At 34.9% G+C, this 49,918-nt stretch carries 28 protein-coding genes and 1 other annotated feature; of the genes, 23 read left to right on the top strand and 5 right to left on the bottom strand.

The window, feature by feature from the left end; genetic code table 11:
• Window positions 1-375: 375 nt before the first annotated feature.
• Window positions 376-2,046 (bottom strand): Ig-like domain-containing protein, encoded by a 1,671-nt coding sequence (locus tag ACFVRR_RS22925; RefSeq protein ID WP_387332969.1) that lies wholly within the window; start codon window positions 2,044-2,046, stop codon window positions 376-378.
• A 207-nt stretch (window positions 2,047-2,253) separates the two neighbouring features.
• Here ACFVRR_RS22925 and ACFVRR_RS22920 point away from each other — a divergent pair, with 207 nt between their 5' ends.
• From ACFVRR_RS22920 to ACFVRR_RS22900, 5 genes are all read left to right on the top strand, one after another.
• Complete coding sequence (locus tag ACFVRR_RS22920) at window positions 2,254-2,718, top strand: hypothetical protein (RefSeq protein ID WP_387332967.1); 465 nt, start codon at window positions 2,254-2,256, stop codon at window positions 2,716-2,718.
• 193 nt (window positions 2,719-2,911) lie between these two features.
• Window positions 2,912-3,694, top strand: coding sequence for a hypothetical protein (locus ACFVRR_RS22915; RefSeq protein ID WP_387332965.1), 783 nt, complete (start codon window positions 2,912-2,914; stop codon window positions 3,692-3,694).
• A gap of 1,364 nt (window positions 3,695-5,058) precedes the next feature.
• A complete protein-coding gene (locus ACFVRR_RS22910) occupies window positions 5,059-5,271 on the top strand; it encodes an aspartyl-phosphate phosphatase Spo0E family protein (protein ID WP_387332963.1) in 213 nt (70 codons plus the stop codon).
• A gap of 1,201 nt (window positions 5,272-6,472) precedes the next feature.
• The gene (locus ACFVRR_RS22905) at window positions 6,473-11,362 is read left to right on the top strand and encodes a S8 family serine peptidase (protein WP_387332961.1); all 4,890 of its coding nucleotides are present in this window, start codon (window positions 6,473-6,475) and stop codon (window positions 11,360-11,362) included.
• A 688-nt stretch (window positions 11,363-12,050) separates the two neighbouring features.
• Complete coding sequence (locus ACFVRR_RS22900) at window positions 12,051-12,455, top strand: BsuPI-related putative proteinase inhibitor (RefSeq protein WP_387332959.1); 405 nt, start codon at window positions 12,051-12,053, stop codon at window positions 12,453-12,455.
• Window positions 12,456-12,722: 267 nt separating this feature from the next.
• Here the strand turns inward: ACFVRR_RS22900 and ACFVRR_RS22895 are convergent, their stop codons facing one another.
• Window positions 12,723-13,964 (bottom strand): helix-turn-helix domain-containing protein, encoded by a 1,242-nt coding sequence (locus ACFVRR_RS22895; protein ID WP_387332957.1) that lies wholly within the window; start codon window positions 13,962-13,964, stop codon window positions 12,723-12,725.
• A 359-nt stretch (window positions 13,965-14,323) separates the two neighbouring features.
• On the opposite strand from ACFVRR_RS22895, the gene ACFVRR_RS22890 reads away from it, so the two are divergent.
• The 6 genes from ACFVRR_RS22890 to speB all read left to right on the top strand — a co-directional run bounded on the left by ACFVRR_RS22890 (window position 14,324) and on the right by speB (window position 26,366).
• Entirely contained in the window at window positions 14,324-15,229 is a 906-nt protein-coding gene (locus ACFVRR_RS22890) for an amidohydrolase family protein (protein WP_387332955.1), read from the top strand.
• Between the two features lie 344 nt (window positions 15,230-15,573).
• Window positions 15,574-18,711 carry an efflux RND transporter permease subunit gene (locus ACFVRR_RS22885; RefSeq protein ID WP_387332953.1) on the top strand — a complete coding sequence of 1,046 codons (3,138 nt, stop codon included), beginning with the start codon at window positions 15,574-15,576 and terminating at the stop codon, window positions 18,709-18,711.
• Window positions 18,712-19,294: 583 nt separating this feature from the next.
• Window positions 19,295-22,039, top strand: a complete 2,745-nt coding sequence (locus tag ACFVRR_RS22880; RefSeq protein WP_387332951.1) for an alkaline phosphatase family protein — start codon at window positions 19,295-19,297, stop codon at window positions 22,037-22,039.
• Window positions 22,040-22,540: 501 nt separating this feature from the next.
• Window positions 22,541-24,013, top strand: a complete 1,473-nt coding sequence (locus ACFVRR_RS22875; protein ID WP_387332949.1) for an aldehyde dehydrogenase family protein — start codon at window positions 22,541-22,543, stop codon at window positions 24,011-24,013.
• A gap of 58 nt (window positions 24,014-24,071) precedes the next feature.
• On the top strand, window positions 24,072-25,256 hold the full coding sequence (locus ACFVRR_RS22870; protein WP_387332947.1) for an iron-containing alcohol dehydrogenase: 1,185 nt from the start codon (window positions 24,072-24,074) through the stop codon (window positions 25,254-25,256).
• A gap of 111 nt (window positions 25,257-25,367) precedes the next feature.
• Window positions 25,368-26,366, top strand: coding sequence for an agmatinase (speB, locus tag ACFVRR_RS22865; RefSeq protein ID WP_387332945.1), 999 nt, complete (start codon window positions 25,368-25,370; stop codon window positions 26,364-26,366).
• A gap of 619 nt (window positions 26,367-26,985) precedes the next feature.
• Here speB and ACFVRR_RS22860 read toward each other — a convergent pair.
• Complete coding sequence (locus ACFVRR_RS22860; protein ID WP_387332943.1) at window positions 26,986-28,374, bottom strand: APC family permease; 1,389 nt, start codon at window positions 28,372-28,374, stop codon at window positions 26,986-26,988.
• Window positions 28,375-28,638: 264 nt separating this feature from the next.
• Here ACFVRR_RS22860 and ACFVRR_RS22855 point away from each other — a divergent pair, with 264 nt between their 5' ends.
• The 3 genes from ACFVRR_RS22855 to ACFVRR_RS22845 all read left to right on the top strand — a co-directional run bounded on the left by ACFVRR_RS22855 (window position 28,639) and on the right by ACFVRR_RS22845 (window position 31,196).
• On the top strand, window positions 28,639-29,469 hold the full coding sequence (locus tag ACFVRR_RS22855; RefSeq protein ID WP_387332941.1) for a MerR family transcriptional regulator: 831 nt from the start codon (window positions 28,639-28,641) through the stop codon (window positions 29,467-29,469).
• A gap of 48 nt (window positions 29,470-29,517) precedes the next feature.
• Complete coding sequence (locus ACFVRR_RS22850) at window positions 29,518-29,985, top strand: amidohydrolase family protein (RefSeq protein ID WP_387332939.1); 468 nt, start codon at window positions 29,518-29,520, stop codon at window positions 29,983-29,985.
• A gap of 509 nt (window positions 29,986-30,494) precedes the next feature.
• Window positions 30,495-31,196: a hypothetical protein gene (locus ACFVRR_RS22845; protein ID WP_387332937.1), complete on the top strand. Its 702-nt coding sequence runs from the start codon at window positions 30,495-30,497 to the stop codon at window positions 31,194-31,196.
• Between the two features lie 187 nt (window positions 31,197-31,383).
• On the opposite strand, the gene ACFVRR_RS22840 is transcribed toward ACFVRR_RS22845, so the two are convergent.
• Window positions 31,384-35,802, bottom strand: a complete 4,419-nt coding sequence (locus ACFVRR_RS22840; RefSeq protein WP_387332935.1) for a pullulanase X25 domain-containing protein — start codon at window positions 35,800-35,802, stop codon at window positions 31,384-31,386.
• A 416-nt stretch (window positions 35,803-36,218) separates the two neighbouring features.
• Here ACFVRR_RS22840 and ACFVRR_RS22835 point away from each other — a divergent pair, with 416 nt between their 5' ends.
• From ACFVRR_RS22835 to pstA, 7 genes are all read left to right on the top strand, one after another.
• Complete coding sequence (locus tag ACFVRR_RS22835; protein WP_387332933.1) at window positions 36,219-37,445, top strand: Zn-dependent hydrolase; 1,227 nt, start codon at window positions 36,219-36,221, stop codon at window positions 37,443-37,445.
• A 441-nt stretch (window positions 37,446-37,886) separates the two neighbouring features.
• The gene (locus tag ACFVRR_RS22830) at window positions 37,887-41,009 is read left to right on the top strand and encodes a glycosyl hydrolase family 28-related protein (RefSeq protein WP_387332931.1); all 3,123 of its coding nucleotides are present in this window, start codon (window positions 37,887-37,889) and stop codon (window positions 41,007-41,009) included.
• 223 nt (window positions 41,010-41,232) lie between these two features.
• Window positions 41,233-42,126, top strand: coding sequence for a phosphate ABC transporter substrate-binding protein PstS family protein (locus ACFVRR_RS22825; RefSeq protein ID WP_387332929.1), 894 nt, complete (start codon window positions 41,233-41,235; stop codon window positions 42,124-42,126).
• Window positions 42,127-42,549: 423 nt separating this feature from the next.
• Window positions 42,550-43,446 (top strand): phosphate ABC transporter substrate-binding protein PstS family protein, encoded by an 897-nt coding sequence (locus tag ACFVRR_RS22820; RefSeq protein ID WP_387332927.1) that lies wholly within the window; start codon window positions 42,550-42,552, stop codon window positions 43,444-43,446.
• Window positions 43,447-43,820: 374 nt separating this feature from the next.
• Window positions 43,821-44,720 (top strand): phosphate ABC transporter substrate-binding protein PstS family protein, encoded by a 900-nt coding sequence (locus ACFVRR_RS22815; protein ID WP_387332973.1) that lies wholly within the window; start codon window positions 43,821-43,823, stop codon window positions 44,718-44,720.
• Window positions 44,721-44,788: 68 nt separating this feature from the next.
• The gene (gene pstC, locus ACFVRR_RS22810) at window positions 44,789-45,685 is read left to right on the top strand and encodes a phosphate ABC transporter permease subunit PstC (protein WP_387332925.1); all 897 of its coding nucleotides are present in this window, start codon (window positions 44,789-44,791) and stop codon (window positions 45,683-45,685) included.
• On the top strand, window positions 45,682-46,569 hold the full coding sequence (gene pstA / locus ACFVRR_RS22805; protein ID WP_069035361.1) for a phosphate ABC transporter permease PstA: 888 nt from the start codon (window positions 45,682-45,684) through the stop codon (window positions 46,567-46,569). The genes pstC and pstA overlap by 4 nt, the downstream gene beginning before the upstream one ends.
• A 121-nt stretch (window positions 46,570-46,690) precedes the next feature.
• On the opposite strand, the gene ACFVRR_RS22800 is transcribed toward pstA, so the two are convergent.
• The gene (locus tag ACFVRR_RS22800) at window positions 46,691-46,933 is read right to left on the bottom strand and encodes a hypothetical protein (protein ID WP_387332922.1); all 243 of its coding nucleotides are present in this window, start codon (window positions 46,931-46,933) and stop codon (window positions 46,691-46,693) included.
• Between the two features lie 291 nt (window positions 46,934-47,224).
• Window positions 47,225-47,461, top strand: a binding site (T-box leader).
• A 60-nt stretch (window positions 47,462-47,521) separates the two neighbouring features.
• Between ACFVRR_RS22800 and ACFVRR_RS22795 the strand changes: the two genes are divergently transcribed.
• Both ACFVRR_RS22795 and ACFVRR_RS22790 read left to right on the top strand, forming a co-directional pair.
• Window positions 47,522-48,874 (top strand): amino acid permease, encoded by a 1,353-nt coding sequence (locus tag ACFVRR_RS22795; RefSeq protein WP_387332920.1) that lies wholly within the window; start codon window positions 47,522-47,524, stop codon window positions 48,872-48,874.
• Between the two features lie 231 nt (window positions 48,875-49,105).
• The gene (locus tag ACFVRR_RS22790; RefSeq protein ID WP_387332971.1) at window positions 49,106-49,591 is read left to right on the top strand and encodes an ABC transporter permease; all 486 of its coding nucleotides are present in this window, start codon (window positions 49,106-49,108) and stop codon (window positions 49,589-49,591) included.
• Window positions 49,592-49,918: the final 327 nt, after the last annotated feature.

Genomic DNA, 49,918 nt, shown 5'->3' with positions numbered 1-49,918 from the left:
GAAATTAAAGAAGATGACCCCTGTACAATACAGAAATCATCTCCTTAAAACAGCATAGACTCTTTTTCAATGTCCTTTACAAAGGGTACATTTTAATTTTAAACAGTCTTTTTTTATAGTAAAAATCAACACTGTACTTTAACAGAGCCTTTAATAAAAAGGTGTTTTTGTTTAAGTGTATTAATCGAAAATGATCACATTCGAAATTTCTTATACACCTTAAATGTTTAAACACTTTATATAAAAACGTACCCTTATGATCCACTCTTCCTGAGCGGGTTTTTTCTATTAAACTAATAAATAATTCCTTCACTTTTTTCGTCATCATAGAAAAACGATGTAACACGAAATGCTACATCGTCAATTTTCTTGTGTTTAATAGACTTTTACATAAGTATCTCCACTTTTGTTTGATGCTTTATCAACCGCATAAACCTTTAAAGTAGAATTTTGTTTCTGAGGTTTAATTTTTACTGAAAAGTTTCCATTAGATGAAACGATCGATTTATTTAAATATGTTTTACCATTGTATACGTATACCGTAGCTCCCTTTTCAGCTTTCCCAGTAACAGAAATGGATTTATGCGTAACTTTGTTTACAATTGGTTTAGAAGGTGGTGTCTTATCAGCAACAATAACAGTTCTACTAAAATCACTGATATTTTGTGCTTTATCAACCACATTCACATTAATTTTAGTACCACTTCTTTGCTTAGTAATCTTTATTGTATAGTTACCAGTAGGTGTTGAAGTGACACTCTTAGAATATTTAGAGTTAATATATAAATTTACTACCGAATTAGGCTGTGCTTTTCCAGTAATAGATGTCATCTGATCAGTAACATTATTTAATGTAGGAATAGATGGTTTTGTCTTATCAATCGTAAACTTTACTGTAGTTGTGTTTCCGGCTACATCTTTTACGACTAAAGTATAGTTTCCTTCTTTCGAGATAATGCTTCCGTTGTTTATCGCAATATTATTCAACATAGCTTTTCCTTCATTAAATTCAATTACTACATTCTTATTTGTGTATTGATTATTTCGAATTCCACTAACAATAGGAGGTGTAACATCTGGTACCTTCTTTATGTATGCTGAAGAGATATATCCCTTTAGTTTCCCATTAACAGTTTTAACTGGATACCAGACAAATTGATTTTTAGAATATTCATCATTGTCATACTCGAAATTACCGGTAATAAATAACTGGGTACCAAGATTCACTCTAGTAATGACATCGCCACCAGCGGCATTTCTAAATCCAACATCATTTCTTGTCACGGCTACCTGATCACCAATCTTTAACGAATAGTTTGATTTATGAATTTCATCTTGCAAGGTATATTCCGTTACTCGAAATTTAATATTATCATTCTTTTCAGGGTTATAATCAAAATCATTAACAGTAAAGGGATATCTAGCCAATTTAACTAAGGGATTGTCTAGGTAACTTTCATCTTCAATCATTTTGAATACTTTCTCTTGGTACGCATCAGTATTAATTTGTCCGTATTTTTCACCTTTTGTTTTAATAATTGGGCTGTTTGGCGGCTTTATGCCATTATATGCCATAACAGGGAAGTACCAATTTTCAATAACTTCGGGCGTTGCTCCTATTATTTTAGGTAGGATTGGCCAATTGTATTTTTGTTTTAAGATATCAATTCCAATTTGAATATTGTAAGCAATATCGAACTTTAATCTTTTTTCATCATAGCCATCATCAGTTACCTGCATAATTCCAATTCCACCATCATTAAATTCAGAATTGAATGGCTGGCCTTTGGCATCAAACTGTCTCCAATAAGATTCCTTCCAAGCAATAGCTTTTACTACCTCGGGTGGAATATCCGCTGCAATTGCTGCATTTGTTAGTAGACAATTCCTGATTTGAAATGTAGGATTTTCGTTTTGTTTAAGTGCATCATATGAAGGGCATTTTGATGTCCAATTAAGATCAGGCGTTTCTGCATTGGCTTTTCCAGCAAACAAGCTAATTGTTAAAGCTGATAATAATCCAACTTTTAGATAAAAAGATTTCATTTTCCATCTCCTATTCTATTATTTTCCAATTCTAAGACTATTCTATCATAGGAGATAACCAAATTATTATACTTACTAAACAAAAAAATCAGTTAAAAGCTGGCTTTTTGCTATTTAAAGATTTATTGTTTGGATAGCTCCTGAGGAGGGGATTATGTCCGTGTTATAATGGATATGATTTTTTAGACATTATAAAGGGGATTACATATGTACATTTGGAATGTAAAAGGGCTCGTTCAAGCTTTAAAAGAAGAGAGTCTGTCCAGTAAGTCACAAAGATACCATAAAATAATAGGTATTTCTTTATTCGCAATAGTTTTACTAGCTTATCCGTTATTATTCTTAACTGAAACTTTTAACATCTTAGATATTATTGATATGATTAGTTTTCTGGTTATCAATCTAGTTGGAATTTATTTAGCATATAAAATAAATCAACGAGGAGATGGGAAGGAATTTGTCTTTCGCTATTTTAGTTTGTATCTTCCACTCACACTCCGATTTTTTGTCCTAGTTACGGTTATTATGATTGTCGGTTATTTAATTCTACATTATATTGATCCTTCAATTTCCTTGAATGAGACCAACTGGTTCGATTTAGTTACTTCTGTTGGAACAGAAATATATTTCAATGTCTTAATGATTAAATATATAAAAATGTTAAATAAGTAATTAGTTTCTAAGTTGTATCTATCATTTAATAAATGATTAGCTTATTCAACTAACGCAATGCTTTAGTTTAACAACAATAGAGGATGATCATTAATCGATCATCCTCTATTTATTATATGGAAGTTTAATTGAATTAGAAGGGGAATACTAGGGGTATCTTGAATATTGAAATGAATAAGTTTTGGAGGTATAGATGGGTAAACTTAATGATTATTACAAGGAAAAGTTATTTAGATTGTTTGGATTAACGCCTAAAAATGTAGGATGGACTTCATATGCTACGATAACGATTGAACCAGAATATATAGTTGACTTAGAAAATTTAAGTTTCGAGAATATGGAATGGCTAGAACTCTATGAAAATCTTGAAGTAGTTGGAGATTATGATGAGGTCAACACGGATTTTAGAATTGGAGAATTTATATCAAGTAAAAACCACGAGCCTCACTTTTCATTAATAACAGAATTTTATTTAATGTTAGGTAATCAATTTGAAAACGGGGAAATTTCTGTTTTTATTAATAAAAAGTTGGATAACAAGCTGATATCAGAAGTTATTTTACATTTTAATAATTGTAGAGTTGTTTATGAAAATAATTTACCGACTGAAGTAAGATTATCTAATCCTAAAAAGGTGTCTTTAAATGAGATTCATAAACAAGGGATAAATCCTATTATTAGCGAACTTTTTGGTAAAGTAAGTGAAACTGAACCAGAATGGAGTCCATCGTTAAGTTACAAGGTAGTTCCAGAGAAAATAGAAAAATACGAAGATCAAGATTTTGATTTAGTATTCGAATATCTAATTGGAACAAAAAAAGATAAACACTTATTATCATTTTCGTGGGTAAGTCTGGTATTAGATGAATTTTTAAAAGATTCCGTAGCGATTAGATATTTTGCTCACAAATGTAAGAATATGTATTTATGGGTAAATAGAGAGAAAAAAATAACAACGATTCAATTAGAAATTTAAGTAGCTTTTCTATTTTAATAAATCATTGTTGTTCAACTATCGCGTGCTTTAGTTGAATACAGGAGTTAATAAGTTTCTATCGAATTATCCCATTAAACTAGGTATAAAGTGCCTCAATAATGTTGATAAACCCACCAACATCTATTGTGTTGTCAATTACAGTCGACACACGTGGAGTGTGTGGCGCAACTAGTTTTAAAAAATGTAACAAACAAATAAACTTCTGCTAAACAAAATAAACCTTTGCCAAAATCAGAATATACATCTGATAAAAGGCATGAGTAGGGAAAATGTAAAAGGAACGAACGTAGTCACCTCAGCCTTTTTCCCCTTTTTTTTATCAAAACTTTATTCGGAAAATAATAATGATTTGCTAGAAAAATTAGAATGGAAAAATCGGAAAATGAGGTTTTGTATCAAAGGTATAATATTGCTGAACAGAAAATGTAAATCCAAAATAAATTCCTGCTCCACAAAACAAAACCATGGTCAAAACAACTATCAATGCTAAAAGAATTTAAAGAAAAGTAGGGGTGTCTTCTTTGTAAAACGGCACCGAAAGATTTAAATATATATAGTGACAACACCTATACTTTCGTTTATAAGTAAAATATGTTTTTCACACAGAAAAAAATATCCTCTCCTTATTTATACTTTCCAATGTACTGTATTGATCCTTCGTATCTACCAATCATCACACAATATCTTAATTGTCAATATATTGATTTATAAACCCAAGTCAAAATCTATATTAATAGTGCGATTGATAGATTTGATATGTTATAGTATTCGAAATTATTAAAAATGTAAATAAATGTAAAAAAACAGGCAGTCAATCCCTTACAAAACCCCATTTGTCATCCTAGCCTAACAAATATATAATTCTTTTAAAATCCTATGTTACCCATTCATTTTATATCCAGCAGAAATTAAATAACTCTTATACAGAATCGGTAATTGGTTTAGGAGGTGGCCCTTTCATATTGTTAGCAATCTCTTAATTTCCCTATTCACTATGAATCCTGCTTCGAGATATTTCTTAACATTTGAACATGCAGGTTTCCAATTGTTGAAAAAGTCTTAGCTTACTTCCTTCGTTTTGATCACTCTTAAACCAAAAAATGAACAGGATAGCAACTGGTAGTTTATGACATCACATGTCAACCAATAGATGGAACTTAGATAATTTACATGATACCAAGAACTGGTGACGCTTCATTATGACGTTGTCGGTTTTTTACCTTATATTTTTCTATTTTGTAGGAATAAGCAGTATAGACAAGATCAAGCGAAGTGCCACAATAGAGCGCGGCTTTCAATTAATCAATATGATTACTTTAAAATAAAGATAAAGGGGTTATAGGATGGTTACTTTATTACAACAACAAGCAACACTAGAGATAGAGGAAAAGAGAAATGAATTATATGATTTTAATAAGAGTTATGGTTTTCTTCATTCTAAAACCATTCAATGTAGTCAAGAGTTAGATCGGTTAATAAATCTTCAGTTAATAAATCAGTTATTCAAAAGATATACCGATATGAAGGAAGAGCGTTATGAATACTTAATAAATTAGACACCGATATGCTAATCTTGTAGTGATTGGATCAATTGCTGTTCATACTATTATTTAGGGAATAGCTGTAAACTCTACATCATCTCATGTATTGCTTATTGTGTACTGCTCATGTGGAGTGCATGGCGCAATTAGTTTTAAAAAATTTAACAAACAAATAAATTTCTGCTAAACAAAATAAACCTTTGCCAAAATCAGAATATACATCTGATAAAGGGCATGAGTAGGGAAAAGGTACAAGGGACGAACGCAGTCACTCAAACCTTTTTCCTCTTTTTTTATTAAGACTTTATTCCAAATAATAATGATTTGCTAAAAAAAGTTAGAAAGAAAAAATAGGGAAATGGGGTTTTGTATCAAGGGTTTATTATGAATGGGAAAAAATAGGAACGGAGGAATATTGGTATGAAGGGGGAGAAATAGCAAGAGTTTAATATTGCTGAACAGAAAATGTAAACCTAAAATAAACCCCTGCTCCACAAAACAAACCCATGCTCAAAAACAACTATCAATGAAAAAAGAATCTAAGGAAAAGTAGAAGTGTTCTCTTCATGAAACGGCACTGAAAGATTTGAAAATATGTGATGACAATACCTATACATTCGTTTATAAAGAAAATATGTTTTTCACACAGAAAAAAACATGTCTCTCCTTTTTTATACTTTCCAATGTACTGTATTGATACTTCTTATATTTCCGATACCATCCAATTCCTTAATTGTCAATATATTGATTGATAAACCCAAGTCAAAACCTATATTAATAGTACGATTGATAGATTTACAATATTGTAATATTCAAAATTATTAAAAATGTAAAAAAGTGTAAAAAAATATAAAAAAATGTAAAAAAAAAGATCGTCCCCCTCTTACAAAACCCCATTTGTCATCCTATTCTGACAAATATATAATTCTATTAAAATTCAATGTTACCCATTCATTTCATATACAGCTAGAAACTACATAACTCTGATACAGAATTGGTAATTGGTTTAGAAGGTATCTTGTTAGCAATCTCTTAATTTATCCTATTCAACTATGAATCCTGCTTCGAGATAGTTCTTACCGTTTGAACATGCAGTTAGTGTTGTAAGTCTCATCGCAAAACCTATTTTATCAGTTAATGGGTTCAAGCAATTAAGGGAAAGGAGGGAAAAGGAGTAGTTAGCTAAATTCAATCTAAATATGGAGGTATAAACAGAATGAAAATCACCAAAAAATTGCTTACATTGTCGTCAACTTTCCTACTTACCATAAGCTCATTTATTGGACCAGTTGGAAATTATGGTAAGGCTTATGCAAGTGAAAATAGTATGAATAGTTATAACCAAGGATCTAAAGAAGTAATAGAGAATAAAATAAGTCCAGAACTTGAAAAAGAATTTGACAACAACTCTCAAAATAGCTTTCTTGTTAAATTTAAGGATCAGGTAGATACAGTAAAGGTTGCTGATGAAGCTAAGGCTAAGAATAAGCAGCTATCAAATGTAAAAAAAGAGTTAGTCGTTCGTTCATCAATCGTTTCTGAATTGAGAATTAAAGCAGATTCATCACAGAGTAATTTGAAGAAGTATTTAGTAAAAGAAAAAAATAGCGGAAATGTAAAGGATATTAAATCGTTTTACATCGTAAATGGTATGGCAGTTACAGCAACAGAGGAAGTTATGAAAAACATAGCAGCTATGCCTGAGGTTGAAAGTATTAAACCTAATGGAATTACAAAGTTAATCGAGCCTGAAAAAACTATTGGAGCTACTGTTCAAGCGGATGATAATACAGAATGGGGTCTTAAAAAAATTGGGGCGCCTGACGTTTGGACCTTGGGAATAGATGGAACAGGGATAGTCGTTGGTAGCATAGATACAGGAGTTCAGTGGGATCACCCTGCATTAAAGACAAAATATAGAGGATATGATCCAAATAATCCAGATAATCCAAATAATGAATTCAACTGGTTTGATGCAACTGAAACTCACGGTTCAGTACCCTACGATGATCTCGGTCATGGAACCCATACAGTGGGTACTATGGTTGGTTCAGAACCAAATGGAACAAATAAGATAGGTGTTGCGCCAGGAGCAAAGTGGATAGCTGTTAAGGCATTTACAAAAGATGGCGGAAATGATGCTGATTTAATAGCGGCTGGTGAATGGATGCTTGCACCTAAGGATAGAAATGGAGTACCACATCCAGAAATGGCTCCTAATGTTATTAATAACTCATGGGGAGGCGGTCCTGGAGTAGATGATTGGTATAGAACTATTGTAACAAATTGGAGAGCAGCAAATATATTTCCGGAATTTTCAGCAGGAAATACAACTCAATACAATCCTGGTGGGCCTGGATCAGTTGCTAATCCTGCAAACTATCCAGAATCCTTTGCAACAGGAGCAACTGACATAAACAACAAGTTAGCCAATTTCTCATTAAGGGGTCCATCACCATATGGTGGAATACAAAAGCCAGAAATTTCAGCACCTGGAGTTAATATAAGATCATCAGTTCCAGGAGGTAAATATGAGGGGGGATGGAGTGGAACCTCAATGGCAGGTCCACATACATCAGGACTTGTAGCATTATTACTTCAAGCCAATTCATCTTTAACAGTTAGTGATATTGAAAGAATAATAAAGGAAACAGCAACTCCTTGTACTGACTCTCAATATCCTGAAACCCCTAACAATGGATATGGATATGGTGTTATTAATGCACTTAAGGCTGTAACATCAGTTATGGCAGGAATTTCTGAGATTAAAGGCCAAGTATCAGAAGATGCCGAGGATACAGTTCCGCCAACATTTAATCATATACCTGTAAAAGAGGTATTCGAAGGAATGGACCAAAAATTAACAATAGATGTACAGGATAATATAAGCCTTGGTTCAGTTGAGCTTCAATATAAAAATAATCCAGCAGATGAGTGGACAACAGTTCCAGCTGAAAGGAAGAGTGGGGACTACAAGTCAGGAAGCTATGAAGCTGTAATTCCAGCTGATAAAGTAGTATCAGGATCAAATATAACTTACAGATGGAGAATAGTTGACTCTGGGAAAAATGAGGTTTTAAGTGATATCTATACAATTATTGTTAAAGATGCACTTACAATAGGATACTTTAATGATTTTGAAACAGATATAACAGGATGGCAAATGCTGGGGACTGCTCAATGGCAGTGGGGAAAACCAACGACAGGACCTATGGCAGCAGCCTCGGGAGAAAAGATTTTAGCTACTAATCTTGAAGGAACGTATTCAGAAAATCAAGTAATGGGATTGATATCGCCTAATATTGTCCTGCCAAAAGGACCTGCTTATTTACAGTTTAAAAATTGGTATGATCTAGAAGAAAAGATTGGCAAGGGAAAAGTTTTGGTTTCAACTGACGGCTATGATTATTATAGTGTAGCTGAATATACAGGCACTAAGACAGGCGGATATTCAAATGAAGAAATAGATTTAAGCGAATATGCAGGAAAGAAAATAAATATCGCATTTCTATTTTATTCTAATAACTCTAATAATCATCAGGGATGGTTTATAGATGATTTTAGATTAACAGATAAATCTGCAGCAATAGGTAATACATCAGTTTTAAGCAATGGCCCTAGAGAACATATTAGCTTAACAGATCTACATGCAGCATTAGGTAACAGATCAGTTTTAAGCAACAGCCCAAAACAACAAATAATAAATCCTAATGCAAATATAGCAACAATTCCATTATCGGCAACAGTGTCTATTGTTGAAAATGGTCGTTCAACAAAAACAAATCCTCAAGACGGTTCATATAGTTTTAAGGTTAAAGAAGGAGAGTATACATTAAGAGCTGAAAAGTACGGATACTATCCAAAGGCTGAGAAGGTTCAAGTAGCAGCTAACCAAGTTCTTGAAAATACAAACATTACATTGGCTCCAATACCTAAGAGAACATTAACAGGTAAAATCACTAATGCGCAAACAGGCAATCCTGTTAAAAACGCTAAACTTTACTTAATTGAGGATGCAGCAGTCGCACCAGTTACAACTGATGCAGACGGTAATTACTCAATAACTGCATATGAAGGTAAATATACAGTACAGCTTATCGCAGAGAACTATTTTGATGAGAGATTCACTGTAGATATTACGGGTAAAGAAAATGTTACTCATGATCTTCAGATAAAACCGTTTATCAATTATTCAGGAGAGATCGGCTATGATGATGGAACAGCAGAATACTCAGTGGCTCAATGGGAACCAGGAGGTGGCTATGCAGTAAGAATGTCACTTCCGGAGGGACAGACTACAGGCATAGTAACCTCTGGATTATTTATGCTTGATGCAACATCTGGAAATACATTTAAGGTGGCAGTTTATGATGCAAGTGGAAGAGATGGCTCCCCTGGAAAAATGATAGCAGGGCCGTTTAATGCAACTGCTTCTAAGGAGAAAGGGAAATGGACAGTCGTTGATTTATCCGCGCAGCAAATCGTTGTAACAGGCGATTTTTATATGGTTTTAATACAGGATAAGTTTGCTCCTATAAGCCCAGCAATTGCATTGGATAAAAACTCTATAGTAGCACAAAGATCATGGCAGTTTATAAATGGTCAATTCACTTTAGCGAGTAAAGATTATGGAAACATGATGATTAGAGCAACAGTTAAGCTTGAAGCACTAGCTCCAGTTATAACATCACCAGTGGACAACCCATATGTAAATAATGAAAATGTAACAATAAAGGGTATGGCAGCTCCAGGAATGGACGTTCACATATTTAACAAAGATGAAGATATAGCAAATGGAAAGACAAATGATGATGGAAGCTTCTCAATTGATACTGTACTACAAGAGGGAGTTAATACTCTGAAGGCGAAAACTATTACAGAAATCGGATCTACTCCTTATTCGAAGGAAATACAGGTTATAGTAGATAAGACAGCACCAGTTTTAGAAGTTAAAAGTCCACAAAATAACGCAAATATAAATGATCAGGTTATAACTGTAACAGGAACAGCCAAAGATGATTATTTAGATTATGCTGATGTTAATGGAACAAGGGCAGACATCGATTCAAATGGAAATTGGACAGTAAAGCTTATGTCCAAGGAAGGGCAAAATGGAATAAATGTTGTTGCTAGAGACAAGGCAGGAAATGAAACAGTTAAGAGCGTAACTGTAAATGTGAAATATGCAATAAAAGGTATTACTAATTTGAAACCAGATCATGATTTAAAATTAAAATCTGGTGATGCAGTTAAGGTTGAATTTGATTCAGAAGTTGGATTAAAGAAAGCAGCATTTAGAATTATATCTCCTATAGGTAATGTAAATAAGACTATGAGCATACAAACAGCTAATGATTCTGCCATTGAAATGCCAATGAAAGAGGTAGTAGATAAAGATGGAAAAGGTACAGGACATTATGTTGGACAATGGATTGTTCAAAAGGACATTGTATTAAACGGTGGACAGATAGAGGTTACAGTTCAGGACAATAATGGAAATCAAATGACCATGATGACTAAAGGAAGACTGTATGTTAATTCAAATGTAGTAAAACCAGTACCACCAGTAATAAAACCAGCACCAAAATTAACAGCAGATAAAAAAGATAACAAAGTAGGAAAAACAATCAACATAACCTTCAAAGACGATGCAAAATGGAGAAGTTCAATAACAAGCATAACAGTAAACGGAAAATCAATAAAAGGAAACTACAAAATAGAAAAAGGAAACATAGTAATAAACGGAAAAGTATTTACAAAGGCTCAATCCTATAAGATCGTCATAAAAGCAAAGGATTACAAAGATGTACAAGTAACACAGATTATTATTCCAGAAGTAAAACCAGCACCAAAATTAACAGCAGACAAAAAAGATAACAAAGTAGGAAAAACAATCAACATAACCTTCAAAGACGATTCAAAATGGAGAAGCTCAATAACAAGCATAACGGTAAACGGAAAATCAATAAAAGGAAGCTACAAAATAGTTAAAGGAAACATAGTAATAAACGGAAAAGTATTTACAAAAGCTCAATCCTATAAGATCTTCATAAAAGCAAAGGGTTATAAAGATGTACAAGTAACACAGGTTATTGTTAAAAAATAACTAAACTAAAAGGGTGCCAGCTCCTGAGAAAAGAGAAAAACTCTGACTCTGGTAGCTGGTATCTTTTTGTTTTCGAAAAAAATGGATATAAAATTATTATTAAAATTAGAATACTTTAGGTGAAGACTATTGGAAACCTTACTCCACATGGGACTTTTTTTCAAAACTTTGCCCCCATTCTATTTACTGGATTATAAGATTTAGACCGATATATACGGTAACGGACGTGAGGTGCGTTCCACAAATCTCGAACGATCTGTTGCAGAACTTGAAAGTGTAGAAGGTTATTGAAAGCAAGAAGGAGCAACACGAGATGTTCCTTTAATGTAGGTGAATCGTGGAAAATTGTGAAACTCGATCGTACAGCCTATAACAAGTGGGGTAGCCAAAATCAAAACCCAAAGAATGATAAGTATGTATCGTTACGACCAGCTGCTTTTAGAGGATCTAGGCAACAAAATTTCTCAAGAAGTCATTAAGGTTTATAGCTTGAGACAAGATTAATGGCCTATCCATCTGCAAATGATTGATAGGCTATTTTTATCTTTTAACTAGACGGATTGTTATAGTTTTTTATAAAGTAATAAGCAATATTAAAGGGATACATCTATACATTAGGAAAGAGTATAAACCCTTTTAGAATTTTGTTTGCGGGAATCATTTAATTTTAGCTAAGGAGGTTAGAGGCATGACAGATTGGATATGGGATGGAGATGTCATCGCAGACGTGGAACAAGCCACATTCATTTTTACGTTTAAAAATAATAGCGATCAGGCAATGTTTATAGAGTTTCCAACAAGTCAGTTTTATGATTATAAGGTGTATAATGCACAAGGAGAACAGGTCTATCATTTTAGTAAAGGGAAATTTTTTTTACAGGTGATTCAACATAAGTCATTAAACAGCGGGGAACAAATCCAATGGAAAAGTACGTGGAATTACAAAACGAATGATGGAGAGAGAGCACCTGCAGGAACATATACAGTTAGTGTCATTTTAGAAATATGGAAAATAAATGACAAACTTTTACATTCGAAGCCAGCTACTTCCTTTACTTTCAATATTCCGCCTGAAAATACAGCCATTCGATAAGTGAAAGTTGCAGGATATTTGATTCAAATAAAAATGAAAAAATCCACACTCTTCAAAAAGTTCCTTCTTAATTAACTAAGATTGATACATTAACACTTGAATTATTACATCGAATAATTGAAAGGATTGAAATTAAAGCAGATGGAACAGCTAGAATCTTTTATAGATTCCCGGCTCCATCTGCTTTAATTTAACGTTGTTCAGTAATAATAATAAACTTATTATGTACGTAGTAACACGACTTCCTTAAAGGTATTAATTTAAAAATCAAGCAAATTTATCGTTTCTGCGGTATTTTTCCACGAGATGCACAGCGTATTGATTTGCTTCTTCGACATTGCCTTTTTCCATATGATAGTCAAACAACTTTATCGCATAATGTTCAGATAAGCGAACATGTGCCATTTTCTGATAATAAGGAAATGCTTCTTTTTCAAGGTAATGGTAGTAAAGCTCTTTTTCTTTTTGAAGATTATATTTATGTAAATAGAAGAAATGTAAATAGATTGGCTCTGTTATTTCTTCAGAAAGAGCAATACCCTTTTCGACCAATTGGAGCAATTTTTCGGTTGATTTCAATCCTTGTTTCGATAATGCATTTATATATCCTTCCAAAGAGGCTATATGAAGGGCTGTATTAGGATCTTTTATATCCATGGATTGTTTATAGTATTCACTAGCTTTATCATAATTTCCTTGGCGAACTTTTTGGTATGCGAGATTGTGAATCAGCATTGCTCTTTGATGGTCTAATCCTATGTTTTCAGTCATCTCGATTAATCTTTGATATTCGATATCTTTTGGATCGTAAAACTCGTCCCGCTCTACTTGGACCAACATAAGCATTTCTGCTTCAATCATACGCGTAAAACTGCGTACTTCTGTGAAAAAGTTCAGGGACTTTTCGGCAAAATAATAAGCCAATACTCGTGAATTCAGAGAATGATAGGCAAAAGCCAAATGATAATAGTACTCTTGGTTGTTGTAATAGGTTAGATCAATTCCTTGAAAATATGAAATTGCCTTATAATATTCCTTATTTATCAATGCATTGATCCCTTTAATGTGAAGAAGCATGTTTTTTTCATATGGTGGAAGATCAGACCATTTGTCCATTTCAGCAATTAGAGATGTAGCTTGATGCCCCTGTCCTATCAATAAATAATATCTTGTGAGTATGAGCATATAGGAACGATAAATATCCTGCATATGCAGCAGAGCAATAGCTTCTAATTGCTCCTTTAAATTCTTAGCCTTTGTTTTCAGTTTTAAAATGATCGATTCATGCCATTTTTTTAAAATGGAATCTATGCCATTATATGTTTTAATTTCTATTTCCATATCAATGCCAAGCCGCTCTGACAGAAAGTTTATTGTTTCTTTAGAAACTTCTGTTAATCCACGTTCAATTTTGCTTATATGTGTACTCGAACAGATGCCAATTCCTAAATCCTTCTGCATCATGTTCTGACGTTCACGATAGAATTTGATTATTTGTCCCTCTAGCATGGTGAACCCCTCACTTTATCTAGCTGATATAAAATTTTTTTCTTATTTTACTAAAGAAAACCCAAACTTGATATACTTTTAATGAAAAATTTAATTTTTTATTTTTTTATAACTTCAATAGTAAAAGTAGGTAAAAAATCCTGTGTGAACTTTAATTGCTAACGTACTCTTTTTACATAGGGAGTCAGATATTAAATACACCTTTAGACCTCGTTTTTCTTATTTCTTGTAGTAGATTTGCAAAGCTGAATTGAATCTGGACAGAAGTCTTTAATTTAATAAAGTTTTTATTCAAAGCATATATTTGATACTAGTAATAATGGGTTAAAAGTGATCAGTTTTAAAAATAGAGGCCATTGTTGAAAAGGAAATACATTGAAAATAATAGTAGAGGGGAGATTTATATAATTATTGATTGCCATTTTCATGTGGATGAATCCATGCTGACCTTAGAAAAAATGATAGAGGGGATGGATAAAAATAATATAGCAAAAACTGCTCTAATCCCTCCTATGAGTGAAACAATGTTTGAATCGGATCGTACCATTCAGTATCAGATCCAACGATTATTCCGTTTTCTTATACTTAATACACCTCAAATTGGGCACAAAATTTATAATGGTCTAGTGAAAGGTGGCTATTTAAATCTTTATGGTAACAAATACAAGATTTTTACCGAGCCGCAAAATGATATTGTGGCTACTGCAATTGCAAGATTTCCAGATCGTTTTCTAGGTTGGGTAGCAGTGAACCCTATGATTCCTAATTTTATGGAAGAAATAGAATTCTATCTTAAAAACCCTAGTTTTATTGGGGTAAAGGCTCATCCATTCATGCATGGTTATCGTATTAAAGCTCTGGAACCAGTTGCTGCTTTATGTGAATCAAAAGGTGTACCGATGATTATTCATCTTTCTTCTGAGATTGACTCCTATAAATATCTACCTGAAAATTTTCCTAAACTTAAATTAATTTATGCTCACGCTGGTCTACCATTTTGGAGAAATCTATGGAAATACGTTAAGGAACAACCAAATGTATATGTTGATACATCAAGTGATTATCTCAATCCGTCAATTGTAAAACAAGCGGTAGAGGCTTTAGGTTACCGTAAAGTTCTTTTTGGCTGTGACGGACCATATGGGATGAAGACATTTAATGAATATGACTATTCGGACAAGAAAAGATGGGTAGAATCCCTTCTAATTCCTGATAACGAAAAGGAATACATACTCGGAAAAAACTTTTTAGGATTAATTGAATAGGAAAAGGAGGCAACTAACCCTTGTGGTTGGTGCCTTTTTTTGTTACACGAAAGGATTAACAAAGAATTTATATAGCTTTACAAATCTGAAATTGTAGATTAACAGATGGAGATTAATCTATTAAAAAGGGGAAAGGAAATTAAAGAAAGACATAAGTTTGTTTACTGGGTCTTTTAACGCAGAACCGATGACCGTAATTTTACAACTACCACTGGTTATCTACTTGCTGAAAAAAAGGGCAGATTAGGTGTCAGCCAATTCAAAAAGTAAATATGCTTGGCATGTGGCTTTGGCGCAGTAAAACGTACATAATAATTTCTTTATAGGGAGGGAATCAGGAGAAAATGAATCGTTTATTACAAGCTTCTATTAGAAGAGCTGGCCTTATTATTACACTAACTATCATCATTTTGGTATGGGGTGCAATATCAGCCTTTCAAATGCAGAGGGATTATCTACCTGAAATTAATAATCCTACACTTAAGGTTACAGTAAAAGCACAAAGCCTACAGGCTGATCAGGTTAATGAATATATAACAAAACCTATCCAGGAGGCGGTCAGAGTAGTAGACAATCTTCAAGATGTGGAAACTAATTCCTTTAATGGGGGCTCGTTTATAAGTCTAAATTTTCCTATGAAATATGATATGGAAAAGGCAGAGCAGCAAGTGAATAAAGCAATAGAAGAAATTTCATTACCAAAAGGATCTGACAAACCCCTTGTGAACCGACTTAGTACGCATTCGCTTCCTATTATGACAATCAGCCTAAAAAGCAATAATGTCAATATTTCGGAAAACATGCTTAGGACTTCCTTACAAGAAGAAGTGGTAAAAGGACTTAAAACTATTCCTGGAATAAAGGACATTCAAGTGTCAGGTGGTGGAAATGCTGGATACGCCATCTCAATTCGTAAGGACGATTTAATTAAGTCCGGTTTTAGTGTGGACGATATCAATAATTCCCTCAATCAACAACACACAACTGAAACAGAAGGGGACTTATCAGACGGCCAGATGACGGTGCCCATAAAAGTGAACGGCTGGGGGCTGAATAAAACAGATTTGCAGAAGTTGTCTATAAGTCGGGCAGATGGTAAGACCATTTCACTATCTGACGTGGCAGATATTTCGAATTCGATTGTTAATCTTCAGACCATATCCAGAACAAAAGGTACACCGAGCGTAGTACTGGATATTTTAAAAACGCCTTCATCAAATATTACCAATTTGTCGAAAAGCATTCACAGCCGACTACAAGATATAACACCGATTAAAAATAATGATGTAGAAGCCTCCATACTTTTTGACCAAGGGCAGCAGGTGAACCATTCTTTACAAGGACTCGTTAAAGAGGGATTATTGGGGTGCTTGTTCTCCATGATCTGCGTATTTCTATTCTTTCGCAATGTACGCTCTACATTATTAATTGCTATTTCCTTGCCAATCTGTCTTTTAGCTACTACCGGTACCCTAAAGTTATTAGGAATCTCCCTTAACATTCTTACCGTTTCCGGACTTGTGGTGGCAATGGGAAGGGTTGTGGATGATTCGATTGTGATCTTGGACAATATCAACAGAAAAGTAAAAGAAGGAAAAGAATTAAAAAGCTTTTCTTTCATTACGCTAGCTGTAAAAGAGATGATTCCGGCGATTGTTTCATCTACGGCCACTACGGTTGCTGTGTATATTCCCATAGCCCTTGTCGGTGGTCTCGTTGGCGCAGCCTTTTCAGGTTTTGCATGGTCTGTTGTTATTGCTCTCATTATTTCCTTAGTCGTTTCAGTTCTTGTCGTTCCTGCTCTATATAATCTTGTCTGGAAAGGAAAGCCAACAGCACACGACGATTTCATGGCTAAACGTTCTTATAAGATTTATGACTGGGTTTTTCAGAGAAGAAAGCTTCTTAGTACAATAACTGTAAGTTTATTTGTTGTTTTGGGTGTAGCCTCGGCCTTGCTTCCTGTAAATTTCCTGACCATGACGAATAATACAGGACAGCTCGGCATTCAAATTGAATTACCTAAAAATACATCGCTGAGTGAAGTAGACGAAGAAGTGAAGAGAGTTGAGGGACTTTTGCAAAAGAATCCAAACGTTTCTTCATTTTCTTCCGGCCTCGGTTCTTCTTTCACTCCTCAATCAGACGATGTATTTGATGCTGGAGGTGGATGGATACAGCAACCAAATATAGCCAACCTGTCCCTAAGTATTAGAAAAAATGCAGATAAAACTAGAACGACCAGTCAATTACAAAAACAATTGGATTCTCTTAAAAGTTCAGCAATTTACACGGTAACTGACAAGAGTATTTCGGGAGATGACTCTTTATTAAAAATTAATCTAATTGGTGCGGATAGCCAAACTCTTGAAAATTTATCACGCTCTGTTGGAAACCGCCTAAAGTTGATACCGGGCCTTGCCGTGCAAGGTTTGGCTGATGAAGAAGGAACCGCTTCTCAATATCAATTAACCTTAAACAGAAAGATGATTGAACAAAATGGTCTGAATTTATCAGATATCATAAATAGGTTCAAGTTATACACTGCTGAAGGCACAATAGGCGAGATTTCGCTTAACAATAATACATATCCTATCGTTTTACATCTTAAGAGTGTGGATAATAAGAACGACCCGGCCCTCAATGAAACAGACCCAGCACTGCGATTATTAAATCAAATGGGTAACGAATCGTTTATTAATAAAGAGGGAAGAACTTTTAGATTAAATCAGCTTGTTGTTGCAGCGCCAATCACAGATTCATCTGTGATACAAGAGAAGGATGGTCATCCTTACGCTGTTATTAATGGAAATATACTCTCTAGAGATGTAGGGAAAGTAACCAAAAAAGTTAAAAGCGTACTTAAGGATACTCCACTGCCCGAAGGAGTCAATTACTCTTTTGCAGGAGCTCCTGAGCAAGTTAAGGAAATGATCTATGAAATGGCCATTGCTTTATCATTTTCCATTTTGATCGTTCTTTCCATTATTAGCTGTGTATTCAGGGGATGGAAGGCACCTCTCACAGTATTAATTTGTATACCACTTGCCTTCATTGGATCAGTCGCTGGAATGCTAATCTTCCAGTTAGAATGGAATCTGGCCGCTCTGGTCGGACTGTTAATGTTAACCGGAATCGTGGTTACGAATGGTATTGTATTAGTAGATAAAATAGAGAGAAATAGGTTGGCAGGACACGTTTTAGAAGAAGCAATATTACAAGGTACATTATCTAGAATCAGGCCGATTCTCACAACTGCTTTAACAACCATATTAACACTAATGCCTTTAGCTTTATCATCTCGAACTGACACCATTATCTCTCAAACTCTCGGTATAGTTGTGATTGGTGGATTAGTTAGCTCCACATTTATCAGCTTATTTATGATTCCTATTTTGTATAAATGGCTTCATAAGGAATATGACAAGAGTTCCAACGACATTGTTGGTGACCTCAGTCATAAATCTCAAAAAACCGTTTAGGAAGTGTTAAGTATTTATTGTATCTCTTGAATTAGATCCTATTGTTTTTGGCTGTAGACTTTATGCCCATTCTTGTCGTTATATCAAAGAATCGTTTTATAAACGGTTCTTTTTTCTATTGGTGAAATTCTTTTATAGATATAAATTACATAGAATGCGCCGTTCAATCGGCCCAGTGCAATCATTTCTGGTCCGTAACACAGCAAATTTGCTAGACTCCTGGATTACATTTAGTATTAAATCCTATCTTTCTACTCTTTTTTCGCAATAACCGTTCTACTACATCCCCGATTGAGGGGCGTTCAATATCCTAGTAAGTAATTAATTATGTTATTTACTTGTACTTTTTTTAAATTATGTAAATTTGTTTAGATGAGAAAATGAGCATACCAGGACTACCAATATTGATATATCAACGTTTTAATGTGAAAGATTAATCCAACCACCCTATTTTTTAGGGGAAATTTACTAATTAATACTCAACTCTACTAAATATAACCTTTATATAAATTTACTAAATTGGAGTAGTAGATTAATAGAATAGGAGTATTCTTTAGGAAGATTCAGAAAGGAGTGAAAATTAATGAAGAAAAAAGTAAATAAGACAAAATTGCTCGCTGGTATTACCTTAAGTACGGTATTGTTAGGATCTGCTGGTGCTTATGCTGCAAATGATAATGCTTTTGGAAACAGGCTCGTTGGCTCTCAAGCAGACGGATCTGTACTAACACCTGTCAATCAACTCATCACACCAGCAGGAAAACAAATTGAATTTGGGGGCAACCCTATAACGGTTGCTGTACATCCAAATAGTAAGACAGCAGCAACTATCGTTGGACGCAATAATTACGGTGGAAAAGGAATTAATATTGTTGATCTTTCGACCGGAAAATTGACTACTCAAGATTTATCCATTGGCCTCTCTCGAATGTGGGGATTAGCTTATTCTGCGGATGGTAGCCAGCTATATGCAACAGGTTCATCAGGAACAACCGGAAAAGTAGTCGTTATGTCAGTTAGTGAAGATGGAACCCCATCTGTCAAAAAAAGCATTAATCTGCCCAAGGCATCTGTCGGCGGAAATATTAATCCACTTGATATAGCGGTTACACAAGAAGGGAAGCTGCTAGTTGCCCTAAACCGTGATAACTGCCTTGGAGTTATTGATCCTCAAACCGCTTCTGTAACTAAAGTAGCAGTAGAAAATGCGCCTACAAGTGTATTAGTCAAAGGCAACTTTGCTTATGTAACGAACCAGGGTGGCCGTACTGCAAAAGAAGGGGACACAACAGTAGATTCTTCAGGGACAAATGTAGTTGTGGATCCTAAAACAGGTGCAACGACGACAGGAACAGTATCTGTTATTGATTTGACTACGAATAAAGTCATAAAAACGATCGAAGTTGGTGTGCAGCCTGAACGTATGACGCAATCAGGTGAATACATATTTGTAGCAAATACAAATAGCGACACGGTTTCTGTCATTGATTCTAACACTAATACGGTCGCACAAACGATCGACATCAAACCATACCCTAATGCTGCTAAAGGATCAGCACCTAACGCTGTGAAGGTGGTAGATAACAAATTAATGGTAAGCCTTGGGCGGGATAATGCGATTGCAGTATACGATTGGCATGGACCAGAAAAGACTCCTGAACTACAAGGACTCTTGCCGACAGCCTGGTTTCCAGTAGATATCGCTGTTGATTCTGAAAATAAGAAGTTAATCGTTGCTAATGCGGATGGTATTGGTTCACGTGGACCTTCACGTGATTTAACGATTCAAGGAATTAAGGTTACCGGGAAATCGTCATATGCTCAAATTGGTTCTCTTTCATTAATCCCATTCCCTTCTGCCGAGGATCTTGCAAAAGGGACTAAGCAGGTATTTGCCGACAACAACTGGTTTGGTTTAAAGAATCTGAACGCAAAACCTCGTCAAAATAAAAAACCGGTCGCTATGCCTGAGCGTGTTGGTGAGCCTTCAACAATCAAACATGTATTCTATATTATTAAAGAAAATCGCACTTATGATCAGGTTCTAGGAGATTTAGGTAAAGGTAATGGAGAACTAGCTTTAACACAGTTCCCAAAAGAAGTAACTCCAAACATTCACAAACTTGCGAGTACATTCCCGCTCCTTGATAACGTATATACTTCAGGTATTCAATCAGCAAGCGGACATCAATGGGTAATGCAAGGAACTAATACGGACTATGAGGATAAAGAAACAGATTCAGCCAATGTTAGAAGTTATCCTGGAGGGGCAGGGGATCCTATGGCGTACGCACCTACAGGACACTTATGGGATCAAGCAGCAAAAAATAATTTATCTGTAGAAAACTTCGGCGAAGATACAACCGGATTCACCGGATCAGCACCATTTGGAAATTGGACGGACTGGTACAAAGATTATCAGATTCTTTCCGGACAGAAAGAGGGCGATCTTCATGTACCAATAGGAAACTATTCGGCAACATATGATATTCCATCACTCGGGCCGATTACTTATAAACCTTTCCCAACCTTTGATACGAATATTCCAGATCAATATCGATTTGAAATATTTAAGCAAAGGTTTGAAGAACACGTCAAAAATAACGATTTACCGGCCTTAAACACATTGTGGGTAATGGATGACCATACTGCAGGTAATGCAACAGGCTCTCCTACGCCACAAGCTATGGTTGCCGATAATGATCTTGCTATTGGTAAAATTGTTGACCTTATTTCACATAGTCCATATTGGAAGGACTCAGTAATCTTCATTACTCAAGATGATTCACAGAATGGATTAGACCATGTCGATGGTCACCGTCAGCCTGCGCACGTAATCAGTCCTTGGGTGAAAAAAGGTATTACGGACAGCCACTATTGGACTGTCATAAATATGGTAAGAAGTATCGAGCAAATTCTTGGTCTCCCTGCTATGAACCAAAATGATGAAGCTGCAGAACCGATGAGCGAACTCTTTACAGACAAGCCTGACTTTACACCGTATAACTTCGAGCCTAATCAGATACCGCTTGATACTTTAAACGGACAGCCAAGCTCCAATACGGCTGCACTTGCCAATACAGAACAAGTTACACTAGAGTCAAAAGAACTTTCAAAAAAATGGACCGCATGGTCTAACAAGAACAAGGATCTATTTACCGGAAAACATGCTTCTCCTGATGAAGTCAACGCCAACATGCTGAATCATTCTGTTTGGTACGCAACAGAAGGATTTGATCAACCATATCCAGGGGATAAACAACCGCTAAGCCCTGAAGAAGTGCAAAAGCAACCTGAAAGCAGCGCACCTTCTCCGGCAAATAATTAAAACGTAATCGGAACAATCATCTGACATAAGGCACAAACAGGGAAAAGGAAAAAGGGACGATCGTAGTCACCTTAAGCCTTTTCCTTATTTTTTTATCAAGTTTTTGTGCCCTTCTTTAACCCACTTATTCTCTCTATTTTACTAATGGTGATTTTCCCTTTATTTTCATAGGAATTAACACATAAAAAAATATAAAAACATTTATTGACCTTTGTGTAACAACAAGGTTTACACTAAAAATACTTAATCTTCAAAATGATTTGATAATTTAATTTATTGATATGGAGGGAGTTTAAAGAAGAAGTAAGCGCTAGTGAATGGCGCACTAGTAGACGCCTATGATATTACGTTTATGGGCATTCTTTTCAGCTAAGGTAAGATGGAGGAAAAGCTTAATCTATCATATAAAAATCTATTAATCTCAAATAATGTCCTAGGCATCGATTGCGAGGTTATCTCTCTACTGGCAATGTAAAAATAACATATTGGAGGTTTATCAAAATGTTAAAGTTGAAAATGTTTATTAATGGCGAATGGATGGATTCAATAAGCGGAGAAAAGAGTCATGCTGTGAATCCCGCAAACGGTAAAATCATGGCTGAGTCTCCACGTGGAAGTAGAGAAGAAGCCCAAATGGCAATTAATGCAGCACGAACTGCTTTTGACTCAGGAATTTGGTCAGAATTACCGGCATCTGAACGTGCATCCTATTTATTTAAAATAGCAGATAGGATTGAAGAAAAGGCAGAAGAGCTAATCAAACTTGAAACAGAGAATATGGGAAAACCCCTTAAAGAATCAGAGTTTGATATTGCTGATACCGTGAATTGCTTTCGATATTATGCTGGGCTAGTGACTAAGCCAAATGGTCAAACCTATTCTGTTGCCGATCCTGTCCAAGCCATGGTTATTCGTGAACCTGTCGGTGTATGCGGACTTATCGCCCCATGGAATTTTCCATTGTTGACGGGAGCTTGGAAAATAGCCCCTGCGCTTGCTGCGGGAAATACGCTTGTTTTTAAACCAGCTGAAATCACTCCAGTCACTACTTACAAATTATTTGAAATCATGGAAGAAGTGGGGATACCAGCTGGTGTTGTAAACCTAGTTTTGGGAGGTGGTTCAGCAGTAGGAAATGAAATAGCGGAAAGCCAAAAGGTAGATCTGATATCTTTTACAGGTAGTACAGCAACGGGTAGAAGCATTATGAATTCTGCAACAGGAAATATTAAAAACATTTCACTCGAGTTAGGCGGCAAGTCACCAAATATTGTTTTTGCAGACGCTGATTTTGAGACAGCCATCGATTATACTCTGAATGGGATTTTTACAAATACCGGCCAAGTATGTAATGCAGGATCCCGTTTGCTGTTAGAAGAGAGTATCCATGATAAGTTTGTTGCTAGATTGGTAGAAAGAGCGAAAAAGATTCAGGTTGGCCCTGGGGATAATTCTTCTACAGAAATGGGTCCGCTTGTAAGTGAAGACCATATGAAGAAGATTCTTGAATATATTCAAATTGGGATAGACGAAGGAGCAACATTAGCTTGCGGTGGAAATCGTATTTCTAGCAAAGGGCTTGAAAATGGTTACTTCATTGAGCCAACTATATTTGTTGATACGAAACCTGACATGAGAATTGTTCAGGAAGAAATTTTTGGACCAGTTCTTGTCGTTCAAAAGTTTAAAGATGAAGAAGAAGCCATCCAACTGGCAAATGATACTTCATACGGTCTTGCTGCAGGGGTTTTTTCACAAGATGGCGCAAAAGCTTTGAGGGTTATTAAAAAAATAAGAGCCGGAATTACCTATGTTAATGCATATAACCTTGCCTATAATGAAGCACCGTGGGGCGGTTACAAGCAGAGCGGGATTGGACGTGGGTTAGGAACCTTTGGTTTGGATACTTTTAGTGAGGTAAAACAAATTAATATAAATTTAGATGTTAAGCCAACTGAATGGTTTAGCCATTAAATCGATGAAAAAAATCAGTTTAAAATTCAAAAATTCAAAAAATAAGGAGGAATTAATTATGTTATGGGATTTTCATTTTAATCTGCCTACTTCTATAGAGTTTGGGAATGGAACAGTAAAGAATATTGGGAAAAGAGCTAAAGAATTAGGTGGAAATAAAGCCCTTATTATTACCGATAAAGGTCTTGCACAAACGGGAATCTTGGAGAAAATCACACAATCACTAGATCAAGAAGGTGTCAATTATATTGTTTACGATAAAATAGCTCCAAATCCAAAAGATGTAGATTGCGAGAGTGCTTATCAACAGTTTAAAAACGAGAACATCGATCTTTTAATTGGTCTCGGTGGCGGAAGTTCGATGGATACAGCCAAAGCAATTGGAACACTATTTACACACGGAGGAGAGCTAAGAGAACGTTACGGCGTAAATTTACTAGAACGGGAAATTCCACCATTAATTTGCATTCCGACAACTTCAGGCACCGGTAGTGAAGTTACAAGAGGTTCTGTCATTACCGATACCGTGACAAAACAGAAGGAGGCGATACTAGATTTGAAAATCGCTCCTAAACTAGCGCTTGTCGACCCTGAATTGACGTTAACATTGCCTAAATCAATTACAGCCGCTACAGGAATGGATGCACTCACACATGCAATTGAAGCTTATACTTGTAAAGTTGCACAACCGCTATCAGATGCTTTAGGGCTATATGCAATAGAATTAATAGCAAAATATCTTCCATTAGCAGTAGAAAATGGTCATGATTTAGAAGCTAGGAAAAATATGCTTTTGGGCAGTTTAGTTGCAGGAATTGCTTTTGATAACACGGATCTTGGGGCGGTACATGCGATGGCCGAACCACTTGGAGGACTCTATGACACTCCACATGGTGTAGCGAATTCTATTTTTCTTCCACATGTATTTGAATTTAATATTCCTTCCAATCCAGAAAAGCACGCTATGGTAGCAATTAAACTTGGGGCAAATCCAGAAGGAAAAACAGTGGAAGAAACTGCGTACGAGGGTGTTGCGTTGTTAAAAGGACTGGCAAATAAAATCGGCATTCCTAGCTTCCAAGATTTAGGGAATGTAAATCCCGAAGACTTTCCTTTCCTAGCGGAAGGAGCCTATAAACATTTGTGTACTCAGGCCAATTCAAGAGATTTGACAGAGGAAGATTATCTAAACTTATTTCAAAAAACTTATGAGGTAAAAAACACCACTTTTATTAAAAATTAATGTGTAAAATGGATTGAAGCAAAATGTAAAATCCTCAGTTAAGAAATGGTCATCCGGTAGAAAATATTGCATAACGAAGCGAGGATAAAAATTTGGAAGGAGGTAGCATGAATGTCTAATCGGGATGAAAAGCAAGTATTAAATTTACCTTTTACAGGTATTTGTACTTTTGGAAAATATCCAATATGTGTGAACCTGGATGAGCTTGATGCAGATGTGGCGGTCATCGGGGTGCCTAATGACATGGGTACACAATGGAAATCAGGAGCAAGAATGGGCCCTAGAGGAATTCGCGAAGGCTCTACATTATATAGTTTCGGTCTGGATGGTGCTTATGACATTGAAAACGATATTATGTACCTTGGGCCAGAATGGAAAGTCGCCGATTGCGGTGATGTAGACATGGTACATGGGGATATTATGCAATGCCATGAGAATACAGAAGAAGCTATTCGAAAAATCATTTCTAAAGGTGCTATGCCGGTTGTATTAGGCGGTGATCATTCTATTACAGCAGCGGTTGGAAAGGGTCTAGAAGATATAGGTCCGTTTCATGTGATTCAAATTGATGCCCATTTAGACTGGGCAGACCATCGCTCTGGAATGCGGTATGGTCATGGAAATTGCATTCGCCGTTTATCAGAACTGGATTATGTTCAGAGAATATTTCAATTTGGCATTCGCGGGATCAGCAGCAGCAAAAAAGAAGACGTCGAAGCAGCAAGATCGTATGGCAGCGTGATCCTATCGCCACGCCAGATGAGAAAGATGGGACTAAAGGAAGTGCTGGAGCTAATTCCTGCGGGCGAAAAATATTATGTTACGATTGATATTGACGGAATCGATCCGTCCATTGCACCTGGAACAGGTACGCCTTCTCCAGGTGGTCTTCTCTATGACGAGGTTAATGAATTGCTTAAAGGGATTTCCAAAAGAGGAGAGGTTATCGGTTTTGATTTAGTAGAAGTTGCCCCGCAATATGATCCTACTGGCATGACCGGACAAGTAGCAGCCCGTATTGTACTCGACTTACTCAGCTATGTATTAAAGGAAAAAGAGATAAAAGGGAATAAAAAATACGGAAAAGAGAAGAACGAAATGCTATTTTAAACGGATTCGTTTTGTCACCAAAAGGACAGTGAAGGGGAAAAACTACCCTTCACTGTCCTTTTTGCATGCAAAAAAGGAAGTTTTGTTTAGTTTCACCCAGGAGCACAAGCAAATTTTGCTTGGTTTTACGCCCTGCTTCAGCCTTAATAAAGTTATGGGAATCAAACTTTCATATTGTAGGAATCGAACAAACGGATGTTGTTCTGTCAGCGTCTTAGGAAAATGGTTTAAATTGATGCACTAACGTGTATGAGGAAGTGTTCATAAACGCCATAAATAAATCGGTGTTACTGGGGATACAAGGTGGACCGTTACTTTCTTATAACTTAATCACATTGTCATCGAATTAGCGTATATAATTGCGCTGTAATTTATTAAACTTTTCCCAGAAACTCCCCAATCCTGAACGCTCTATTTCATAATGATTTACTACAAATGCTACTTAGTACTCAAGTTTTTCATTATAGCCTGTTTTAGATCCCTTTGGCTCTTTGTTTTAATGAGCAAAATAAAAGGAACTCCACAAATTTTGAGGAGTCCTTTGGATACTAGATTCCTTAAACACAAATGGGAAATCCAGTTTTTTATTTTATTCGCATCCTTTTCCTACTACATACTATTATGAATGGACTGGAATATTTTTCTCTTTACCTTCCATTAACATAAATTCATCATTCACATCATCAAAATGTAGCATTCGAAGACGTTGACGGAAGAATTTTGTCAAGAAAGTAAGATATAAAAACCCAACTGCCATCCAGCTGATCCCTAAAATTAACGCATTTATATTCAAATAGGACCATAGCCATAAGATGAATCCTGCCCCAATTAAAGGGAAAATTAAGTACTGAATAGTCCCTTTAGGAGAGCGCTTACAATTTCTAATATAATAGTGAGCGATTACAGAAAGATTGACAAAAGTAAATGCAATAAGAGCTCCGAAATTTATAAACGTGATCGCTTTATCAAGACTAAGGACAGTCCCTAACATGGAAATTAAACTTACGAAAAGAATATTAGCAGTTGGTGTTCTAAATCGTGGATGTATATATCCAAATATCTTTTTAGGTAAAACAGAATCACGTCCCATTACATATAGCACTCGAGATACGCTTGTAACAGAGGAAACACCTGAAGTAAAATTACCAATTATCATAACTGTTATGAAAAAAGAGGTAAATAAATTCCCACCAACCATTTTAACGAGCTCTAGCGCCGCAGAATCAGTGTTTTTGAAGGCATATCCCGGTAAGACAATCTGAGCCAGATAGGCGGAGCCAATATAGATTAAACCCATAATCGCCATCATAACAAAGATTGCTTTTGGGATCGTTTTTTCAGGATTAATGGTTTCCTCAGACAACGTTGTAACAGAATCAAATCCTAGAAAGCTGAAACAGAGAATGGAAGCTCCAGAAAGGAGAACAGAAGTTGAAACATTTGATTTAAAGAAAGGTTCAACTGCTAAAAGTGTACCTGTACCCATTCCGTTTAGGACGCTTTTTATCGTTAAGAATGCAAATACAATAATAAAAAAGATTTGGGCGATCACAAAAATCTTGCTTGTATTTGCTGAAACGTTTATACCAATATAACTAATGATCGTAATGCCGATATTTAGGATTACAATCCAAAGCCAAAATGGAACTTGTGGAAATTTCGATGTTAAAAATACAGCGGACATAAGACAGGTAATCATCGGTGTTAGTAAATAATCTAATAAAATGGTCCATCCAATCATGAAGCCGGTTTCGGAATTCATCGACCTCTGAGTATAGGTATAAGCTGAGCCTGAAACTGGGTGAGCCTTTGCCATCTTTCCATAGCTTAATGCTGTAAAAACAATCGCCATAAATGCAATTACATACGCACCCGCCAGCACTCCCTTCGAACTATTCGCTGCAATGCCATAAGTGTTAAAAAATACCATCGGATTATTCCATGCTAAACCTAAAAAAACAACGTGTAACAATGTAAGTGATCTTCTAAGCGTTATTTTTTCAGCCAAGTTCCATATCTCCTTTACGAATTTAATAGGGTCTTTTAGCTCTAAACATTGTTTCTTTTCAATCTTACAGAGGTCAATGAGGTTATACTTGGGGTCGCTACAAAACAAAAAAATCTTCTATTTTAACACCACCTTTATTTATCCTTTCGGATTAATCTGAATATTGTGTATAATCATAGTAAAGCTTTGTGTTACACAAAAGTCAATAGAATTTGTTTTAGCATTTTTCTTCTATTCCTAAGTCTCGGAAACGGTGGTGTTTTTATGAAAGAAAGGTTAACGATAAGTGAGATAGCCAAGTTAAGAGGAATGACGACAGAGGCTTTGCGTCATTATGACCGAATTGATTTATTTAAACCGAAATTTGTTGATCCCGAAACAGGATACCGATACTACTCCATTTTTCAGTACGAAATCCTCGGGACTATTAAAGAGCTTCGTCAAATTGGAATGAGCACAAATGAAATTAAACAGTATTTCAATCAACGAAATTTTAAGAAATCAAGTGAGATTCTTAAAGCCAAACATGCTGAACTTGTTTCGAAACTAAAGGAATTAACCGAGATAGAAGTAAACATCAAAGAAAAAATAGCCTATTTGGACAATATTTCAAGAAAAGAAGCATTCCAAGAGATTATCTTTCGCGAAATAAAAAGTAGAAAGTTAATTACTTTAAATGAAAAAATTAATAGTAATTTGGAACTTTGTTACAGTATAATCCGATTGGAAACCATGCTAACAGAGAAAGCCCCCATTCTCGCGAGTAATCGTTTGGGCATTATCATCGAAGAAGATGACCTTAAGGATAAACGGTTTGAAGAGCCTTCAGTGATATTTGTTGTAGCGAAACAGGATGAAAAAATACAGAAAAAGTATCTGAAATTGATTCCTGAAGGGTTATTTGCATGCATCCGCTATAATGGGGAATTATTAAGGAATCGCAGCAAAAGCTTAAATAAATTATTTACATACCTTCATGAAACAGGCTATCGTATTATTGGTGACGCATTACAGATCATGGTGGTGGATATTACCGTAACGGATAATCCGAATGAAGTGATGTTTGAAATTCAAGTCCCAGTTAAAAAAATTTGAAATTCCTCTGGCTATACACATTTGGGCCATATATTAGAATAGATTAATGTGAGTAAAGGTCTTGGGGTAAAGGCTCATCCTTTCATGCATGGTTATAGTATTAAAGCTCTGGAACCAGTTGCTGCTTTATGTGAATTAAAAGGTGTACCGATGATTATTCATCTTTCTTCTGAGATTGACTGCTATAAATATCTACCTGAAAATTTTCCTAAACTTAAATTAATTTATGCTCACGCTGGTCTACCATTTTGGAAAAAACTATGGAAATACGTTAAGGAACAACCAAATGTATATGTTGATACATCAAGTGACTATCTCAATCCGTCAATTGTAAAACAAGCGGTAGAGGCTTTAGGTTACCGTAAAGTTCTTTTTGGTTGCGACGGACCATATGGAATGAAGACATTTAATCAATATGACTATTCGGACAAGAAAAGATGGGTAGAATCCCTTCTAATTCCTGATAACGAAAAGGAATACATACTCGGAAAAAACTTTTTAGGATTAATTGAATAGGAAAGTATATTTAATGAGTTCAACTAAGGTGGGCTTCACAAACGTATTTTTTAAAAGAAACTAAAATGAAAAAATTGGCTCAGTTATCTGAGTCAATTTTTTTTGCTAGATTAATTGTTTAACAATTTCATAGAAGGCTAGGTAACATTGGAAGAGTCTGTAACAAAAAGACAAAGTCCATACTGCCAAAGGTGTTACAGAGTAAAAGTAGGTACATGGAAAGACACTTATTTAGGGAGGAGTTTTGCTGATACAGTTTAACAATTTGACAAAACTAATAGTAAGTATAAGTGACTTTCTGTTTTCTAAAACATAATAAATAAAAATGTATAAAGGGATATAAAGTAAAAGTACGAGAACTTGAAAGAAATGATGTTTTCTATAAGTATTGTATAATAAACATTAAAAAAATAAGGTATTACCAAATAATTGGATTTGAAACAGTAAATAAGCATGCTTTATGATTATATCAAAAATAGAAATATGCAATAAAAGGAGTGATTATGATAATGAATGCATTAAAGCATGCTTTAAGTGAAATTATTAATTCTGGTTCGGATCCAAACCCAGCTATGAAAATGATCATTGATAGTTATGCAAAGTATCATGCTATAATGGTTATTGTTTGTGGGGGATTGCTAGTATTATTTTTATTATTAGGCGGATTTTTTTTGTATCAATTAAAGAAAGACACTAATAAACGTTTTAAGTTTGAAAAAAAAGTTTATGTTTATTTCGGAAGTTTGAGCTTTATTTTAGCTTTATTTATGACATTACTCGTTGTAGCAAATGCTACAAATACGATGAATCCTTTAAAAGGTCTATCACTAGCATATGAACCGTCAGTATCAAGTGAAGAAATATATACGGATGAATTACATCTTACATTTAATGAATGGATTCAAAAAGGTGAGAGAGAGGTTCCAGCGATAATCCAAAAAGAAATTGATGGTAGAATTATGATGCACAGTAGAAATATTATTAAATATGGAATAGTATTGGTAATATCTGTGACATTAAGTTTGAATTTATGGAATTCCTTAATAAAGAAAGCCAAAAATAATAATTTAACTTGGTCATTAAAGGATAAAGGATATTTTATTATGGGAAACATTACAGTTGTGCTGTCTGTATTTTCATTGATTGTCGTTATAGCTAATACACAAGGTGCACTGGCGCCACTAACAGCATTTATGGTAGGTTTTTTATAAAAAGTCATAATAAAAATTTATTATCAAAACATTCTAAGTATCTTGGCAATAATCCTTAATTAGAAAAGATTTTTGAATGGAAAAACTATTATTAAAATTAAAGTTTGCTCATATCTCATTATATTACGGAAACAATAATTAAATAAAAAAAGGTCTGCCAAACTCGGCAGACCTTTTCCGTTTCTAATTATTTAGACTCACTAATCGTCTTATTAACAACATCTATCACATAATTTTTAGTGTTTTTATTAATAGAACCACCATCGCCTTTAAAAATCGTCGTTTTGCTTGTATCAGTTGGTTCAATGTGTACTGGTACTTGTGTTTGACCTTCGTTTAGTTTAAAAGATTGGCTGAAATTCATCTCATTATCGACAGTTACTTTTTCTCCGTTGATCGTGAGGTTAGCTCCTTTAATAGAATTGCCTTTGACAGTTAAAGTCGAACCATTCACTTCAATCTGACTCACTACAAGTGGCTTATCAATCCAGCGTAAAATCGTATCTTGGACAGTCATTTTGTTGCCACCTTGATTTGAGACAACTATTTTCATATCAGTTCCAGTCGCACCGTAACCATAGTAGCTGATATCATCATCTGATGGATCAGATGGTGTATGGTCTGCTAATCCTTCATGATCCCATGTGTTGTCTCGCGTATATTTATAAGTAATTTCAGTTCCTTCTTCAAGCTCAACTGTATATTCCCAATCTGGTGTAACTGCACCATTTCGGCTCATTGACCATGCACCTGTATTCCAACCATTTAAGCTGTTAGGTATATTCATTTGTGCTGACAATGGAGTATCATCTGGTGCATGTACCTTAAAGGTGACTTGTACCATGACAATATCTGGTGTGACAGTTACAGTATTTGAATCCACATAGTTCCCTGCTTGATCAAAGACGCGGATTTGGTAATTATATGTTGTACCGTTTGTGACCTGATAATCACGGAAGGTAGTAGTGTCCCCAGTCACTGAAGTTAGTATATGACCGTCACGATAAATGACAGATTTATATGGCTGATCTGGCTGCGTAAGTTTCCAGTTCAAGTTAACCTGACCAGATTCTTGAATTGGTGTCTCTATAGTGACCTTACTAGCTGGGGGAGTAGTATCTAAAGTACTACGTGTATAATTCACTTCTTTTGTTTCAGAGTATACCCATGTATTTCCTAAATCAGGTGTAAAGGCCATTCGATATTCATATATGCCGGCCTCTAATGGTGTGAAGCTACCTTGGAACTCATTAGCTTGATTTTCCTGAGATTGACCATTATATAGAGCTTTGTATGATTCCCAAGCAGTCTGGCCTTTCATTCTTACTTGAAGCTCGGCCGTAATTCCTTCAGCTGGACCTGTTTCTGTTGCACCCGGCAAGTAAAAAGTTGCTTTAACATTAGAATTAAGCGCTAAATTCAGCTCCTGGTTGTCTAAGGCTGTCATGTTGGACACGCTAGCTTTGCTAACATCGAAATGAGGCACGAGACCAACAGAGACTGCAGGTTCAGATTCGTTCCCATTTGAATCTACAGCAGTTACAGAAAAATAGTAGTTGCGACCATTATTTAAATCTGAAATGGTTACAGTATTGTCCGTAGTTTCTTTTACTTTTGTCCATAATCCGCCAGCAACAGTTGATTGATAGACATTGAATTTTGTGCCAGTTCCTGTCCAACTTAAAGTGATTTGTTTAGAGCCTACAGTACCGATTACATTTTTAACTGACTGTGGATTTATCACGTCATTACTAGATAGTAACATTCTTCCTGATTCAGCAGGTATGGTCAATGTTAACTTGCCATCCTTCACTGTAGCAGCGTATTTTTTATCTAATTGGTCTTCTAGACGAATTCCGTTTGCAATCAGCTTTTTGGTGTCAACATCAACAGTTTGTGCAGTTTTCCCTCTATTGATGATGATAAGAGCTGATTTTGTGCCTTTAGTACGAACGTAAGCTAATACATCGTCTTTAGCATAAATATGGTGAAGATCTCCGTGACTAAATAAATCGGAATTTTTACTACGAATTTGACCAATATTTTGATAATGCTTAATCAAATCTTGGTTTTCATTTCCCCATGGATACGTACGGCGATCATCTGGATCTTTTGAACCTGTTTGACCTGCTTCATCTCCATAATAAATGGTCGGTGCACCAGGATAACCCATTTGAAGGATAGAGGCTAGCTTTAATCGTTTCACACCTTCATTGTAATTATAGTTTGGATCTTGTTCAGCTCTGTTATAAGTATCTGTCCCGTTGCCTAGTAGGAATATAGCTCGTGCAGTATCATGAGATCCCATTAGATTCATGAGAGCATAAAAAGCTTCCTTTGGATAATCCTCTTGAACAGCAAGTAGGGAGTTTTGTGCATTTTCTGCATTACCATTCTTTAAATAATCTAGTACGGCACCTCGGAAACGATAATTCATTACGGAGTCATATTGATCTCCTAAAAAGTATTTGGAAGCATCATCCCAAATTTCTCCTAAAATAAGTGGTTTTTCATCTTTTTGAAGAGTTTGACCTGCACCTGCCATCGTCTTGGATTTAATTTCTTTTCGAAATTCCTGCCAAAATGAGCTGTCTACTTCATTCGCTACATCTAAACGCCAACCGGAAGAACCACGATCAATCCATGATTTGCTTACGGAATCTTTGTCATACATTACATAGTTAGCAAATGCAGTATTATTAAGTTCGCTAGGGTGATCAACCTTTGAACCTTCTTTTGATTCGAATACAGGGAGACTGTCATAGCCCCACCAACCTTCATACTTATAATGTTCTCCAGTTGAAACACCGTTTACTTTTTCATTTGGCACTTTAACATTTTCAATATGGAACCAGTTTTCAAAACCGTACGTGCTAAAAGATTGGCCTTCGGAGATAAATTGTTTTTTCGCTTTCTCTTTTGCAGTAGCCTCGGACAATTTTTCATTATTCATTAAATCATAAATGCGAGACCAATATTCATATGCACCTACTGTATTATATTTGTTATAACGGTCAAAATAGATTGAATCGTCTGAGACGTGATTAAAAACGCCATCCAAAATTAAGTGCATATTACGTTTTGCTAATTCTTTTGTGAAATCCTTAAATTCTTTTTCTGAGCCAAACATCGGGTCAACTAATTTGTAATCTGTTGCATCATATTTATGGTTAGATGGGGCAAGCGCAATCGGATTTAAATAGAGTGTGTTGACACCAAGTGATTGAAGGTAATCAAGCTTAGATTTGATTCCGGCGATGTCTCCACCATAAAAATCATTACTAAACTCTCCGTCTCCAGTATATGATCCAGTTCCTTGTTCATAAGGATTATCAGGTAAGCTTGTCCAAGAAGCGGGATGTTCAATTGGCTGATTACCACGAGCACCAATTTTATCCTTCACATTGTCATTGGCCTTATTTCCGTTAAAAAAGCGATCGGGGAAGATTTGATAAACTACAGCTTCTTTCATCCAATCTGGCGTTTGATAATTAGGGTCATATACTGTCAGTTGGAAAAGGCTTGCATTTTTATCTACTGCTTTTCCAGTATGACCTTCTTGTGTATCTTCTCCATATTCTGCCGTTGTATCTTGATCTCTGACAATGAATTTATACCCATGGACCCCTTTGTCCGTTGGTGTAAACGTAGCTTCCCAGTATTCAAGGTCACCTTTGTCATTTGTATTTGACCAACCTACATTTTTCATAGCCAAGACCTTTGTTGTACCAGAATTATAGTTCTTTACATAAAGGCTCGCGCTTGTTAAATCTCCTTTCTTAGCTGAAATTCGGAAGGTGACAGGTGTCTTTTCTGGAACGGCACCAAATGGCTCTTTGTATACTTGGTCCCATGAATCGTGATAGAGGGCATTCTGATCAATTAAGCCATCAGAGCCTGTTGGTTTATAATCTGTATACACTTCTTTTGTTTGGCTATTAAAGAAAAATGTAATAGTAGATTCAGAGAGTACAGTTAACTTCAGATTGGAAGAAGGGTAGGACTCGTTCCAATCTTTTCCTAGTACAATTTTGTATTCATAAGTACCACTTGGCACTTTTGTCGTAAAGGAATAGATATTTTTGAAATTCTCATCTTTTAAAAAAGCTGTTGAGTCTGCTGGGCTCCAAGCTGGCCCTGCATTAATAGCAGGCTGGATCGTTCCAACAAGACGTGGTTGTTTTTCCTCTGCTATAGGAGTGTAATGAGTGCTATCAGTAATTGAATGAGTGTTATCATTATAGTAGAAAGTGACATCCTTTTGTTCGGATAGTATTAGTTTAATGTTGTTGCCGCCAGGGTTTCCGCCTTCACCGTAATTTTCCGACCAGTTTCCACCAATGGCGATTTTGTATTCATATTCACCAGCCGGTAAAGTACCAGTAAATGTATAGAGACCATTACCTTTATACACCATTTGAGTTTGGTGCGAGGATGGGTCCCAATCACCTGAATTTCCTAACAATTTTTGAAAGCTTCCTACAAGTACAACTTGTCTAGCTGTCGTTTCTGCTGCTTTTACATTTGTAAAAAATCCCGGAAACATCTGTAGAACTAATCCTAATACAGTAACAAGCGATAAAATTGATCTCTGTTTTCTCCTCATGAAAAAACCCCTTTCTCTTTCTAAGTTAGGAAAACGTTTATACAAAAGATGCAATAAAAATATGTATGTAGGTAATTCTTACTTATTGCAAACGTTTGCACAAGTTGTTTTCAAAATAATTATAACTTTTTATTAACACAAATCAATGGAAAATAGCAAAATAATACAAATTTTCTGAATTGTGAACACTTAATGTTAGTCATAGATAGTGCTCATATAAATAATCTTTCTGTCTTTGTTTTGAATGAATAAGTAAGGTGCAATTCCTAGTATTATAAAAGAAGTTACCATCGTATTATTTAATGAAACAACTTTATTTAAATAAGTAAATATTTTCTCGAATATTCTAGTTCACTAAATGAATTATCCGCAATTGTTATTGAAGATATTGCCCAATAATTAAAGGAGGCCTTCATATGATCAAGACGAATGCTAATCGGCTTCAAAGATTAATTGAGTTGTTTAGTGAATATGGTAAAACGGAAAACAATGGAGTAACTAGACTAGCATTATCTGCTGAAGATATTGCTGCAAGGAAGAAATTTCAAGCGTTATGTGAAGAAGTGGGAATGACAGTAAAGCATGATGATATGGGGAATATGTATGCCACTTTACCGGGGAAACAAAACTTGCCTCCAATTGTAATTGGTTCCCATTTGGACTCAGTTATTAAGGGAGGACGTTTTGATGGCGTACTAGGTGTACTCACAGCTTTAGAGACTGTTTATACAATTATAGATGAAAAGATTGAGTTAGATTACCCAATTACAGTTGTCAATTTTACAAATGAAGAAGGCGCAAGATTTGAGCCATCTCTGATGTCTTCAGGAGTGCTATCAGGTAAATTTGATAAAAAGAAGATGATTGCTTCTACAGATAAAAATGGAATTACATTTGAAAAATCACTAAATGAAAGTGGTTTCGAGGGTTCTGAAGCAAATCGCTTAAAAGATGCTAGCGCGTATATCGAACTACATATTGAACAAGGACCTGTACTGGAACGAAATAACTTAGAAATCGGGGTAGTAGAAGGTGTACTAGGAATGGTATGCTATCAAATCTCTGTACTTGGAGAATCCAACCATGCAGGGACGACGCCAATCAGTATGCGCAAAGATCCGATGTTCACTGCTGCTAATGTGGTAGTAGATTTACAAAAGCAATTACAAAGACTAGATTTAGATCTTGTTTACACAATCGGTCGTATAAATGCATATCCAAATATTCATACGGTCATTCCTTCAGAAGTAACCTTTACTTTAGAGGCGAGACATAAGGATTCGAGTGTTATTGCAGAAGTTACACGAATGGTGGAAGAACTGCCAGGAAATATAAGTGGCTGTCCAATCAAATCAACACGTCTTTGGGATCGAGACACAGTTGACTTTGATAAAGAAGTCGTAAATGCTGTGGAATATGCTTGCAAAGAGCTTGGGTATAAAGAAAATCGTATGTATAGCGGTGCGGGGCATGATGCTCAATTCATTGCTTCTTATATTCCAACTGCTATGATTTTTGTACCAAGTGTAAATGGATATAGTCATCGTGAAGATGAGTTAACTTCATATGAGGATTGTGCTAAAGGGGCGAATGTTTTACTTAATAGTGTGTTAAAACTATGCTTCAAAAAAGTAAAAAACTAAGGTTTATCCAAAAAAACAATGGTGAAATATAGCCATCGTAAAATTTAATATTCCAAAACTAGAAATGAGACGTAGCAAAAAGGAAAAAGGAAAAACAGTGACCTTTTTCTTTTTTTGTTTACTTTTACTTTATGCACTTACTATGTTTTTTTGTGAAAACGTTCACTAATTATTCATAGTTTAGGACTTATTTTTGATTTTCTAATGATATAGTGAACATGTAAGAAAAATCAATGAAAAGAGGAGATAACGTTTATTCAAAAATTAAATATAGAAATTAACTATATTTTCAAGTAACAAATGAATATAGTTTTTTTATTGAAATTATAAATAATATTCTCGATATGAGACCTAACTAGCCCATATTGTATACAATTTGAATACTAATAGCATGCAAATAAACTTATAAGATTGATAAAACATCTTGGGAGGAACATCAAAGTGAAAAATCAATTAAAATCAGTTCGAAAGGTTTTATCAACAACTGTGATCGCTGCTTTCATTGCAACTTCAGTGACCCCTGCGTACGCAGATTCATCTTATTCAACTTATGTAAGAGCACTAAAGGCAACAGATAACTTTGTAAAAGCTGGCCTACCTAAGCAAACCTCTGATGAAAAAAGAATCGCATCATTAGAATCTACAGCTAGAAAAGAAGTAGCAAAATTAACGAGTAAATATAAAACAAAGAAAAGCTTATTTACTAAACAAATTACGAGTCAACACAATAAAGTAGTTTCTTATGAAGCATTAGAAGATAAAGCAGAAAAAGGTGCAAATGATGCAATTAAAAAACTTGAAGCATTTAAGGGTAATGTTACAGTAAAAACAACAAGCACTGAAGTGACTGCTCATTATAATAATGCTTTGAAAGTAATAAATAATTTAAAATATGCAAATGTTAAATCAGCTTTTATTTCAAAGCTGACTAGCATTAAGTCGGACATTACAAAGAAAATTGCTGGATTACAGGTTTCAAGTATAAGCAATATTAGCGACATTAAAGTTAACGGCAAAGAAAATGTACCCCTTCCAAAAACAGTAGTCGTAACACTAGTAAATGGTACAAAGGTTTCTAAAGCTGTTCAATGGAATCAAACTAACTTTAGCAAGGCAGGCACTTATACTGTTTATGGTACTGTAGCTGATACAACGAAGAAGGCAAGCGTAAAAGTTGTAGTTGCTGGACCAGTCATGATCGCAAATTCAGAGGACTATATACATGTACAGGACTTCAAATTTTCAACTAACTATAACGCTGGATATTTTGCTTATAAGGTAGGATTTAAACTAGACGAAAATGAATTACCATCTAGCTTATTAAAAGAAATTAAAATTACCTTGATTGATGAAAAGGGAAATACAATTGCAACTAAAACTGCCTCTGGTACTCAAATTGACCAATTAAAAGTCGACGGTGGTATGATCAGTACGGAGTTTATCCAAAGTGATAAAGTGGAAAAGGACGATTGGTGGACAAGTTCAGCTTACGACTTATCAACGCCATCAAAAGCAGTGATTCAAATCACAGATAAAGATCAAAATATTTATAAGGTTGAAAATAGCAATCCAAGTGGTATTCCTAATAGCATTATGTTATCAGGCCAAAATAGCACAAGTAATTTCACGGATATCCAATCAGCAGTAGATGTTGCTCAAGATGGAGATACAATTTATATTCCTAAAGGAACGTACGAACTAAATAAACAAATTAGAATTGAAAAGTCACTTACTTTAATTGGTGCAGGGGATTCAACAGTTATTAAAAAAGGTTCTACACCTTGGACAAACACTACAGGAACAAAAGGTTATGCATCATTAATTACAGTAAATAGTGGAGATAAAGCAGTTAAACTTCAAAACATTACAGTAACAGGTGCAGCGAATATCACAATGACAGGATCTGGTTCAGGAACTGATTATGGAAGCGGTATAAATGTAGTTAGTTCTTCGGATGTAACTTTAAATAATGTTAAGTCAACAAGCAATGCAGCAGCTGGTTTAATCGTAAACAGTTCAAATGTTACAGCTAACAATTTTAATACAAGTGGAAATAGTTGGTATGGCGTAAATGTCGATCAGAGTGCAAGTGGAGACGCAAGCTTTACTTTAACTGGTAAAGGCGTGATTAGTGAAGCTACTCAAATAATGTCAGATAAAACTTCAAATGTAAGAATAGAAGCAGATGGATACACTCCTTATGCTATAGAGGGAACAACAGCAACTGTATGGAACAATAAAGCTTTAGAAAATTTCATTAAACTAACAAATGCAAATAGCACAAGTTATTATTCTAACCTTGTAACAGCAGTAAATGCAGCACAAGATGGAGATACAATTAAAGTACCAGCTGGAAATTACAAGTTGAATAGCCAACTTAGAATAGAAAAATCAATTACGATTATTGGTGCAGGAGATTCAACAGTCATTACAAAAGGTACTGCACCATGGACAAACTCAACAGGAACAAAAGGCTATGCATCATTAATTACAGTAAATAGTGGAGATAAAGCTGTAACTCTAGAAAATTTAAAAGTGACAGGTGCAGCGAATATCACAATGACAGGATCTGGTTCAGGAACAGATTATGGAAGTGGTATTAACGTAGTAAGCACAACAAATGTAACTTTAAATAATATTACTACTACAAACAATGCAGCTGCTGGTTTAATTGTAAATAGTTCAAATGTTACAGCTAACAATTTAAATACAAGCGGAAACAGCTGGTATGGTGTAAATGTTGATAAGAGCGCAAGTGGAGACGCAAGCTTTACTTTAACAGGAAACGGTGTGATTAGTGAAACTACTCCAATCGTGTCAGATAAATCTACAAATGTAACAGTAGATGCAAAAGGTTATACGGCTTATACTATTGAAGGAAAAACATCAACAGTATGGAATAATAAAGTGCCTGAGAATTTCATTTCAATAACTAATTCGAATAGACTATATTCAAATCTTGAAAATGCAGTAAATGCAGCACAAGATGGAGATACAATCAAAGTACCAGCTGGAACTTACAAATTGAATAGCCAGCTTAGATTAGAGAAATCAATTACAATCATTGGTGCTGGAGATTCTACGATTATTACAAAAGGTACAACACCATGGACAAATTCAACAGGAACAAAAGGTTATGCATCATTAATTACAGTAAATAGTGGTGATAAAGCAGTAACTCTAGAAAATTTAAAAGTAACTGGTGCAACAAATATCACAATGACAGGATCTGGTTCAGGAACTGATTATGGAAGCGGTATAAACGTAGTAAGCTCAACAAATGTAACTTTAAATAATATTACTTCGACAAACAATTCAGCAGCTGGATTAATTGTAAATAGTTCCAATGTTACAGCTAACAATTTAAATACAAGCGGAAACAGCTGGTATGGTGTAAATGTTGATAAGAAGGCTAGTGGAAATGCAAGCTTTACTCTAGCAGGTAATGGTGTTATTGGAGAAAATACGAAAATTTATTCAGAATCACCTGGGAATGTTACCGTGAATGCTCAAGGGTATAGTTCAAGTGAAATTACAGGCGGAGCAATGGTTTGGACAAAATAATCTAAGTTTATTAAGAAGAAACTACTTTAATACACTCTATTTCCTTTATGGAGATAGGGTGTTTTCTTTTTATGATTAAAGAAATGTCAGTAAGATTAACTAAAATATGTTCTCCTAAAACAACTTTACGAATTATTTACAATCGTTTAAAACTAGATTAATTATTCTTTTTTATAGTTAAAAATGTAGAAAATAATAATTTTCCTTAGGAGGACAATCAATAATGAAACGTGTATTAAAATTAACATTTGCAGCAATGGCTATTACAGGTATGTTAGCAGGATGTTCTAATAAAGATGAAAAAACAACTGGTAAGACTTCAGATGATAAAAAAGTAGAATTAACAGGAACAATTGGTGCTGCAGGATCAACAGCATTACAACCACTAGCTGACGAAGCGGCAACTGAATTTATGGCGAAGTTCCCACAAGTTTCAATTACAGTTCAAGGTGGCGGTAGTGGTACTGGTGTAAATCAAGTATCAACTGGAGCAATTCAAATTGGTAACTCAGATGTACCTGCTGCTGAAAAATTAGAAGATAAATCTTTAGCAAGTTCATTAGTAGAAGCTAAAGTTGCTGGTGTTGGTTACTCAATGGTAACAAATAAAGACGTTGGTGTAGATTCACTTACTCTTCAACAAATTGAAGATATTTTCGCTGGTAAAGTAGCAAACTGGAAAGAAGTTGGCGGTAAAGATGAGAAAATTAATGTAATTAACCGTCCAGCATCATCAGGTACTCGTGCAGCGTTTGAAAAGAAAATCATGAAAGACGTTAAGATCAATGATGGTGTAGGAACAGTTCAAGACTCAAACGGTGCAGTTGAACAAGCTGTAAACTCTACTCCTGGTGCAATTTCATATCTTGCTAACTCATATTTAATCGGCGATAAAAAAGATGCTTTAAAAACTGTGAAAATTGATGGAAAAGAATCTTCAACTGATAACATTACTTCTGGTGCATACCCATTCTATTCATATGAGTATATGATTACAAAAGGTGATGCAAAATCTCCAGTAAAAGAATATATTGAATTCATTAGTGGCGATGAGTTTGCTAACAAGTTAGTAGAGATGGGTTATATCCCAGCTTCACAAATGTCAGGTTTAAAATAATAATTCAATTTAAACTGACTCCAAAGGTCTAAGACTTTTTGAGTCAGTTTTTTTGTTTCTTTGGGGATGAATGATTTGAAAGCATTTTAACAACTTTATCAATAAAGTTCACTATATGTTTGTGTTTTTTCAATATTTCCTAATAGATATAGATCAGAATCCTAGAACTACTTAAAAAGTTAAGCTACTTTTAAATAGTTTTCTTATTTATATTTAGGATGTTTTAATAAACTATTCGTATTTTATCGTTATTTTCAATTTCCATAAATCAATTAAAAATACTAAACCTAAAAAGATTTACAACTTCTTTACGATTGATTAAAACTTGCTTAACCTAAAAACTTTAAAGTAGAGAATGTAAGGAAGAAACAAACAAAAAAACAAAACAAAAATAAAAACAGACATTTTAGGGGGATTAAAATAATGAAACGTGGATTAAAATTAACATTTGCAGCAATGGCTATTACAGGTATGTTAGCGGGATGTTCTAATAAAGATGAAAAAACAACTGGCAAAACTAGTACAGATGATAAAAAAGTAGAATTAACAGGAACAATTGGTGCTGCAGGATCAACAGCATTACAACCACTAGCTGACGAAGCGGCAACAGAATTCATGGCAAAGTTTCCACAAGTTTCAATTACAGTTCAAGGTGGAGGTAGTGGTACTGGTGTAAACCAGGTATCTACTGGGGCAATTCAAATTGGTAACTCAGATGTACCAGCTGCTGAAAAATTAGAAGATAAAACTTTAGCAAGTTCATTAGTAGAAGCTAAAGTTGCTGGTGTTGGTTACTCAATGGTAACAAATAAAGATGTTGGTGTAGATTCACTTACACTTCAACAAATTGAAGATATTTTCGCTGGTAAAGTGACGAACTGGAAAGAAGTTGGCGGTAAAGATGAGAAGATTAATGTAATTAACCGTCCAGCATCATCTGGTACACGTGCAGCGTTTGAAAAGAAAATTATGAAAGACGTTAAGATTAATGATGGCGTAGGAACAGTTCAAGACTCAAACGGTGCAGTTGAACAAGCTGTAAACTCTACTCCTGGTGCAATTTCATATCTTGCTAACTCATATTTAATCGGCGATAAAAAAGATGCTTTAAAAACTGTGAAAATTGATGGAAAAGAATCTTCAACTGATAATATTACTTCTGGTGCATACCCATTCTATTCATATGAGTATATGATTACAAAAGGTGATGCGAAATCTCCTATAAAAGAATATATTGAATTCATTAGTGGCGATGAATTTGCTAACAAGTTAGTAGAGATGGGTTATATCCCAGCTTCACAAATGTCAGGTTTACAATAATAATTCAATTTAGAGCTGACTCGAAAGGTCTATGACTTTTCTGAGTCAGCTTTTTTTATTTCCTTTAGAATCCACTATGTGTTTTTAGTATTCCCTATTTGAAATAGATCAGCACCTGAAACTATTTAAAAGTTGAGCTACTTTTAAGTAGTTTTCTTTTTTATATTTAGCAGATTTTTAATAAGTAATTAGTATTTTATCGCTACTTTAAATGCCCATAAATCAATTAAACATACTACCTCTTAAAAAGATTTACAATTTCTTTACGATTGATTAAAACTTGCTTAACCTAAAAACTTTAAAGTAGAGATTGTAAGAGATAACAAACAAAAATAAAATACAAAATTAAAAATAAAAACAAACATTTTAGGGGGATTAAAATGAAACGTGGATTAAAATTAACATTTGCAGCAATGGCTATTACAGGTATGTTAGCAGGATGTTCTAATAAAGATGAAAAAACAACTGGTAAGACTTCAGATGATAAAAAAGTAGAATTAACAGGAACAATTGGTGCTGCAGGATCAACAGCATTACAACCACTAGCTGACGAAGCGGCAACTGAATTTATGGCAAAGTTCCCACAAGTTTCAATTACAGTTCAAGGTGGCGGTAGTGGTACTGGTGTAAATCAAGTATCAACTGGAGCAATTCAAATTGGTAACTCAGATGTACCTGCTGCTGAAAAATTAGAAGATAAAACGTTAGCAAGTTCATTAGTAGAAGCTAAAGTTGCTGGTGTTGGTTATTCAATGGTAACAAATAAAGATGTTGGTGTAGATTCACTTACACTTCAACAAATTGAAGATATTTTCGCAGGTAAAGTGACGAACTGGAAAGAAGTTGGCGGTAAAAATGAGAAAATTAATGTAATTAATCGTCCAGCATCATCTGGTACTCGTGCAGCATTTGAAAAGAAAATTATGAAAGACGTTAAGATTAATGATGGCGTAGGAACAGTTCAAGACTCAAACGGTGCAGTTGAACAAGCTGTAAACTCTACTCCAGGTGCAATCTCATACCTTGCTAACTCATATTTAATCGGCGATAAAAAAGATGCTTTAAAAACTGTGAAAATTGATGGAAAAGAATCTTCAACTGATAACATTACTTCTGGTGCATACCCATTCTATTCATATGAGTATATGATTACAAAAGGTGATGCAAAATCTCCAGTAAAAGAATATATTGAATTCATTAGTGGCGATGAGTTTGCTAACAAGTTAGTAGAGATGGGTTATATCCCAGCTTCAAAAATGACAGGTTTAGAATAATAGAAAAATGGGAGTTGGTTATATGCCAACTCTCAATCTAATTTATTAATGGATGATAGGGGTTTATCATGAATTTCAAAAAAAGAAACTTATTTCTAATTGAATACCTTGGAAGAACTCTTGTAACTTTATGTGGTTTCTTAATGATCGGTATTACAATAGCAATAATAGGATTTATTGTTAGTAAAGGAATCCAATCATTTACAGTAAATGATATATCGTTAAGTGAAATTTTGTTTTCAAAACATTGGAGTCCAAATAATGCTTCAAACCCAACATATGGTGCTTTAATCTTTATTGTTGGATCAATTCTAGTATCTGTTGGTGCTGTAATTATAGCTGCACCAATTGCAATTGCATTAGCAATATTCATGAATTTTATTTCACCGAAGTTTGGTGAAAAAGTATTAATTCCAGTATTGGAAATTCTAGTTGGTATTCCTTCAGTAGTTTATGGATTTCTTGGCGTAACAATATTAGTTCCTTTTATTAGAAATACTGTTGGTGGTGTAGGGTTTAGCTTAATTGCAGGGATTATTGTGCTTAGTATCATGATTTTACCTACAATTGCAAGTATAGCATCTGATGCTGTTCGAGCTGTACCTAGAACATATTTAGAAGCATCATACGGACTAGGTTCAACTAGATGGCAAGCAATTAAGTTGGCAATTGTACCCGCTGCAAAAACAAACATTTTAACTGCGATCGTTTTAGGTCTTGCTCGTGCTTTTGGTGAAGCATTAGCAGTACAAATGGTAATCGGAAATACAGTTAAGTTCCCTAATGGTATTTTCGATCCAACGGCAACATTAACAGGAATTTTAACAATGGATATGGCAAATACATTAAACGGTACAGCTTGGAATAACACTTTATGGACTCTAGCTATGATCCTACTTCTAATATCCTTCCTCTTTATACTAGTCATTCGATTAATTGGAAGAAAAGGAGGATATGAATCATGATAGCAAGAAAAATGGATAAGGTATGGACGGGAATACTTTGTTTAATAGCTGGTTTAGTTGTAATATTATTATTATTTTTATTAAGTGAAATTATTTTTAAAGGTTGGGGATTCTGGGACTTTAATTTCCTGTTTGGAAAACCTAGTAATATTCAAGCAGGTGGTGGAATCGGACCACAACTTTTTAATTCATTTTATATCTTAGTGTTAACATTAATCATTTCAGTTCCGATTGGAGTAGGAGCTGGGATCTATATGGCTGAATATGCAAAACCAGGTCGTTTTTTAAATTTCTTAAGATTATGTATTGAAACGTTGGCTTCATTACCTTCAATCGTAGTAGGTTTATTTGGTTTATTAGTATTTGTAACGATGACTGGATGGGGGTACACTTTAATTGGTGGAGCACTTGCTATTTCAATTTTAAATCTTCCAGGTCTAACAAGGGTAAGTGAAACAGCGTTATTAAATGTTCCTAAAACTAGTAAAGAAGGTAGTCTTGGATTAGGAGCTACAAAGTGGCAAACAATTACTAAAATTAGTATCCCAACTGCAATTCCACAATTAATTACAGGAATTATTTTAGCAGCTGGAAGAATTTTTGGTGAAGCAGCGGCATTAATCTATACTGCTGGACTTACAACGCCTATTCTAAATAATGCTGCTCCATTAAATACACCGATGAATCCGTTTAATATTTTTAGACCAGCAGAAACATTAACAGTTCATATCTGGAAATTAAATTCAGAAGGTATAGTTCCAGATGCGCAAAGCATCGCTACAAAATCTGCGGCAGTCTTAATCGTAATGATCCTTTTATTTAATCTATTTGCTAGATTATTTGCTAAGTTTTTAAATAGACGCTTCACAGGAGCGAAAAGATAAATATTTTAAAAATCTCTATGGAAGATTCCGTAGAGATTTTTTTATTTATTGGTCCTGTCCTTTATACAGGTTTGGGGTGCTATTTTAATTAAAAATATTATTTTTATGTAACGATTAAAAGTTAAGCGTTTTTTATTTTATCAACCTCACTAAGTAATGTTTCTAAATGTTTTAAAATTGTCTTAGCTATTTGATGTTCTTTATTTTGTTCTAAGTGTTCTTTTGCAGCTTTAGATAATTCAGTATAATTTTGATGTGAACTTTGGTTATGTTTATCATTGGTTTCTGAGAAGTTGAAAGCATTGCTAAGTTTAAGACTTATTTCATCGTGTATACTTTTCAAACTTTCAATCATTTCATTCATTCTGTCACTCTCCATTTCGTTTAGGTAATTTTATTCATATGTGACCACTAAAAATGAATTGATAAATAATAATATTTGAAACAAATATAGTGTGATTTAATTGGTTTTTAAGGGCTAACAAAATTGACAGATGATACTTCAGGTAAAAGGGTTTTAAGCATCTATTTTGCTATTGAACCAATAAGTTTATAATTTGTTTTTAAAAAAATATTATCCTAAAAAAACTGTTGACAAGTTTGCTTCACGTCCGTATAGTATTAGTTATTATAAAAAATATTCAGAAATATTTATCAAAACGCAAAGATCAGGAGTAGTAAAAGTGAATTATTAGGTTAAGAGAGCTGCGGGTTGGTGCAACGCAGTCCAATGATACTTTGAACTTGCCTGGGAGTGGTAAAGCGAAAGATTAGATTTAATCTTTTCTCTTGTTTTAACGATTAACCTTCGTTACAAGGTTTTTAAAGTAGGGTTCGAAAAAAGAGCCAATAAGAGTGGTACCGCGGTAAGCTAAGGCATATCGTCTCTTTCTTCATTTGATTATGAAGAATGAGATGATATGCCTTTTTTGATTTTTTGGGAGGTTAGGATATGAAAACGGAAAAACCGAATTTACAAAGGACAATGACGTCAAGACATATTACGATGATGGCATTAGGAGGTGCCATTGGGGCAGGTTTATTTAAGGGAAGTAGTTCTGCAATTGATATGGCAGGCCCATCAATCATAATTGCTTACTTGCTAGGAGGCATCATCTTATTATTCGTTTTACAAGGTTTAGCTGAAATGGCGGTTCGCAATAGCGAGGCAAGAACATTCAGGGATCTTGTCCAATCTATCTTAGGAAAGTATCCTGCTTATTTCCTTGATTGGATCTATTGGAAAATGTGGGTATTGAACATAACGGCCGAATCAATCGTTGCTGCTATTTTCATTCAATATTGGTTGCCTAACTATCCAATATGGATACTGGCATTAGTTGTTTCGGTGGTAGTTACAACAATCAACTTGCTATCAGTAAAGGTATTTGCTGAAACGGAGTACTGGCTTGCTTTAATTAAAATTACTGTCATCATTGTGTTCATCTTAGCTGGATTAGTGTTGTTACTAGTAAATTTTGGTGATCACAAAGCAGTAGGTTTCCATAACTTAACAGACCATGGCGGTTTCTTTCCAAATGGATCAACAGGCTTAATCTCAGCTATGCTGGTGGTAATTTATTCATATGGTGGCACTGAAATTATCGGGGTTACATTAGCAGAAACGAAAAATCCCGAAAAAGTGGTTCCAAAAGCAGTTCGAAGTACATTGATCAGAATCATTTCTTTTTATATCATTCCATTTTTCATCATCGTTAGTTTAATTCCTTGGAATAAAGTAAATGGGGTACCTGAAAGTCCATTTGTGATGGTCTTTAAAATGATCGGGATTCCTGGTGCTGACCATATTATGAACGCCGTTGTTTTAATAGCGATTATTTCATCGATGAACTCTGGATTGTATGGTTCATCCCGCGTTCTGTATACGCAAGCTGTGGACGGACGCATTCCGAAAATCTTTTCAAGATTATCTAAGAGGAAAGTTCCTGTAAACGCAATATTAATGTGTACTTCCACTTTACTTGGCGGTGTACTAATTTCCTTATTTGCAGGAAGCAAGACTTTTGATTTCCTAATGGGATCGCTTGGATATACCGTATTATTCATCTGGTTGATTATTGCTTTTGCCCATTTGAAATCACGTAAACAGTCATCTGGAAAAACAAGTGACTATTTGGTTAAATGGTTCCCATATACGACTTGGGCTGTGATCATCGCTTTAATGATGATTCTAATCGGAATTATTTTCACGACACCGGTAATCGTAACGATTATTACTCTTTGCATCTATATCTTTATTACGATAACGTATATATGGAAAAGTCGCCTTAACAAAAACTTGTAGAAACTAGTTGGTAAGTTTGTCATCAATTAATAGGTGCTTTACTCTTAAGAGTAAAGCTCTTTTTTTGATTAAAAGATCAAAAAATTAATTTAACTGAGCCCAATAAATTAATAAGAGTTAACTTCCCATATATAGTACTTGTACAAGGACAAGCATACAATCACTTAAGCCTGGTCTCAATATAATGATAGGAGTTTATGAGAGAGTGAAGTGAAAAGTGTGCCGCCAAAAATGAAAAAACCAAATGATTCAAATGAAGAGAATAAAGAGAATATTAATATTGCATCGGCTTTTAGAGCTGTTAATAATGCAAATCAAACTGTTCCTGAAAACACTTTTGTAAAAGTGAATTATCAACTTAAACAATTTGATTTAGCAAATGAGTATCATCCATTTACCTCAGTGTTTAGACCAAAAAATAATGGGGTCTATTTAATTTCTGCTACGATTTCTTTTATCCCGAATGATAATAATGTCAAATATAGAGCACGGATCGAAATACGTGTAAATGGACAACCCGCAATCGCGATCGATAACGACTTCTTTGGTCCAATAAACTTCGGAAATGCTGTAAATGTTTCGACGATCCAGAAACTTAATGCTTTGGATAAGGTTGAGATTTTTGCTCAAAGTAGCATTGCTGGTGTAATCGGAGCAAATGTAGATGGCGATGTTAGTACTCATTTTGAAGCTGCGAGATTTCCGTCTCCGTCCTAATTAGGTTAAATAAAAATTCTCGTTTAAGAAGGCTCGCTTAATGCTTGCCTTTTTTTGTAGGTCTATTCTTAGAATTTGAAAAACAAAGAAGCCACCTTATAGGGTGGCTTCATGCTGTTGAAAAACAACCTTGTCAATTATTTATCAAATTTTCGTAAAGAAGTAGAGTGATGTTGATTTCCATTACAGGATGCTCGCTTTCCATGGGGCGAGACCTGAGCCTCCTCGGCAAGCCGAGGCCACTGAAAAACAGCATTTTTATTTGCCTAATCAATATATAAATTAAAAAAGTGGATTTTTCGTTCAGAATTGAACGGAAAATCCACT

This window comes from Gottfriedia sp. NPDC057948, assembly GCF_042887255.1.
Classification (GTDB): Bacteria; Bacillota; Bacilli; order Bacillales; family Bacillaceae_G; genus Gottfriedia.
Note: the sequence above shows the minus strand (reverse complement) of the source record. Positions and strands in the feature narration are given on the sequence as shown.

What these genes read in the sequence shown, in the direction of transcription:
- ACFVRR_RS22795 (WP_387332920.1), top strand. Translation starts at nt 47,522, where the DNA reads ATGAAAACGGAAAAACCGAATTTACAAAGGACAATGACGTCAAGACAT.
- ACFVRR_RS22790 (WP_387332971.1), top strand. Translation starts at nt 49,106, where the DNA reads ATGAAAAAACCAAATGATTCAAATGAAGAGAATAAAGAGAATATTAAT.
- ACFVRR_RS22905 (WP_387332961.1), top strand. Translation starts at nt 6,473, where the DNA reads ATGAAAATCACCAAAAAATTGCTTACATTGTCGTCAACTTTCCTACTT.
- ACFVRR_RS22855 (WP_387332941.1), top strand. Translation starts at nt 28,639, where the DNA reads ATGAAAGAAAGGTTAACGATAAGTGAGATAGCCAAGTTAAGAGGAATG.
- ACFVRR_RS22875 (WP_387332949.1), top strand. Translation starts at nt 22,541, where the DNA reads ATGTTAAAGTTGAAAATGTTTATTAATGGCGAATGGATGGATTCAATA.
- ACFVRR_RS22820 (WP_387332927.1), top strand. Translation starts at nt 42,550, where the DNA reads ATGAAACGTGGATTAAAATTAACATTTGCAGCAATGGCTATTACAGGT.
- ACFVRR_RS22845 (WP_387332937.1), top strand. Translation starts at nt 30,495, where the DNA reads ATGAATGCATTAAAGCATGCTTTAAGTGAAATTATTAATTCTGGTTCG.
- ACFVRR_RS22885 (WP_387332953.1), top strand. Translation starts at nt 15,574, where the DNA reads ATGAATCGTTTATTACAAGCTTCTATTAGAAGAGCTGGCCTTATTATT.
- ACFVRR_RS22800 (WP_387332922.1), bottom strand. Translation starts at nt 46,933, where the DNA reads ATGAATGAAATGATTGAAAGTTTGAAAAGTATACACGATGAAATAAGT.
- ACFVRR_RS22880 (WP_387332951.1), top strand. Translation starts at nt 19,295, where the DNA reads ATGAAGAAAAAAGTAAATAAGACAAAATTGCTCGCTGGTATTACCTTA.
- ACFVRR_RS22910 (WP_387332963.1), top strand. Translation starts at nt 5,059, where the DNA reads ATGGTTACTTTATTACAACAACAAGCAACACTAGAGATAGAGGAAAAG.
- ACFVRR_RS22915 (WP_387332965.1), top strand. Translation starts at nt 2,912, where the DNA reads ATGGGTAAACTTAATGATTATTACAAGGAAAAGTTATTTAGATTGTTT.
- ACFVRR_RS22895 (WP_387332957.1), bottom strand. Translation starts at nt 13,964, where the DNA reads ATGCTAGAGGGACAAATAATCAAATTCTATCGTGAACGTCAGAACATG.
- ACFVRR_RS22835 (WP_387332933.1), top strand. Translation starts at nt 36,219, where the DNA reads ATGATCAAGACGAATGCTAATCGGCTTCAAAGATTAATTGAGTTGTTT.
- ACFVRR_RS22870 (WP_387332947.1), top strand. Translation starts at nt 24,072, where the DNA reads ATGTTATGGGATTTTCATTTTAATCTGCCTACTTCTATAGAGTTTGGG.
- ACFVRR_RS22840 (WP_387332935.1), bottom strand. Translation starts at nt 35,802, where the DNA reads ATGAGGAGAAAACAGAGATCAATTTTATCGCTTGTTACTGTATTAGGA.
- pstC (WP_387332925.1), top strand. Translation starts at nt 44,789, where the DNA reads ATGAATTTCAAAAAAAGAAACTTATTTCTAATTGAATACCTTGGAAGA.
- ACFVRR_RS22920 (WP_387332967.1), top strand. Translation starts at nt 2,254, where the DNA reads ATGTACATTTGGAATGTAAAAGGGCTCGTTCAAGCTTTAAAAGAAGAG.
- pstA (WP_069035361.1), top strand. Translation starts at nt 45,682, where the DNA reads ATGATAGCAAGAAAAATGGATAAGGTATGGACGGGAATACTTTGTTTA.
- speB (WP_387332945.1), top strand. Translation starts at nt 25,368, where the DNA reads ATGTCTAATCGGGATGAAAAGCAAGTATTAAATTTACCTTTTACAGGT.
- ACFVRR_RS22900 (WP_387332959.1), top strand. Translation starts at nt 12,051, where the DNA reads ATGACAGATTGGATATGGGATGGAGATGTCATCGCAGACGTGGAACAA.
- ACFVRR_RS22825 (WP_387332929.1), top strand. Translation starts at nt 41,233, where the DNA reads ATGAAACGTGTATTAAAATTAACATTTGCAGCAATGGCTATTACAGGT.
- ACFVRR_RS22925 (WP_387332969.1), bottom strand. Translation starts at nt 2,046, where the DNA reads ATGAAATCTTTTTATCTAAAAGTTGGATTATTATCAGCTTTAACAATT.